Raw genomic sequence first — 55,517 nt, 5'->3', positions numbered from 1 at the left:
ATTGCACCCCGACTTGATGCGAAAGGCTCAATAACTATCTCGCTTAATGGACAGGTTACGAAAACCGAGGATGTTCATATCCTGGATCAACCCGGTCACTCCATTGTGGGGCTCATAGGGGAGGGTATTGTCATCGTGCAGTTCAGCTCACTGACAGCACCTGGTACCTATGAGATCAAGGAACATGGTATCTGGATATATATGTCGTTCTACGGTTTCCAGGGGGAGGCGGCAACCGGAGCCTTGACCCTTGACACCATCGAGACGAAAAGCAAGTACAGAGGTCATTTTGATGTGAAGACCTCGGATCACCAAAAAGTCGATGGGATATTTGACGTCCAGAGGGTATAGGTTTGGATGTTGAGGGTAGGGGGGCGCCTCCATGTGTAAGGTCCCCCCATCAGACTTCGTTCACTGTTCATGTTCGCGACGTTAGCGATGAGTTTCAGCCGATGTGCAGCCTCCTCGCCCCTGCCACTCAGAAAATAGCTTGAGGCCGCTACGCCGGCAGGCGGAAGCAAGCTCACTCGTCACATCTTGGCTCGCTTATTCCCATAAGCCATAACCCCCTTACTTTGCGTGATATGGCCGCGCCAGGTTTGCCGGTATGATAGGCGCCCCCGCAGTCCGGATTGCGAATACGCCATGACTCTGCAGTACCCAACCATCGCCGATTGCGTCGGCAACACTCCGCTGGTCCGTTTGCAACGCTTGCCCGGCGTGACCACTAATACGCTTTTGCTCAAGCTCGAAGGGAATAACCCGGCGGGTTCGGTCAAGGACCGGCCGGCGCTGTCGATGATCACCCGTGGCGAATTGCGCGGGCAGATCCGACCTGGCGATACGCTGATCGAGGCGACTTCCGGCAACACCGGTATTGCCCTGGCGATGGCGGCGGCGATCAAGGGCTACAAGATGATCCTGATCATGCCCGACAATTCCAGCGCCGAGCGCAAGGCAGCGATGACAGCCTACGGTGCCGAGTTGATCCTGGTGACTCAGGAGCAGGGCATGGAAGGCGCCCGGGACCTGGCCGAGCGCATGCAGGCCGAGGGGCGTGGCAAAGTGCTGGACCAGTTCGCCAACGGCGACAATCCAGAGGCCCACTACACCTCCACCGGCCCTGAGATCTGGCGCCAGACCGACGGCACCATCACCCATTTCGTCAGCTCGATGGGCACCACCGGCACCATCATGGGCACCTCGCGCTATCTGAAAGAACAGAACCCGAACGTGCAGATCATTGGCCTGCAACCGATGGAGGGCTCGGCTATTCCCGGCATTCGTCGCTGGCCCGAGGAATATCTGCCGAAGATCTACCAGGCCGACCGCGTTGATCGCATCATCGACATGGCCCAGAGCGAAGCCGAGGACACCACCCGTCGCCTGGCGCGCGAGGAGGGCATCTTCTGCGGCGTGTCTTCGGGCGGTGCCGTGGCGGGGATGCTGCGCCTGTCCAAGGAAGTTGAAAATGCGGTGATCGTCGCGATCATCTGCGACCGTGGCGACCGTTACCTGTCGACCGGCATTTTCGACGCGCCCAACTGATGGCCAAGCAAGAGAGAGGCCTGCGCTTCCAGCCCAGCGGCGGAAGCCGGGCCCCGCAAGTGCCCACCGGCAAGAAGCAGCGCCTGACCATCGAGCGCCTGGCCAACGACGGTCGGGGCATCGCCTTTATTGAAGGGCGCACCTGGTTTGTCATAGGCGCCCTGGCCGGCGAAGAAGTCGAGGCGCGGGTGCTCGGTGCCCATGGCAAAGTGGTCGAGGCCCGTACCGAGCGCGTGTTCCTGCCCAGTGAACTGCGACGTGCGGCGCCGTGCGTCCATGCTGGTCGCTGCGGCGGTTGCAGCGTCCAACATTTGCCCCATGACGAACAACTCGCCCTGAAACAGCGCATGCTCGCCGAGCAGTTGTCGCGGGTGGCCGGGGTGGTGCCAGAGGAATGGGCCGCGCCCTTGAGCGGGCCGGAATTCGGTTACCGGCGTCGCGCCCGCGTGGCGGTGCGTTGGGACCAGAAGGCGAAAAAACTCGAAGTCGGTTTCCGCGCCGTCGGCAGCCAGGACATCGTCGCCATCGGTGATTGCCCGGTGCTGGTACAGCCCTTGCAGCCGATCATGAGCCGCCTGCCGGAGATGCTGCGTCGCTTGAGCAAACCCCAGGCGTTGGGGCATGTGGAATTGTTCGCCGGTTCGTGCCTCGCGGTATTGCTGCGCCACATGGCGCCGCTGTCGGAGGCCGACCTGACGATCCTCAAGGACTTCTGCGCGTTCCATGAAGCCCAGTTGTGGCTGCACGGTGAAGGTGAGCCGCAACCGGTCGAGCCCGGGCAAGCTCTCGGGTTTCGCCTGGATGCCTGGGACCTTGAGCTGGCTTACCGACCGGGGGATTTCATCCAGGTGAACGCCGGGGTCAACGAGGCGATGATCGCCCAGGCCCTGCAATGGCTGGCACCGCGAGCCGAGGAACGGGTGCTGGATCTGTTCTGCGGCCTGGGCAACTTTGCCTTGCCGCTGGCCAAAAGCGTGCGCCAGGTGGTGGCTGTCGAAGGCGTGCAGACCATGGTGGATCGTGCGGCGGCCAATGCCGTCAGTAACAATTTGAATAACACGGCCTTTTTTCAGGCCGATTTATCCCAGCCTCTGGCTGATGCCCAATGGATCGGCGAAGGCTTTTCTGCGGTACTCTTGGACCCACCCCGTGACGGTGCTTTCGAGGTGGTGCGCAAACTGTCGTCCCTGGGTGCCAAACGGTTGGTCTATGTATCGTGCAACCCGGCAACTTTGGCCCGGGATACGGTCGAACTGATCAAGCAGGGCTACCGGTTAAAACGTGCCGGGATTCTCGATATGTTTCCTCAAACGGCGCATGTCGAGGCCATGGCGTTATTTGAAGCGAGCCAGGATGGCTTGTCCGACTGACCCGTTCGTGCCAACTCGCCACAGCCCTGGGCGTAAACACGGGCATGAAGGTCAGCGAAGTTGACGCATTGAATCTGCGTCGTAGGGAAGGTAAGTAAAGATGGTACAGGTGAGAGCACACCAGCCGATCAACACCGACGGCAGTATCAATCTCGAGGCTTGGCTCGATCATGCGGTCAGCGTCGACATGGCTCTGGATCGCGAAGCCTTGAAGGCCGCCTGCGAGTTCGCTCGTGAGGCGGAGCAGCAACATAACGCAGCGAAGAACCTGTGGTCCGAAGGCACCTCGAGTTTCCAGACGGGCCTGGAGATCGCCGAAATTCTTGCTGACCTCAAGCTCGACCAGGACTCCCTGGTGGCGGCGGTGTTGTACCGCGGCGTGCGCGAAGGCCAGATCCAGCTACCGGTGGTCAGCCAGCGCTTCGGCACGGTGGTCGCCAAGCTGATCGATGGCGTGCTGCGCATGGCCGCCATCAGCGCCAGCCTCAGCCCGCGCCAGTCCATGGTGCTGGGCACCCAGGGCCAGGTGGAAAACCTGCGCAAGATGCTGGTGGCGATGGTTGACGACGTGCGCGTCGCGCTGATCAAGCTGGCCGAACGTACCTGCGCCATCCGCGCCGTGAAGTCTGCCGATGACGAAAAACGCAATCGCGTCGCCCGGGAGGTGTTCGACATCTATGCCCCCCTGGCCCACCGTCTCGGCATCGGTCACATCAAGTGGGAGCTGGAGGACCTGTCCTTCCGCTACCTGGAGCCGGATCAATACAAACAGATCGCCAAGCTGTTGCATGAGCGGCGCCTGGATCGCGAGCGTTTCATCACCGATGTGATGACCCAGTTGCGCGAAGAGTTGCAGGCCACCGGCGTGGTAGCCGACATCAGTGGCCGGGCCAAGCACATCTACTCGATCTGGCGAAAAATGCAGCGCAAGGGCCTGGAATTCAGCCAGATCTACGACGTTCGCGCCGTTCGCGTCCTGGTCCCGGAAATGCGCGACTGCTACACCGCGCTGGGGATCGTCCATACCTTGTGGCGGCACATTCCGAAGGAGTTCGACGACTACATCGCCAACCCCAAGGAAAACGGTTATCGCTCGCTGCACACTGCAGTGATCGGCCCCGAGGGCAAGGTACTGGAAGTGCAGATTCGCACCCATGCGATGCACGAGGAGGCTGAGCTGGGCGTCTGCGCCCACTGGAAATACAAGGGCACCGACGTCAAGTCCGGCTCCAATCACTACGAAGAGAAGATCTCCTGGCTGCGTCAGGTGCTGGAGTGGCACGAGGAACTGGGTGACATCGGCGGCCTGGCCGAACAGCTGCGGGTCGATATCGAGCCGGACCGGGTCTATATCTTCACCCCCGACGGCCATGCCATCGACCTGCCCAAGGGCGCGACGCCGCTGGACTTCGCCTACCGGGTCCACACCGAGATCGGCCACAACTGCCGTGGCGCCAAGATCAACGGGCGGATCGTACCGCTCAACTACAGCCTGCAGACCGGTGAACAGGTCGAGATCATCACCAGCAAGCACGGTACGCCGAGCCGCGACTGGCTGAACCCGAACCTGGGCTACATCACCACCTCGCGGGCCCGGGCGAAAATCGTCCACTGGTTCAAGTTGCAGGCTCGCGACCAGAACGTCGCCGCTGGCAAGACCCTGCTCGAGCGCGAACTCGGTCGCCTGGGCCTGCCGCAGGTGGATTTCGACAAGCTGGCCGAAAAAGCCAACATGAAAACCGCCGAAGACATGTTCGCCGCCCTCGGTGCCGGCGATCTGCGCCTGGCGCAGTTGGTCAACCTGGCCCAGCAACTGGTGGAGCCGGAGCGGGGCAACGAGCAACTGGAGCTGATCCCGCGCAAGGCTACCGGCTACAAACCGGGCAAGCGTGGCGATATCCAGATCCAGGGCGTGGGCAACCTGATGACCCAGATGGCCGGCTGCTGCCAGCCGTTGCCGGGGGATGCGATCGTCGGCTACATCACCCAGGGCCGTGGCGTGAGCATTCACCGCCAGGACTGTGCCTCGGTGCTGCAACTGGCCGGTCGCGAGCCGGAGCGGATCATCCAGGTCAGTTGGGGCCCGGTACCGGTGCTCACCTACCCGGTGGACATCGTCATCCGTGCCTACGACCGCTCCGGCCTGCTGCGTGACGTGTCCCAGGTGTTGCTGAACGAGCGGATCAACGTGCTGGCGGTCAACACCCGTTCGAACAAGGAAGACAACACCGCGTTGATGTCGCTGACCATCGAGATCCCGGGGCTGGATGCGCTGGGGCGGTTGCTGGGGCGGATTTCCCAGTTGCCGAACATCATCGAGACCCGGCGTAACCGGACGCCAGGTTAAGCGCAGTCCAAACATGTGGGAGCGAGCTTGCTCGCGATAGCGGCCCATCACTGACCGGCCGCCATCGCGAGCAAGCCCGCTCCCACAGGGTTATTTTGTGATGAGATGGATTGATGTATAGCCTCGAAGACCTGCTCCACCTGATGAATCGCCTGCGGGACCCGCAGTACGGCTGCCCGTGGGACATCCAGCAAACCTACGCGACCATCGTTCCTCATACGCTTGAAGAAGCCTACGAAGTGGCCGATGCCATCGAGCGCGGCGACTTCGATCATTTGCAGGGCGAGTTGGGCGACTTGTTGTTCCAAGTGGTGTATTACAGCCAACTGGCCCGGGAAGAAAACCGTTTCGAATTCGCCGGGGTGGTCGACAGCATCACCCGCAAGCTGATCCGCCGCCATCCCCATGTGTTTCCTACCGGGGACCTTTACGCGCCAGTGGACATCCCGCGCCTGAGTGAAGAGCAGGTCAAGCAGCGCTGGGAAGAGATCAAGGCAGAGGAGCGGGCCGAGAAAGCCGCCGCGCCCGAGCAGTTGTCGTTGCTCGACGATGTGCCAACGGCCTTGCCAGCGTTGTCCCGTTCGGCGAAGTTGCAAAAGCGCGCAGCGCAGGTCGGTTTCGACTGGCCGGGCCCGTTGCCGGTGCTCGACAAGGTCCGGGAGGAATTGGACGAAGTCCTCGAAGCCATGGCCGACAATGATCCGGTTGCCATCAGTGACGAGATCGGCGACCTGCTGTTCAGCGTGGTGAACCTGGCTCGCCACCTGAAGGTCGACCCGGAAACCGCCCTGCGTGGCGCCAACGGGAAGTTCGAACGACGGTTCCGATTTATCGAACAGGCATTGCGCGACACCCACCGTCCCATGGAAGATTGCACCCTCGAAGAGTTGGACGCCTTGTGGGGCGAAGCCAAACGTCAGGAAAAGAATTTGCCCAGCTGTGGCTGAGGCCGTTGCCTAAGTGAGTAAGCACCATGAGCCTTTCCCTTCGCGACCAGTTGCTCAAAGCAGGGCTGGTCAACCAAAAGCAGGCCAAGCAGGTCGGCAAAGAGAAACAGAAGCAGCAGCGTCTGGCCCACAAAGGCCAGATCGAACTGGATGACTCCCAGCAGCGTGCGGCCCAAGAGGCCATGGCCGAGAAGGTCAAGCGCGACCAGGAACTCAACCGGCAGCAGCAGGAAAAGGTCGAGCAGAAGGCCCGGGCCGCGCAGATCAAGCAATTGATCGAAGTCTCGCGCCTGCCGAAGCTGACCACCGAGGATTACTACAACTTCGTCGACGACAAGAAGGTCAAGCGCATCTCGGTCAACACCCTGATGCGCAACAAGCTGAGCAGCGGCTCGTTGGCGATCGTCCACCATGCCGGCGGTTACGAAGTGATCCCGCGCGAGGCGGCCCTGAAGATCCAGGAACGCGATCCCAAGCGCATCGTCCAGCTCAACACCCAGACCGAAGAAGTGGATGCCGATGATCCGTACGCGGCGTATCAGATTCCGGATGATTTGATGTGGTAACGCCGGCAACCTGAAAAAACGACCCGTGGCGAGGGAGCTTGCTCCCGCTTGAGTGCGAAGCGCTCACAAGAAAGGGCTGCTATGCAGCCCAGCGGGAGCAAGCTCCCTCGCCACAGGGTCCCCGTGTCGTTCAGGATTCCGTCATTTCTCGCGAGCGCAGCCGTTCCTCGCGCTCCAGCTCAGCCTTGTAGCTATGGGCATCCGTCTCCGAGTGGAACATCCCCACCAGCAAATCCTGTTGATGCACATCCCAGATCCGGATACCGGCGGCAATGCCTTCGTGGGACATATGGGCGTCATCGCGTTCAGTTACTTTCACAGTCATCTTGCAAGCTCCAATCTCTGTTATCTGCAGCAAGGCGTGTGCAGGACTTGGTTATAGATTTGGATAGCGTGCTAAGTAAATGCCCCGGTTCGTTAAGAAGTTTTCATGGAAAGCGCAATAATCCTGCAGGCCAGGTGGTGCGCGGCATTCGGTCGCAGGTGTTTTTCATGAAGAAGATTTCATGTCGCAATCCTCCATGAATACAAATCCTGTGGGAGCTTGAAATCCAAGCAATAAAAAGCCCCGCATGGCGGGGCTTCCTGGTGTTTGCGTCGATCAGCTGCCTTTCACAGCCTTGCCGTTGACCGTGCCGTCCAGGAGCATGATGTTGTACTCCTTGCCGTCGGTCTCGACCTGTTGCAGGCGCACCAGCAGGTAGTCCCAGTCCTTGGCGAACCAGAGCACGGTGATGCGCTTGCTTTGTGTCGGGTCGCGCACGCGCTCGACCTTGATCGCGTCGATCTGGCCGGCCTTGGTGTCGACTTTTTCCGAGCCCAGCACGCGGAAGTCATAAGTATCGATCTCGCCATCATCGACGACCTGATAGCTCATGCTTTTCTTGCCGGCCGCCACGTCGTGCTGCAGGGCCAGTTGATAGGTGGATTTATCGACCATGCCACGGTTGAGCGGCAGCTTGACCGCGTCGCCGCGATCGGTGCCGGTGACCATCTTGGTGTTCCAATCGAAGTCCAGGTCGGCCTTCTTGGCTTTGCCCAGGCCACCGCGTTCGAAGTGGTAGGACTGTGGCAGCAGCGTGTCCTTGTCCAGGGTCAGGGTGCTTTCTTCGGTCAGGCTGGCGATCATCATCGAAGCCTTGAAGCTCAGCTTCCAGGTGCCGTTGGCTTCCTTGGTCAGGCTGCGCTCGGCGGTGCCGCTCATGGGCAATTGTTTCCAGTCGGCGGTATAGCTGGCGGAGAACGGTTGTAGTTCCGCAGCCTGTGCCAGGGGCAGGGCAAGCAGAGCGCAAGCGAAGAGCAGGGCGCGACGCATAAAATCTCCTAGTATCGAATCAAATGGCCGCTGGCGGCGAGCAACTGGCCGTCCAGTGAGGCTCCGCGATCGTCGAGGGTCAGCCTTCCTTCGGCAAACCAACGCACGGCCATCGGGTAGATCTGGTGCTCGCGGGCGTGAACCCGTTGCGCCAGGCTGTGCGGCGTGTCGTGCAACTCTACCGGTATTACTGCCTGTACGACCAGTGGTCCGCCATCGAGTTCCTCGGTGACAAAGTGCACCGAGCAGCCATGCTCCGTGTCTCCGGCCTCCAGCGCCCGCTGATGAGTGTGTAACCCTTTGTATTTGGGTAGCAGCGAAGGATGGATATTGAACAGGCGGCCCTGGTAGTGACGCACGAAACCGGCGCTGAGGATGCGCATGAAGCCAGCGAGGACCACCAGTTGCGGATTGAAGGTGTCGATCTGTTCGATCAACGCGGCGTCGAAGGCTTCGCGGCCCTCGAACGCCTTGTGATCCAGGACGCGGGTGTCGATCCCCGCGTCCTTGGCGCGTTGCAGGCCATAGGCATCGGCGCGGTTGGAGATTACCGCGCGGATACGGACCGGGCTGTCGCCGGTCCGGGTGCTGTCGATCAGGGCCTGCAAATTACTGCCGGTGCCGGACAGCAGCACCACCACGTCACAGGTTGCGGACATCAATGCGCCTTAAGGTTTTTCAGCTCGACCTGTGCAGCGCCTTCGGCCGCGGTAGCGATCTGGCCGATGACCCAAGGCTGCTCGCCAGCTTCACGCAATACGTTCAGGGCTGTCTCGACGTGCTCCTGGGCCACGCAGATGACCATGCCCACGCCGCAGTTCAGCACGCGGTGCATTTCGGTTTCATCGACATTGCCTTTCTCTTGCAGCCAGTCGAACACCGCCGGGCGGGTCCAGCTCGCCACGTCGACCACGGCCTGGGCGCCTTTTGGCAGCACGCGCGGGATGTTGTCCAGCAGGCCACCACCGGTGATGTGGGCCATGGCCTTGACGGCGCCGGTGTCCTTGATCAGCTTGAGCAGCGGCTTGACGTAGATGCGGGTCGGGGCCATCAGCAGGTCGGCCAGTGGCTTGCCGGCGAGCTGGGTGTTTTCGATGTCGGCACCCGAGACTTCGATGATCTTGCGGATCAGCGAGTAGCCGTTGGAGTGCGGGCCGGAGGACGGCAGGGCGAGCAGGGCATCGCCAGCGGCGACTTTCGAGCCGTCGATGATCTCGGCTTTCTCTACCACGCCGACGCAGAAGCCGGCCAGGTCGTAGTCTTCGCCCTCGTACATGCCAGGCATTTCAGCGGTTTCGCCACCGACCAGGGAGCAGCCGGACAGTTCACAGCCGGCACCGATGCCGGTCACCACCTGAGCGGCGGTATCGACGTTCAGTTTGCCGGTGGCGTAGTAGTCGAGGAAGAACAGCGGCTCGGCGCCGCAGACCACCAGGTCGTTCACGCACATGGCCACCAGGTCGATGCCGATGCTGTCGTGCTTGTTCAGGTTCAGGGCCAGGCGCAGCTTGGTGCCGACACCGTCGGTGCCCGAGACCAGGACCGGTTGCTTATAGCCGGCCGGGATCTCGCAGAGGGCGCCGAAACCGCCCAGGCCGCCCATGACTTCCGGACGCGCAGTGCGCTTGGCGACGCTCTTGATGCGTTCGACCAATGCTTCACCGGCGTCGATGTCTACACCGGCGTCCTTGTAGCTCAGGGAGGGTTGCTTGCTCATGATCCAGGCCTTTAGGGGGGATTTCTGGGTAACGACCGACGCCGGGGCCATTGAATAACCGTTGTACGAATTATTCCGGGAGCCCAGCCATTGCCGGTCTGCGAAGGCGCGCGATTTTATCAGGCTTGAGGGGCAGCGGCCATCCTCGCGCCGACGGGCAGGGACATATCCACGGAAAAAAACCGATATTTCTTATATTGGTACTGCGTAGCGCGTCTGTATAAGGTGTAGCGGTAACCGGCTATGGTGATGACCATGCGAAACTTCCATCGGGCGTGTGAATGTTTTGCCGGGTGTTGTGGTCACAGCCATGCTCAATCTTCTTCACACGGCCTGTTCCAGCCGTTATGTCCGGGAATCTTCCATGCGTTTGTTCAAATTCTTGTCTATGGGCTGCCTGGCGCTGATCAGCCTGGCGAGCCATGCCGAAACCGTCAATGGCCTGTATCAAGTGCTCGAGCCGGTCAGCAGCCAGACCCCGGAAGAGCGTAACCAGGCGACTCTGCGTGCGCTGGACACGTTGGTGCTGCGCCTGACCGGCGACGCCAAGGCTGCCCAGAATCCTGGTCTGGCGGCGATCCGCAAGGACCCGCAACAGATCATTCTTCAATATGGCTACGACGCCGGCCCGCCGGAAAGCCTCAAGGTGGACTTCGACCCGGCGAGTACCGACCGGGCGTTGCGCTCGGCAGGCTTGTCACTGTGGAGTGCGAACCGGCCATCGATCCTGGGTTGGTGGCTGAACGACTCAGCCGAGGGCTCCAGCCTGGTGGGCGATGGCCAGGCCAGCGCCACGCCATTGCGGCGTGCCGCCCAGCATCGGGGGCTGGCGTTGCACCTGCCGCTGGCGGACTTGAGCGAGCAGATCGTTGCCACCGCACCAAACCTGGAAGGCAGCGATCCGGCGCCTTTGCGCGATGCCTCGGAGCGCTACGCGACAGACGCCTTGCTGGCGGTCCACGCCAAGGAGGAGGGCGGGCAGTGGAATGGGGCCTGGCGCCTGTGGCTGGGCGATCAGCGTGAGCAGGGTACGGCCCAGGGCGCCGATCCGGCCGCATTGGCTGACGCGGTGATGTTGGCGGTGAACCAGCGCCTGGCGCCGCGCTTCGTCGCCAAGCCGGGCGTGGCGACTGAACAGTTGCTGGAGGTGCAGGGCATGAACCTTGAGCGGTATGCGGCGCTTGGGCGTTTGCTCGAACCATTTGGTGGGCAGTTGCAGCAGGTCGAGGGTGATCGGATCGTCTATCGAGTCAACGGCAGCGCCGAGCAGTTGAAGGCGCAACTGGCCCTGGCGAAACTTCAGGAAGTTCCGCCCGGCGAGGCCGTCGCGCCAGTGCCAGTGGCGCCTCCCGCCGCCGATGGCTCGGCCCCGGTTGCACCACCTGTGCCGGCGCCGGCAGCCAATCTGCGGTTCCGCTGGTAGGTTTTCTTTCTTTATATAGCTAGGAGTGGTTCATGGGCGATACGCGGCGTTGGTTCTGGTTGGGTGGGGTTGCCCTGCTGTTCGCCCTTATCTATTTGCTGCATCCGATCCTCACACCGTTCCTGGTCGCGCTGCTGTTGGCCTATCTGTTCGATCCGGTGGTGGATCGCCTGGAAAAACTCGGCCTGTCGCGCACATGGGGCGTGGTGGCGGTATTTGCGCTGTTCACACTGATTGTGAGCGCCCTGTTGCTGGTGCTGATACCGATGCTCGCCAAGCAACTGTTGCGCCTGTACGAATTGGCGCCGCAGATGCTCGATTGGTTGCAGCACAGCGCGGTGCCGTGGGTGCAATCGAAGCTGGGGCTGGCGGACGGTTTCTGGAAGTTCGACAAGGTCAAGGCGGCTATCAGCGAGCACATGGGCCAGACCACCGACATCGTTGGCGTGGTGTTGAGCCAGGCCACGGCCTCGGGCTTGGCGTTGATCGGCTGGCTGGCGAACCTGGTGCTGATTCCGGTGGTGGCCTTCTATCTGCTGCGGGATTGGGATCTGATGATGGCGAAGATTCGTAGCCTGCTGCCGCGTCACCGTGAAGAACGCATCATGACCTTGACCTTCGAATGCCACGAAGTGCTGGGGGCGTTCGTGCGCGGGCAACTGCTGGTGATGGTGGCGCTGGGTTTCATCTATGCCGCAGGGCTGATGCTAGTAGGACTGGAGCTGGGCCTGTTGATCGGCCTCATCGCCGGCCTGGCCGCCATCGTGCCGTACATGGGGTTTGTGATTGGTATTGGCGCGGCATTGATCGCCGGACTGTTCCAGTTCGGCGGCGACCTGTACCCGATGCTGGGCATCGTCGCGGTGTTCATGGTCGGTCAGGCGCTGGAGGGCATGGTGCTGACGCCGCTGCTGGTGGGCGATCGTATTGGCCTGCATCCGGTAGCGGTGATCTTCGCGATCCTGGCTGGGGGAGAGTTGTTCGGCTTCACCGGGATTCTGTTGGCGCTGCCGGTGGCGGCGGTGATCATGGTGCTGGTGCGCCATATGCATGATTTGTACAAGGATTCGGACATTTATAGCGGCGCTGAAGACCCCGACCTGTAGGGCAAATCGTTGGCGGAGCGTCAGGGAAACCGACGCTCTGTCCTCTTGCCGCTGCAAACCTTTGATTTTGCTCGTGGTCCGGCGCATTGTGCGGTCCGTGTCACGGGTATAAACTTTGCGAACTTTACACAGAGGCCACTAACGGTTCCTTTGGAACTGTTCAGTCAGCATGAAACCGATTCAGCTGCCCCTAGGTGTGCGTCTGCGTGATGACGCCACCTTTATCAATTACTACCCAGGCGCCAATGCCGCTGCACTCGGCTATGTCGAGCGGCTTTGCGAAGCCGACGCCGGCTGGACCGAAAGCCTGATCTACCTGTGGGGCAAGGACGGGGTAGGGCGCACGCATCTGTTGCAGGCCGCGTGCCTGCGGTTCGAACAATTGGGCGAACCTGCGGTGTACCTGCCGTTGGCCGAATTGCTTGACCGCGGTGTTGAGATCCTCGACAACCTTGAGCAGTACGAACTGGTCTGCCTGGACGATCTCCAGGCCGTGGCCGGCAAGGCTGATTGGGAGGAGGCGCTGTTTCATCTGTTCAATCGGTTGCGCGACAGCGGTCGGCGCTTGCTGATCGCCGCGTCGACATCGCCACGGGAGCTGCCGGTGAAGCTGGCGGACCTCAAGTCCCGTCTCACCCTTGCGCTGATTTTCCAGATGCGTCCGCTTTCCGACGAAGACAAACTTCGTGCCTTGCAGCTGCGCGCGTCCCGGCGTGGCCTGCACCTGACCGACGAAGTCGGGCATTTCATCCTCACCCGTGGCACCCGCAGCATGAGCGCGTTGTTCGAACTGCTCGAACGCCTCGACCAGGCCTCCCTTCAGGCCCAGCGCAAGCTGACCATTCCTTTTTTGAAAGAAACTTTGGGCTGGTAAAGCTGTCGCCCGATGATGGCTTAAAGCCTCTTCTGGACCCGGTGAAGCCCGCGGTTTTACTGGGCTGTAGGGCTGTAACCCGCTCAGGTCGGGCTTAAGCGCTTAGATGTAAACGAGAAATCAAGAAGTCACATTTGCATCGATTGAATTTGCAAATGAGGTTGATAGAAGGCATAGTCTCGCCATCTTTACTACTTCAGCCACGGTCGTGCCCATGCTAAATCGCTTCGCACCCCTCGTGCCTCTCGCACTCGTTACCCTGTTGTTTGGTTGCGCTGCCCACTCCCCAGTGTCCCAGCAAGAGCAACAACCACAGGTCAAGAACTCTGTTACCGCCCAGTCTTCCTCCGTTGCGTTCCAGGAAGAAATGGCCTCCGACAAAGAGCTCGCAGCCTTCGCCGGCAGCAAGCCTTACCAGCTTCCAGTATTGGCTGACAGCATCCTGGAACGCGGGATGTCGTTGATCGGTACCCGCTACCGTTTTGGCGGCACCTCTGAAGCTGGCTTCGATTGCAGCGGTTTCATCGGTTATCTGTTCCGCGAAGAGGCCGGCATGAACCTGCCGCGCTCCACCCGCGAAATGATCAACGTGAACGCCCCACTGGTGGCTCGCAACCAACTGGAGCCCGGTGACCTGCTGTTCTTCAGCACCAACGGTCGTCGCGGTCGCGTCAGCCATGCCGGTATCTACCTGGGCGACAACCAGTTCATCCATTCCAGCAGCCGCCGCAGCGGTGGCGTGCGGATCGACAGCCTGGGCGACAGCTACTGGAGCAAGACCTTCATCGAAGCCAAGCGCGCCCTCGCCATGGCGCCGACTGTGGTCACTGCCCGCAAGTAAGCACACAGTTTGTAAGGCAAACTTAAAGTCTTACTTGAAGTTTGTCGTATAGCCGCTAGAATCCTGATCATTGTTTGATGGCAATCCGCCTGCGTACTCCGCAGGCGGATTTGTTTTCATGCCCACGGCAGAAAAGCCGCATCCAGATCAGGATTGTTCTGCATATGTCGACGTCGGCCCGCCTCGCTCTCATGTTCCTCGCCGCGCTGCTCAGCGCCTGCGCCAGCCGCACTCCACCGCCAGCTCCCGTGCGGGCTCCGGTGGTCTTTGCCCCCTCACAAACCTTTTCCCCTGCCGCCGAAGATGTGCTGTTCCGGGCATTGGGTTTGGTGGGGACGCCGTATCGCTGGGGCGGTAATACGCCGGATTCGGGTTTCGATTGCAGCGGCTTGATTGGTTACGTCTACCGCGATGCGGCGGGTATTTCCCTGCCACGTTCCACGCGGGAAATGATCGGCATGCGCGCCCCGGATGTGGGCAAGGAGGCGTTGCAGACAGGTGATTTGATTTTCTTCGCCACCAACGGCGGCTCCCAGGTCAGCCATGCCGGGATCTATGTGGGGGAGGGCCGTTTCGTCCATGCACCGGCCACCGGTGGCACGGTCAAGCTCGACAGCTTGTCCAAGGCCTATTGGCAGAAGGCTTACCTGGGCGCCAAGCGGGTGCTGCAGCCGGAGCATTTGGCGCGCAATCCCTGACCCTTCAACGTTTGCAGTGCTAGAAAGCTTTTGTGGCGAGGGAGCTTGCTCCCGCTCGGTTGCGCAGCAACCGCCAGAAGCAGGGGCTGCTTCAGCCCAGCGGGAGCAAGCTCCCTCGCCACGGGTGTTCACCATGTCCTCGGACCAAACAGGGTTCTTTCACAAGTCTTGGGTGGTGGGTTATTTACCCGACACCCGCCAAACCTTGTTCCCCACATCATCAGCCACCAGCAACCCACCCTGTTGATCGATCACCACGCCCACCGGCCGGCCCTGGGCTTTTTCGTCGGCGTTCAGGAAACCGGTGAGCACATCCACGGGTTGTCCCACGGGCTTGCCGCCAGTGAACGGTACAAAAATCACTTTATAACCACTGTGGGGCTTACGGTTCCAGGACCCGTGCTGCCCGATGAACGCCCCTTCGGTGAAGGGTGCAGGCAAGCGGCTGCCTTCGGCGAAGGTCAGGCCTAGCGATGCGGTGTGAGGGCCGACGGCGTAATCCGGGGCGATGGCCTTGGCCACCAGGGCCGGATTCTGCGGTTCGACCCGCACATCGACGTGCTGCCCATAGTAGCTGTAGGGCCAGCCATAGAACGCGCCGTCCTTGACCGAAGTGATGTAGTCCGGCACCAGGTCGCTGCCGATTTCATCCCGCTCGTTCACGGCCGTCCACAGGGCACCGCTGCGGGGTTCCCAGGCCAGGCCGTTGGGGTTGCGCAGGCCCGAGGCAAATATGCGGTGATTGCCGCTGGCTCGGTCCACTTCCCAGATGGCGGCGCGACCTTCTTCGGCCTCCATGCCGTTTTCCGCGACGTTGCTGTTCGAACCGGTGGTGACGTACAGCTTGCTGCCGTCCCGGCTGGCGATGACGTTTTTGGTCCAGTGATGATTGAGCGTGCCGCCCGGCAAATCGACGACCTTGGTCGGTTGCGCCTTGATCTGCGTGTCACCGTCCTTATAGGGGAAGCGGATCAGCCGGTCGGTGTCGGCCACGTACAGGTCATTGCCCACCAGGGTCATGCCGAACGGCGAGTTGAGATTTTCCAGGAACACCGTGCGGGTTTCGGCGACGCCGTCATGATTGGCGTCGCGCAGCAGCGTGATGCGATTGGGGCTGGGCACGCCGGCACCGGCGCGGCCCATGACCTTTTTCATCACCCAGCCGCGGATGCCCTTGGAATCGTCCGGTTTGGGTGGGGCGTTGGTTTCGGCCACCAGCACATCGCCATTGGGCAACACATAGAGCCAGCGCGGATGGTCCAGCCCTTCGGCGAAGGCGACCACTTGCAGGCCTGGGGCCGGGGTGGGTTTGGCGCCGCTGGCCCAGCCGACGGCTTCGGCGATGTTGACGGTAGGCACCAGGGTCTTGTTCGGTTCAGGCAGCTTCGGCGCGGGACCGGTGCCGTCGGACACTTGCAGGGTGGACGACTCGCCACAAGCGACAAGCCCGGCGGCAAGGGCGACGATCAGGAGATGGGGTGGCTTGAGCATGCTGGCTTCCCTATGAATGCATGGAGTTATTCATAGAGAAGCGTAGACGCACGGATGGTTCAAACTGCACGCGAAACCCTGTGGGAGCGAGCTTGCTCGCGATGACGGCGTGACAGTCAAGATAGATGTTGCCAGGCGTACCGCTATCGCGAGCAAGCTCCCACAGTTCTTGAATGAGTCAGCCGTGGGCCTGTTTGAACAGCACGGCGATGCCGGGGTGATAGAAGCCGGCTTCATTGCGCAACTTGCGGTAGGCGTAAGGGAAATACCAGGCCACGGCGCAGGTGTTTTCCTTTTGCAGGTCGTCGATCATGTCCTGCAGTTCTTCGGGCGTGGCGCTCTGCTGGGCTTTTTGCGGCGAGACGAACAGGCAACCCAGCTTCAGGTCGCTGGCATAGCTGATGCGCTTGGCATCGCTGGCGGCTTCCTGCAGCGGCTGGGTCAGGTTCAGGTTGCTGACCTTGGGCCAGCGTTGGGTGGCCTGGATGAAGGTGCGCTCCTCGGTACTGGCGATAAACAGATCGGCGCTGACATTGCGTTCGCCTTCTTCATTCTGTTTGCGGGTCGGGGCATCCTGCAGCGTGACCATCTCGGCCATCCAGGCCGCGGCCGACAGCAGGCCCAGGTTGGCCCGTTCATCGAACCAGTAAGGCGTGTCGTTATCGCCGCGCACGGCGTTGTAGCGGTCGATACAGTCAAACCAACGTTCCAGCACCGGACGCAGGAATTCCAGTTTTGGATTGCTGATGATCATGCCTTGCATACATTGCCCTCTTGTTCTTGTGATATCGGGTCGTGATGCCGCTTTGATATCACTTCCCTCAGCGTGACACAAGATTGACGTCATTCCATTGATCCCGGCCAATAAACAGCGCTGGACCCGTGGCGGCTTTAATTGACGCTCCACCCCCAACCCTCTAACCTTCGCCGCTTGTTTCAGGTGCTCTGTGGCCGTGGCCGACAGAGTGAAACAGGGAAGCCGGTGAGTGCACACGAACCCGGCGCTGCCCCCGCAACGGTAAATGAGTCAAGGTTGCCTACAGGCCACTGTGTCCATGGACATGGGAAGGCGCGCAGCCCGGCATCACGCCGCTCATGAGCCCGGAGACCGGCCTGATTCATCCAACGGCATCACGGTGGGCGATGCCAGGCTTGTTGCCGTCTTTTTTTGTGCCCGCCCGCCGTTATCCAAGCCCAACGGAGAGCTCCCCCATGACCGACACCCCGGATCGCGACGAACGCCACCTGGCGCGCATGCTGCGCAAGAAAGCCGTGATCGACGAGCGCATCGCCAACTCGCCGAACGAGTGTGGCCTGCTGCTGGTGCTGACCGGCAACGGCAAGGGCAAGAGCAGTTCGGCGTTCGGCATGCTCGCCCGGGCCATGGGCCACGGCATGCAGTGTGGTGTGGTGCAGTTCATCAAGGGGCGCAACAGCACGGGCGAAGAACTGTTTTTCCGCCGCTTCCCGGAGCAGGTGCGTTTTCATGTCATGGGCGAAGGCTTCACCTGGGAAACCCAGGACCGCCAGCGCGACATCGCCGCCGCCGAAGCGGCCTGGGCGGTATCGCGCCAGTTGCTCGACGATCCTTCCGTTGGCCTGGTGGTGCTCGATGAACTCAATATCGCCCTCAAGCACGGTTACCTCGACCTCGATCAGGTCCTCAGCGATCTCCAGGCCCGCCCGCCAATGCAACACGTGGTGGTGACCGGTCGTGGCGCCAAGCCGGAAATGATCGAACTGGCCGACACCGTCACCGAGATGGGCATGGTCAAGCACGCGTTCCAGGCCGGCATCAAGGCGCAGAAAGGCGTCGAGCTGTGAGTGACACGTCCATGACGAGTCGCCATTGCCCGGCGGTGCTGATCGCCGCTCCGGCTTCGGGGCAAGGCAAGACCACCGTCACCGCCGCCCTGGCCCGTTTGCATCGCAACCAGGGGCGCAAGGTGCGCGTCTTCAAGTGTGGCCCGGACTTTCTCGATCCGATGATTCTCGAGCGGGCCAGCGGCGCGCCGGTCTATCAGTTGGACATGTGGATGGTCGGCGAGCAGGAAAGTCGTCGGTTGTTGTGGGAAGCCGCCGCCGAAGCAGACCTGATCCTGATCGAAGGGGTGATGGGGTTGTTCGACGGCACCCCGTCCAGCGCCGACCTGGCGCGGCATTTTGGTGTACCGGTGCTGGCGGTGATCGATGGCACGGCCATGGCCCAGACCTTCGGCGCCCTGGCCCTGGGCCTGGCCCGGTATCAGCCGGACTTGCCGTTCGCCGGGGTCTTGGCCAACCGCGTTGGCACCTTGCGCCACGCGCAGTTGCTCGAAGGCAGCCTGACCGAAGGCCTGCGCTGGTACGGCGCGCTGTCCCGGGAAACCGGCATCGAGTTGCCCAGCCGCCACCTCGGGCTGGTCCAGGCCAGCGAGTTGAATGACCTCGACCTGCGCCTCGACGCGGCAGCAGAGGCCTTGGCCGGCAGTTGCGAAGTGGCGCTGCCGCCAGCGGTGGAGTTTGCCGCGCCTGAGGTGATCACCGTTGAGCCGTGGCTCGCCGGGGTGCGCATCGCCGTGGCCCGGGACGAAGCGTTTGCCTTCACCTATGGCGCCAGCCTCGATCTGCTGCGGGCCATGGGCGCGCAGTTGAGCTTCTTTTCGCCGATCCATGACAGCGAACTGCCCGAGGCTGACAGCCTTTACCTGCCCGGCGGTTATCCAGAGCTGCACCACGTTGCGTTGGCCCGGAACACGCCGATGCTGGCGGCGATCCGTGCCCACCATGCAGCCGGCAAACCGTTGCTCGCCGAATGTGGCGGCATGTTGTATCTGCTCGATTCATTGACCGATGTCGAAGGCGTGCGTGCCGAGCTGCTGGGCTTGCTCGCGGGTGATGCGCAGATGCAAAAGCGTCTGGCGGCCTTGGCGCTGCAATCGGTGGACTTGCCGGAAGGCATCTTGCGTGGGCATACCTATCATCATTCGCTGACCAGCACCGAACTTGAACCGATTGCCCGTGGCCATAGCCCCAACGGCGGACGTGGGGCAGAAGCGGTGTTCCGGCAGGGGCGGATGACGGCTTCCTATGTTCATTTTTATTTTCCGTCGAATCCGAGGGCGATTGCCGCGCTGTTTGCGCCTGACCTTGAGGCCGCGAAAAGGCCATGACCGACAACGCTTTCTCCCAGGTCGAACGCGACGCAATCTACCGCGCCATCGCCGAGCGCCGTGACATGCGCCACTTCAGCGGCGGCACGGTCGAACCGGCCTTGCTGCGCCGGCTGCTGGAAGCCGCGCACCAGGCCCCCAGCGTCGGCCTGATGCAACCTTGGCGGTTTATCCGCATCAGTGACCGCGCCTTGCGCGGGAACATCCAGCAGTTGGTGGAAGAAGAACGCATCCGCACCGCCGAGGCCCTCGGCGAGCGCAGCGATGAATTCATGAAGCTCAAGGTCGAAGGCATCAACGACTGCGCCGAGGTGCTGGTGGCGGCGTTGATGGAGGATCGCGAGCGGCACATCTTCGGTCGCCGGACCTTGCCGGAAATGGACCTGGCCTCGCTGTCCTGCGCGATCCAGAACCTGTGGCTGGCGGCCCGCGCCGAAGGCCTGGGGATGGGCTGGGTGTCGTTGTTCGATCCCCAGGCCCTGGCCGATCTGCTGGGCCTGCCAGCGGGCGCCAAGCCGTTGGCGATACTCTGCCTGGGTCCGGTCGAGGCTTTTTACCCGGCGCCGATGCTCGCCCTGGAAGGCTGGGCGCAACCGCGTTCGCTGAATGAACTGCTCTATGAAAACCAGTGGGGCGTGCGCCCATGAGTGTGGCCTTGCTCACGGTCGCCGCGGTGGCGCTGGACGCGCTGCTGGGCGAGCCCCGGCGCGGGCATCCGCTGGTGGCGTTCGGCGGTTTTGCCTCGCGGATCGAACAACGTTTCAACTCCGGTGGGCGCGGCTGGCGCAGCCATGGGGTGACGGCGTGGATCATCGCCGTGGTGCCGTTGACCTTGCTCGCCACGGCCCTGTCTTGGGCGCCCATGGTTGGCTGGCTGGTGGAGATCCTCGCGCTGTACTGCGCCCTCGGCCTGCGCAGCCTCGGCGAACATGTCGAACCGGTGGCCCAGGCGCTGCGCAGTGGCGATCTGGACGAAGCGCGCCTGCGTGTCGGCTACCTGGTCAGCCGCGAAACCCGCGAGCTGGACGAAACCGCCGTGGCCCGCGCCGCCACCGAGTCGGTGCTGGAGAACGGCAGCGACGCGGTGTTCGCCGCGCTGTTCTGGTTCGCCGTGGCCGGCGCGCCCGGTGTGGTGTTGTACCGCCTGAGCAATACCCTCGATGCCATGTGGGGTTATCGCAACGAGCGTTTCGAGCGCTTCGGCTGGGCGGCGGCAAAGATTGACGATGTGCTCAACTACATTCCGGCGCGCCTGGTGGCGTTGACCTACGCGCTGCTCGGCAAGACCCGCCTGGCGCTCAAGTGCTGGCGCAGCCAGGGCCCGACCTGGGACAGCCCCAACGCCGGGCCGGTCATGGCCGCCGGTGCCGGTGCGCTGGGTGTGGAGTTGGGCGGGGCGGCGATTTATCACGGTGAACTGCACCGACGTCCGCCGCTGGGCGAAGGCGTGCCGGCGAGCGCGGACTCCATTGATCGCGGCTGGCAATTGGTCCAGCGCGGCGTATGGTTATGGCTGCTGATTCTCTGCCTGGGAGCTGAGTTTTATGCTTGAGCACGGTGGACGCCTGCGTAACGCAGCCCGGCAATACGGCATCGCCGAGGCTGACTGGCTGGATTTGTCCAGCGGCCTGGCGCCTTGGCCGTTCGAGGTTCCGGCGATTCCCCTGCGGGCCTGGGCGCGCCTGCCGGAAACCGATGACGGGCTGGAACAGGCCGCCTGCGACTACTACGGTGCGTTGGATGTGTTGCCGGTGGCCGGTTCGCAAATGGCCATCCAGCTGTTGCCGCGCCTGCGCCGGGCCGGCAAGGTCGGTGTCTTGTCGCCGTGTTACGCCGAGCACGCCGAAGCCTGGCGCCGCAGCGGCTACATCGTGCGCGAAGTGCTGGAGTCGGAGGTGGATTTCTTTCTCGACAGCCTCGACGTGCTGGTGGTGGTCAATCCGAACAATCCCACGGGCCTGAGCCTTGCCCCCGAACGCTTGCTGGACTGGCATGGGCGCCTGGCCCAGCGCGGTGGCTGGCTGGTGGTGGATGAAGCCTTCATGGACGTCACGCCGGCGCTGAGTCTGGCGGCGCACACCCATCTGGTCGGGTTGATCGTGCTGCGCTCGTTTGGCAAGTTCTTTGGCCTGGCCGGGGTTCGCCTGGGGTTTGTACTGGCCGAGCGCCGCTTGCTCAAGTTGCTCGCCGAACAGGTCGGGCCGTGGGTGGTCAGCGGGCCGACCCGGGTGCTGGGGCAGGCGTGCTTGCTGGACACTGATGCCCACGCCTACCAGCGCCAACGTTGCGAAGCCACCAGCCAACGCCTGGCGCTGATGCTCGAACGCCACGGCTTCAAGCCGCAGGGCGGCTGCGGGTTGTTCCAATGGCTGGTCACCGAACACGCCCTGGGGCTTCATGATTTCATGGCCCATCGCGGCATTCTCCTGCGCTTGTTTACCAACACCAGCAGCCTGCGCTTCGGACTGCCAGCCGACGACAGCGAATTCCTGCGCCTCGAACAGGCCTTCGAGGCCTACGCCAAGGACACCCGATGACCACAGTGATGGTGCAGGGCACCACGTCCGATGCCGGCAAAAGTACCTTGGTCACGGCTTTATGCCGCTGGGTCCGCCGCCAGGGTGTCAGCGTGGTGCCGTTCAAGCCGCAGAACATGGCGCTCAACAGCGCCGTGACGGCTGACGGCGGTGAAATCGGCCGCGCCCAGGCGGTGCAGGCCCAGGCCGCCGGCCTCGAACCGCATACCGACATGAACCCGGTGCTGCTCAAGCCCAACAGCGACACGGGCGCCCAGGTGATCATCCACGGTCGCGCCGTGACCACCATGAATGCCGTGGCCTATCACGATTACAAAGCCATCGCGATGCAAGCGGTGCTGGCCTCCCACGCGCGCTTGAGCGCGGCCTATCCGGTAGTGATGGTGGAGGGCGCCGGTTCGCCAGCGGAGATCAACCTGCGAGCCGGTGACATTGCCAACATGGGCTTTGCCGAAGCGGTGGACTGCCCGGTGCTGCTGATCGCCGACATCAATCGCGGCGGGGTGTTCGCCCATCTCGTCGGCACCCTGGAATTGCTGTCGCCCAGTGAGCAGGCGCGGGTCAAGGGTTTCGTCATCAACCGTTTTCGCGGCGACATCGCCTTGTTGCAACCGGGTCTGGATTGGCTGGAGGCGCGCACTGGTAAACCGGTGGTGGGCGTGCTGCCCTACGTGATGGACCTGCACCTGGAAGCCGAGGACGGCCTCGACCAGCGCCAGGCCGACAAGGCCGAACAGCTGCTCAAGGTGGTGGTGCCGGTGCTGCCGCGCATCAGCAACCACACCGATTTCGATCCGTTGCGGTTGCACCCACAGGTCGACCTGCAATTCATCGGCCCGGGCCAGCCCATCCCGCCGGCCGACCTGATCATCCTGCCCGGTTCGAAAAGCGTGCGCAGCGACCTGGCCTACCTGCGTGCCAACGGCTGGGAAAGCGCGCTCCAACGGCACCTGCGCTATGGCGGCAAGCTGCTGGGCATTTGCGGCGGCTTGCAGATGCTCGGCCAGCAGGTCCACGACCCGCTGGGGCTGGAAGGCGCGGCGGGCTCCAGTGCCGGGTTGGGTTTGCTGGATCTCGAAACGTCGCTGGAACATGAGAAACAATTGCGCAATGTCCGCGGGCGATTGGCCTTGGAAGAGGCTGAAGTCAGCGGCTATGAGATTCACGCCGGGGTAACCACCGGCCCGGCACTGGAACACGCAGCGGTGTACTTGGAAGACGGTCGTTGCGACGGCGCGCAAAGTCTCGATGGGCAGATTTTCGGCACCTACCTGCATGGGCTGTTCGAGTCTCCCCAGGCCTGCAGCGCGTTGTTGCGTTGGGCCGGGTTGCAGGATGTGCAGACGGTGGATTACCACGGCTTGCGCGAGCGGGACATCGAGCGGCTGGCGGATCTGGTGGAGCGGCATTTGGACACTGGATTGTTGCGTGAACTCTGTGGATTTGAGGCCGGCAGCAACACCGCCATCTGAAAGGTAAAAAACATCATGCTCCAACTCATCCTCGGCGGCGCCCGCTCCGGCAAAAGCCGCCTGGCGGAAAAACTCGCGGTCGAAACGGGCTTGCCAGTGACCTACATCGCCACCAGCCAACCCCTGGACGGCGAGATGAACGCACGGGTCGCCCAACACCGAGCCCGTCGCCCGGCCGAATGGGCGCTGGTGGAAGAACCCTTGGCCCTGGCCCGGGTGCTGCAAGAAAACGCCGCCCCCGGACAATGCCTGCTGGTGGATTGCCTGACCCTGTGGCTGACCAACCTGCTGATGCTCGACGACCCCGAGCGGCTGAGCGCAGAACGCGATGCACTGCTGGACTGCCTCTCCGCGCTGCCCGGCGACATCATTTTTGTCAGCAACGAGACCGGCATGGGTGTCGTGCCCCTGGGCGAGTTGACTCGCCGTTATGTCGATGAAGCCGGTTGGCTGCATCAAGCCTTGGCCGAACGGTGTCAGCGCGTCGTGCTGACCGTCGCCGGCCTGCCCCTGACTCTCAAAGGTACTGCGTTATGAATCACCGCTGGTGGCTGGACCCGTGCAAGCCCCTCGATACCCAGGCCCTGGAACAGGCCACGGCCCGTCAGCAACAACTGACCAAACCGGCCGGCTCCCTCGGGCGGCTGGAGTCGGTGGCGGTGCAACTGGCGGGGCTGCAAGGGCAGGTCAAGCCGAGCCTGGATCACGTCTGGATCGCGATTTTTGCCGGCGATCATGGCGTGGTGGCGGAGGGCGTCTCAGCCTTTCCCCAGGAAGTGACGGGGCAGATGCTGCTCAACTTCGTCAGCGGCGGCGCGGCCATCAGCGTCCTGGCGCGGCAACTGGGCGCTTCGCTGGAAGTGGTGGACCTGGGCACCGTGACGCCTGCGCTGGACCTGCCCGGCGTGCGGCATCTGCGCGTCGGCCCTGGCACGGCGAATTTCCTCCACGGCCCGGCGATAACCGTGGCCCAAGGCGAGCAAGCCCTGCAAGCCGGCCGCGACAGTGTGCTCCGTGCCGTTGCAACCGGAACGCACTTGTTCATCGGCGGCGAGATGGGCATCGGCAACACCACGGCAGCCAGCGCCCTGGCCTGTGCCTTGCTCGATTGCCCGGTGGCGCATCTGGTCGGCCCGGGCACCGGCCTGGACGCGGCGGGTGTCAGCCACAAGGCCCAAGTGATCGAACGGGCCCTGGCGCTGCACGCAGCCCAACGCGACGACCCGTTGCAGACCCTGTTCAACCTCGGCGGTTTTGAAATCGCCGCGTTGGCCGGCGCGTACCTCGCCTGTGCCCAGCAAGGCGTCGCCGTGCTGGTGGACGGGTTCATCTGCAGCGTCGCCGCCCTGGTGGCGGTGCGCGTCAATCCCGGATGCCGGCCATGGTTGCTGTTCGGCCATCGCGGCGCCGAGCCGGGCCATCGCCACGTGCTGGAAACCCTCGGCGCCGAACCGCTGCTGGATCTTGGCCTGCGCCTGGGCGAGGGCAGTGGCGCGGCGTTGGCGGTGCCACTGTTGCGCCTGGCCTGTGACCTTCACGGGCAGATGGCGACATTTGCCGAGGCCGCCGTGGCGGATCGCCCGGCATGACCTTGCGCCTGGACCTGCTGCGTCACGGCGAAACCGAGCTGGGCGGCGGACTGCGCGGCAGTCTCGACGACGCCTTGACCGCCAAGGGCTGGGAACAGATGCACGCGGCTGTCATAGAGGGCGGGCCCTGGGATCGGCTGGTCAGTTCGCCGTTGCAGCGTTGCGCCCGTTTCGCCGAACAACTCGGCGCCCGACTCGGCGTGCCGGTGCACTTGGACAAGGACCTGCAAGAGCTGCATTTCGGCGCTTGGGAAGGTCGTAGCGCAGCGGCGTTGATGGACGCCGACGCCGACGCACTGGGCCAGTTCTGGGCCGATCCCTATGCCTTTACGCCCCCCGAAGGCGAGCCGGTGCTGGCGTTTTCCAGCCGCGTCCTGGCAGCGGTCAAACGCTTGCACGCGGCTTATGCCGGTCAGCGGGTCTTGCTGGTCAGCCACGGCGGCGTGATGCGCCTGCTGCTGGCCCAGGCCCGCGGCTTGCCAAGGGAGCAATTGCTCAACGTCGAAGTCGCCCATGGCGCACTGTTCTCCCTGACCGTGTCGGCAGGTCCAGTGCTCGAAGAGGCGGATTGACCATGTTGCCTTTCTGGATCGCCCTGCAATTTCTCAGCAGCCTGCCGGTGCGCCTGCCTGGCATGCCCGAGCCCGAACAACTGGGGCGTTCGCTGCTGTTCTATCCATTGGTGGGGCTGGTGTTCGGTGCTTTGCTGTGGCTGCTCAATGCACTGCTGCTGGGTGCACCGTCGCTACTCCACGCCGCGCTGTTGCTGACGGCCTGGGTGTTGCTCAGCGCAGGCCTGCACCTCGACGGCCTGGCCGACAGCGCCGACGCCTGGCTGGGCGGTTTTGGTGACCGCGAACGCACGCTGCTGATCATGAAGGATCCGCGCAGCGGACCCATTGCGGTGATCACCTTGGTGTTGGTGCTGCTGCTCAAGTTCGCCGCGCTGCTGGCGTTGATCGAGCAGGGGCAAGCGTTGGCCTTGATCATCGTGCCGGTGCTGGGGCGTGCGGCGTTGCTTGGCCTGTTTCTCAGCACACCTTACGTGCGCGCCGGCGGGTTGGGCCAAGCGCTTGCCGATCATCTGCCCCGGCGCGCGGGTGGATGGGTGTTGTTGGTGTGTGCGTTGGGCTGTGTGCTGGTGGCGGGGTGGCCCGGCGTTTGGGCATTGGCCGTTGCTTTCGCGGTGTTCGTTGGCTTGCGGCGGATGATGCTGCGCAGGCTCGGGGGCTGCACCGGGGATACAGCCGGGGCGTTGCTGGAGTTGCTTGAAATAGCGGTGTTGGTGGGGTTGGGGTGGGTCTGAGTTGACGGGAAACGCGATGGTGGGCCGTTTCGGGATTTGAGGGGTCAACCCTTTAACCCACTCACCCGAGCAAACTCCATCAATCCACCGTCATGCCCAAGCCCCAACTTGTCCATGGCGGTGCGTTTTTGTCGGCTGATAGTTTTTTCACTGCGATTGAGCTGGGCTGCAATCTGTCTGCCCGACATCCCGTGCACGAACAGCCTCACCACCTCCAGCTCCCGTTCGGAAAGGCTCACCCGGTTGGCGTCCGAGCGCGTGGCGGCCAAGGTTTGCCCTCGCAGAAGCTCAAGAAAAGCCGGGCATGCATACTGCCGCCCCTGAGTGACACCGAGGATGGCCTGTTTCAGTTCCATCAAAGGACTGCGTTTATCGAACAAGCCGTTCACGCCGGTATTGAGCAAGGCCTGCAACACGGACGGATTGCGTAGCATGGTGATCACGATCAGGGGGCAGGCGCGGTAGTGGCGTTTCAAATAGCCCATCAGGGCCAGGCCGTCCGGGAACTGCCCATCGGGCATCGAATAGTCGCAGATGACCAGGTCGCAGGGGGTGCGCTCCAAGTGCTGGAGCAGTTCATCGGCGTTGCGAGCCTTGGCAACCACTGAAAACCCAGCCCCCGCCAGGACCATTTCGATACCCGTCAGCACGACGGGGTGATCATCGGCAAGGATGATGCGTATAGGGTTGTCCGAAGAAGGCCTGTGCGACACTCGCGTATCGTCACAGGTGCTGAGGCCGAAAATGTCGCGGCATTCGGGCGTGTGGTTCAGATTCATTGCTGCCTCTACAGGGGTCAAGTACATCCCGACCGCTGCTGACAAGCCGTCGGAGCGCTCAGATCAAGCCTCGTTCGCGCGCGATTTTTCCCGCGAGATGACGCGAACTGACGCCGAATTTTCGGCGAATGTTGTTGAAGTGATAATTGACGTTGGCCTCGCTGCAATCAACGATGACGGCAATCTCCCAAGAAGATTTGCCAGCCTCGCTCCACTGCAGGAATTCCTTCTCCCGATTGGTGAGTCGGATCGCTTGAGCAGGTTTTTTTTCCGTGGAGTGGTAATGGTCCTGGTATGGCGCCGAACGTCCAGAAATCGCGGTGCTGTGATACATGACTGAAACTCCCATTCATCATCATTATTTGATGGCGTGGGGGTGGCGGAATCTTCCCACTTCTTGATGGCATGGTTCGCACAACCCGTCTTCAAGCCTGCAGGCAGGGCTGAAAGCACGGTTTCGTTTATAGCTTGATTCAAAGCACCTGAAACCTGTCAGACATTACAGGTGGGGGACTCTAATGAGTAATGGTTGAAAAGGCTGTCAGCCAAAGCGCCTGATTTTGTGGGATTTATTTCCGTCTGGTTGACGATTCCGTTTGTTCTGACCAAGCAAAAACCAGGAGAAAGCGAGGCTAGGGAACATGGCATAAGTGAAAATCGCCATTTAAATTTGCATTCAATCAACCCCGGGTATATACACGCACCATGCTTCCTTCCCAATGCTTGTGCATCAACCTGCGTCGCGCCGCGCGTGGCGTCAGCAGGTATTACGACGGCGCCCTCGACGGCTTCGGGATCAACGTTGCCCAGTATTCTTTGTTGAGTAACCTGGCGCGCCTGGACCAGCCGAGTATTTCTTCCCTGGCCGAAGCCATGGGCCTGGACCGCAGCACTCTGGGTCGTAATCTGCGTGTGCTGGAAGGCGAAGGGCTGGTGGCGCTGGCCGAGGGGGAAGACCTGCGTAACCGCATCGTCGTGCTCACTGAGACGGGGCAGGCCCGGTTGGCGGCGGCGTTGCCGGCCTGGGAAGCGGCGCAGCAGAAACTGATTGATAAGCTGGGCGCCGAAAAGCGTGCGACCTTGCTGGCCTTGCTGGATGAACTGGCGTGAAGCCGGTTCGTTCGATGATAAGTGGGTATATACCCGCGACCGGAGAACAAGAATGACATCGATGTGGCGTACCTGTGGTTGGGTCCTGGTGGGCAGCGCGCTGATCTTGGCGTTGTCCCTGGGCGTACGGCATGGCTTCGGCCTGTTCCTGGCGCCCATGAGTGCCGAGTTCGGCTGGGGCCGTGAGGTATTCGCCTTCGCCATTGCCTTGCAGAACCTGATCTGGGGCCTGGCGCAGCCGTTCACCGGCGCGCTGGCGGACCGCTTCGGTGCGGCGAAAGTGGTGCTGATCGGCGGTGTGCTGTATGCACTGGGCCTGGTGTTCATGGGCATGGCCGATTCGCCATGGTCCTTGTCGTTGAGCGCGGGTCTGTTGATTGGCATTGGCCTGTCGGGCACGTCGTTCTCGGTGATTCTGGGTGTGGTCGGGCGGGCCGTGCCGCCGGAAAAACGCAGCATGGGCATGGGTATCGCCAGTGCCGCCGGTTCCTTCGGCCAGTTCGCCATGCTGCCCGGTACGCTGGGGCTGATCGGCTGGCTCGGTTGGTCGGCGGCGTTGTTGGCGCTGGGGTTGCTGGTGGCGTTGATCGTGCCGCTGGTGAGCATGCTCAAGGACGCGCCGTTGCCGGTCGCCGGCCATGAGCAAACCCTGGGCGAAGCCTTGCGTGAGGCGTGCAGCCATTCGGGGTTCTGGCTGCTGGCGATTGGTTTTTTCGTTTGCGGTTTCCAGGTGGTGTTCATCGGCGTGCATTTGCCGGCGTATCTGGTGGACCAACATCTGCCAGCCAGCGTCGGCACCACCGTGCTGGCCCTGGTCGGGTTGTTCAATATCTTCGGCACCTACACGGCCGGCTGGCTGGGCGGGCGCATGTCCAAGCCACGCCTGCTGACCGGGTTGTACCTGGTGCGGGCGGTGGTGATCGGCTTGTTCCTGTGGCTGCCCGTGACCACCACCACGGCGTACCTGTTCGGCATGGCGATGGGCTTGCTGTGGCTGTCGACGGTACCGTTGACCAACGGCACGGTAGCGACCTTGTTTGGTGTACGAAATCTCTCGATGTTGGGTGGGATCGTGTTCCTGTTCCACCAGTTGGGTTCGTTCCTCGGTGGTTGGTTGGGCGGGGTGGTGTACGACCGCACCGGCAGCTACGACTTGATCTGGCAGGTGTCGATCCTGCTCAGCCTGTTGGCGGCGGCGTTGAACTGGCCGGTGCGTGAACGTCCGGTGGCGCGCCTGCAAGTCCAGGCCGGCGCAGCATGAGTCGCATCGGTCCGTGGTTGATCGCCGCCGGTGCCGGCCTGCTGCTGGCGTTCGCCTGGTGGGGCTGGCATCAGGGCGGATTGGCCTTGATGCAGTTGGGCATGGGCAACTGCTGACAATGGACGGCGTCGGACGCTGCGAGTAACGTCTTGGTCTGACGTGCTTTTAAGGAAAATCGACATGTTGATGCGCTGGTTTGCTGTTCCCACCCTGTTGCTGGCTGTGACCGGGCAAGTCTGGGCCGCTGGTTGCCCACCGTTGCTGGAGGGTTCGTTGCCCAAGCTACGGGCCAAGGAAACCATCGATCTGTGCCAGCGCTTCGCCGGCAAGCCGCTGGTGGTGGTCAACACTGCCAGCTTCTGTGGGTTCGCCCCGCAATTCAAAGGTCTTGAGGCGCTCAACCAGCGCTACAAGGACCAAGGGCTGCAAGTGCTGGGTGTGCCGTCCAATGACTTCAAGCAGGAGTCCAAGGACGGCGCTGAAACCGCCAAGGTCTGCTACGTCAATTACGGCGTGACCTTCACCATGACCGAACCACAACCGGTGCGCGGCGCGGATGCCATCCCGTTGTTCAGGCACTTGGCCGAACAGTCCGGTGCGCCGAAGTGGAATTTCTACAAATACGTCGTGGACCGACAGGGCAAGGTCGTCGCCAGTTTTTCCAGCCGGACCAAGCCCGATGATCCTGAGTTGATCAAGGCTGTAGAAGCTGCCATCGCTTCGAAACCCTGACCGCCAGCCGCGAAAAAGCCCCGGCTCTTTGCAGAGTGCGGGGCTTTTTTCGTTTCAGCGGCGAGGCGTTCAGCTTCGCCGTGCACCATCAGAAGCGGTAGGTTGCACCGACACCAAAACCGTTGGCGCTGTTTTCGTATTCAGCGTTGTAGGATTGGTTGAGAGCATTGCTGCCACTGACTTTGACTTTTTCTTCCTTGAGGTAGGAATACGCCACGTCAATGGTCAGATCGTCGGTTGGGCTCCAGCCGGCACCGAGGCTGAAGATGGTCCGGTCGCCAGTAGGGATGCGTGGCGAGCGGTCGGCGTTGTTGGTGGGCGCCTGGTCGAAAGACAGGCCGGTACGCAGTACCCACTGTTTGTTCAACTGGTAGGAAGTCCCGATGGCGTAGGCCCAGGTGTCGTGCCAGTTTTGTTCTTCGGTGATGGTGCCGAGAGACGGGTTCAGTAAACCACCGCCGCTGCTGGTGCCTTCGTTTTCCACCGTGATTTCTTTCAGGCGGCTCCAACGAGTCCAAGTGCTACCGGCATAGACGGTCCAGGCATCATTGATTTGTTGAGTGACCGAAAAGTCCACCGACTCAGGCGTGGTGATGTCCAGCGAAGCGTCGTAGCGACCGTCGGTAAGCAGGAAGGCAGGCATCCCGGCGCCCGGGTTCACTTCAGTGTGGCCTTCAAGCTTGTACTTGACCTTGGAATGGTAGGTCAAGCCGACACGAGTGGTGTCGGTTGCCTGGACCAGCACGCCGACATTATAGCCGTAGCCAATGTCGTCACCCTTGATCTCTACGCCGGCCTCGGGCAGGCCCGGTACGCCCAACTGCGATTCCAGGGAGCCGGAAATACGGTTGATGGTCGGGCCGAAACCGATCGATACCTTGTCGTTGAAGGCATAGCTGACGGTTGGCTGGAAAGTGACGACTTTCACTTCGCTCTTGCTGCCGAAACTCCGACCCTGGAAGCCGTTTTCATAATCGGTGATCAAGCCAAACGGTGCGTAGACACCCAGGCCGAAAGCCCACTGATCATCGATAGGCTTGACGTAATAGCCCATCGGAACGCCGGTCAGCGGGACCATGTCACCCTTGTTGGTGCCGGACTGGGTGCCGCTGGCATCGTTGATATCGGTGGAGGCATCAATGGCGGCGAAGCCACCGGTGACTTGCTGGCGCTTGAGGCGCGACATGCCGGCAGGGTTGCCAAAAACGGTGCTGGCGTCATCGGCAATGGAAGAACGACCTGCGAAACCAGTGCCCATGCCACTGATGCTTTGTTCGTTCAAGGCAAAGCCACTGGCGAAAAGTTGGGTGGATGCCAAGGTGACGGCAAGGCCGAGGGTGGTTTTGAGCATGATTTTTTTCATTGTTAGAACTCCTGATGATCACCGGGGCGAAAATTACCAACATTTTCGTGCAAGCGCTATAGCCCGTATCGCTTGATTTAGAGGGGTTTTGTAGGACAATCCGACCAGATTCGCGACCGTTGCAGGAAGTTTCCAAATTTCCCATCAGCAAGCGACCTGATTCAGTGATGAAACACAGCTTCGCCAGGCGCAGGTGAAATCTCGCAGGCGCCCTTGGGGGTGGAAGGTTTGTCGCCAGATGCGGGCCATGCCAAGCAGGTCATCGGCTTCGGGAAGCGGAGTGTTCTGTTCCTCCACCAGCAGCCAGGCAATGGCAGTGGCATAGCGCAGGTTGACGGTCAATTCCAGGTGCGGACCGCTGAGAAAGGCGTGCTGGCTGGCCAGGCCGCGTACCAGGCTGGCACGTTCTGGGTCCAGCGCCAGGTAATGGTCCCAGAGTGCCTGGTGTCGGGGCTCGGTAATGCGATACAGGCCATGCCCGCGGCGATCATGCAGGGCTGAACCCAGGGCGGACTGGCTGGCGGCAATACCCAGCAACAAGGATTCCGCCGTTGCACTGTGACGCTCAAGGTAGAGGAGCGTCGGGCGGATCACATATCGACACAGTTCGCTGGCAGCGATACCCATAAAACCCTCGAAGTGTGAAATGGGCGGAGCCTGAAGAGTGTGGGCTTGGCAGCGGTGGATCGGTCCAGGCCCCGCCGGAAGCGGATCATGCCGCTTGACTTGAAGTTTAGTGTCATATTTGCGTTGTAAAGGACTGTTTTTAAAACATCTTCAACGAACGGTTATAACTGTTATATCCCTTGGTACTTACGCCGTTTCGCTTAATCGAGGAATTCCGGGCAATAAAAAACCCCGCTTTTGGGGCGGGGCCTTTGGGGTTTCAGCCTTTCTGGCGTCTCAGGCAACCAGTGCCTGACGAGTACGCTCGATCACGGCCTGCAGCGGCTCGGCGCTGGAGTACTGATCGGGGTACAGGCGTTCGCTGTGACGGGCGATGCCGTGTTCGTTGACCAGGGTGAAGCTGAAGCAGCCTTTGCGAGCGGCCATGATCAGGCAGTTCATCGGGGCAAAAGCGTTGGTTAGGGTGCGGATAGCATCCTGTGCGTGGATTTGAGTGGACATGTTATGGGTGTTCCTGCAAATGACACGGTTAAGAACCGTGCAACGTTAAAACGTTCCAGTAACGTCGACCACCATTGGTCGAACGAAGAACCCGACTGGAACAAAGCAGCCAGTTTGAGCGCTATATGAAGTGCGCGCTTGGGCTGGCAGGTAGGTACTTAGGAGGGCAGGCAACACATCGAGGGCAAAGGTTCTGGGCCCGGGGTGAAGATCCTGATCAATTTTGCAGGTTGGTTCGGTCAGAGTAAGGAGCCTGGCAACACCCTTTGCATTCGATCAAAGGCTGTGTTGACGCAAGGTTTACCTGGAAACCATCGAGGGGGCCGGTCTCCTTTTTTCGGTGAGGCGTCCTTTGAAGGATGGCTGACCTTGGAGATGTGTTCGACCCGGAATTGACTTTCAGCTTGGTACTAACGCCGCGGATACTAACGGATCGAACTCGTGAAGGGAAGGGCGTTGGCTAAAAAATATTCAAATGGGCCATAAGAGAAAGGCCAAACCATGCTGTCTGTACCGGGGACAGGATGGACACGGCCCCCGTGGCGAGGGAGCTTGCTCCCGCTGGGTTGCGCAGCAGCCCCAAAAGCAGGGCCGCTTCGCGCCCCAGCGGGAGCAAGCTCCCTCGCCACCGACATAGCACAGGATCCCGAGGACTGCGGTGCATCCAAGCCACTGTTGCGCTGGGCAGGGCATCAAGGTTATCCCCAGGTTCTGCTGCCAAACATACAAAAAAAGCGCAGCGTTATAACCCATTCGGCTGTTACTTGTGCACACTCGCTGCACCACTTGTCACTGTACTGTCATGTCGAAACAATCCGGGGTGGGTGCCTGCATCCAAAATTTAAGTCAATGAAAAACATCGCTTTTTTTTACTGGTGAAAAAATCGTCAGTTTGAGCGCAGGCCCCGTTCCACAGGGCTTTGCGCGAGTTCAGGGGGGGTTGTCCACTGAGTTATCCACAGCTTCTGTGGATTGTCCCAAGCGCTTGCTCTAGCACGGGCGTGCCGGTTTTTTTCGGCTTTACCCGTACGAAAAAAGGAGTAGAGTGGCGCGCCTTCCGATCTATCCCACAGTGTTTTATGAAGTTTCGCTCCGTATCAAATCCTGTTACCTCCACACCCCCTGGTGTTACCCCACCCAAGCGTATTTCGATGCGGGTGGCTGAGTGGCTGCTCGATAGCCCACGACTGGGAGATAGCCCCAGCGTCAAGCACTTGGCCGGCCGGTTACTCAAGCAACCGGCCCGTGAAGGCGTGGTGGCCGCGCAAAGTCGCCTCGGACAATTGATGTGCCGTGAATGCGGCAACGCCCGGGATCGCCGTATCGGCCAGGACCTGCTGCGCCAAGCTGCGCGTGCCGGCGATGATCGAGCCCGCCGGGCCCTCGGTGAAATCGAAGGCTGAAAACGAAGACCGAGCTGGGCAACCCCCGGCCGCTTGGTTAACCTTCGGGCTTTATTTGATCGGCAGGAATTGTCATGGCTATGGATTTGACCAGCCTGTTGTTTGGCCTGGCGGGCGCTGCGGTGCCGTTGCTGGCACTGGCCTGGCACCTGCAACGCCAGGCCGCCGCGGCGCAGACCGAACTGGCCCTGCTGGAAGAGCGCCTGGCCACGGCCCACATGGCCCACGATGGCCTCAATGCCCAGCTTGATGCCTGCCGCGATGAGATCAGCGACCTGAGCCAGGCGAACGCCGCCAAGCAAGCCGAGCTTGCCGCAGCCTGTCGTGAAGTGGAGTTGTTGCAGATCGAGCGCGACAACGCCCGGGATGCGGCCCACGCCTGGAACCTCGAGCGCGCCAGCAAGGAAGCGGAACTGCGGCGGCTCGATGCCCAGGCGGCGTCGTTGCATGCCGAACTGCGCGAGCAGCAGGAAAGCCATCAGCAACGTCTGGATGATCTGCAAGGTTCGCGCGACGAGTTGCGGGCACAGTTCGCCGAGCTCGCCGGAAAAATCTTCGATGAGCGTGAGCAGCGTTTCGCCGAAACCAGCCAACAGCGCCTGGGCCAGTTGCTCGATCCGCTGAAGGAGCGCATCCAGTCCTTCGAAAAACGTGTCGAAGAAAGTTATCAGGCCGAGGCCCGGGAACGTTTCTCCCTGGGCAAGGAGCTGGAGCGGCTGCAGCAGTTGAACCTGCGCCTGAGCGATGAAGCCACCAACCTCACCCGTGCCCTCAAAGGCCAGAAAACCCAGGGTAACTGGGGCGAGTTGATCCTGGAGCGGGTACTCGAACATGCCGGCCTGGAGAAGGGCCGTGAATATCAGACCCAAGTCAGCCTCAAGGGCCCGGACGGCGAGCGTTTCCAACCAGATGTGTTGATTTACCTGCCCGGCGACAAGCAAGTGGTGGTCGATTCCAAGGTCAGCCTCACGGCCTATCAGCAGTACGTGGCCGCCGAGGACGACGCCATTGGCCAACATGCCCTCAAGCAACATGTGGCGTCGTTGCGCGCCCACGTCAAAGGCTTGGCCGGCAAGGATTACAAACGCCTGGACGGTCTGCACAGCCTGGATTTCGTGTTGCTGTTCGTGCCGATCGAAGCGGCGTTTTCCGCCGCCCTGCAAGCCGAGCCGAACCTGTTCCAGGAAGCCTTCGATCGCAATATCGTGATTGTCAGCCCTACCACGCTGCTGGCGACATTGCGGGTGATCGACAGCTTGTGGAAGCAGGAACGCCAGAGCCAGAACGCTCGGGAAATCGCCGAGCGAGCGGGGTGGCTGTATGACAAGTTCGTGCTGTTCATCCAGGACCTGGACGAGATCGGCAGTCGCCTGCAGCAACTGGACAAGGCCTACAGCGCAGCGCGCAACAAGCTGACCGAAGGGCGCGGCAACCTGATCAGTCGCAGTGAACAGCTCAAGCTCCTCGGTGCCCGGGCGAGCAAGAGTTTGCCCGCCGATTTGCTCGAACGGGCGATGACCGATGCGGATGGGCTGCCTGAGTTGCCTGAAGAAACGGCAAAAACCCAGGATTAATGAAACCCTTAAGCTTGATGCAAACCCCTGTGGCGAGGGAGCTTGCTCCCGCTTGAGTGCGCAGCACTCACAAAAAGGGGCTGCTGCGCAGCCCAGCGGGAGCAAGCTCCCTCGCCACAGGGGCCACTTATATCCCCCGAGTTCCCTACAACGGCAAATGCCGACTCAACAACGCCCGCAGTGCCGCCGGCTTCACCGGTTTGGCCAGGTAATCCAGGCCCGCCGCATGCACCTGGGCAATCATTTCGGGCCGGCCGTCGGCGCTGATCACCACGCCCGGGATCGGTTCGCCCATGCGTGTGCGCAGCCAGGCCATCAGTTCGGTGCCGGTCTCGCCATCGTCCAGGTGAAAGTCCACCAAGGCCAGTTGCGGTCGTCCGCCCTGGGCAAGCCAGCGCTCGCATTCTTCCCGGTTGCGCGCGGTCCAGACCTGGCAACCCCAACGGGTCAGCAGGCTGTCCATGCCGATCAGGATGCTGTCTTCGTTATCGACACACAGCACCTGCGCGCCGCTGGGTAAGTGACCGTTGAGTTCGGCCACCGGGCTGGGGGCGACGGCCTGGGGGCTGGCCAGCGGTACGCTGACGCTGAACACACTGCCGCGCCCCGGCCAGGAACGCACGCGCAAGGTATGGCCGAGCACGCGGCACAACCCGTCGGCGATCGCCAGGCCCAGGCCGAGGCCTTTTTCGGCGCGGGTCTGGTGGCTGTCCAGGCGTTTGAATTCTTCGAAGATGACCTGCTGTTTGTCTTCGGCGATGCCTGGTCCACGGTCCCAGACTTCCAGGCACAACTCCCCATTGCGCCGTCGCACGCCCAGCAGCACCGGCCCCTTGGCGTAGCGGAAGGCATTGGTCAGGAAGTTCTGCAAAACCCGGCGCAGCAACTTGATGTCACTGTCGACCCGTAACCGCGAACCGCGCACCCTGAATTTCAGGCCTTGTTCCTGGGCCAGCGCGGTGAACTCGGCGCCAAGGGTATCGAACAGTTCGTTGAGGACGAATGGCTTGCGCTCGGGGTTGATCTTGCCGTTTTCCAGGCGGGAGATGTCCAGCAGGTCGGTGATCAGGTCTTCGGCCGAGCGCAGTGAGCTGTCCAGGTGATGCACCAGTTGTCGGGCTTCCTCCGGCAAGCCTTCGTGCTGGTGGGACAGCGCGGCGGAGAACAGCCGCGCGGCGTTGAGCGGTTGCATCAGGTCGTGGCTGACCGCCGCCAGGAACCGGGTCTTGGATTGATAGGCCGCTTCGGCGGTGCTCTTGGCTTCGGTCAGGGCCAGGTTCAGCTGTGACAATTCTCGGGTGCGTTCGGCCACCCGTTGCTCCAACCCCTCGTTGGCTTCGGTCAGCGCTTGTGCGGCCTCACGGAAGGCGGTGATGTCGGTGAAACTCATGACGAAACCGCCACCGGGCATCGGGTTGCCGATCAGCTCGATCACCCGACCGTTGGGAAACAGTCGTTCAGAGGTATGGGCGCGGCCCTGGCGCATCCAGTGCAGGCGTCGGGCAACGTGCACTTCGGCTTCGCCTGGGCCACAGAGGCCACGTTCGGCGTTGTAGCGGATGATATCGGCAATGGGCCGGCCAACGCTGATCAAGCCGTCCGGGTACTTGAACAGTTCCAGGTAGCGACGATTCCAGGCCACCAGCCTGAGGGACTGGTCGACCACGCTGATGCCCTGGCTGATGTTCTCGATGGCACCTTGCAACAGCGCGCGGTTGAACTGCAGCACTTCCGAGGCTTCGTCTGCGATCCGGACGACGTCTTCGAGCTGCATCTCCCGACCTTCAATGGCGGCCTTTACCACAGCCCTTGTCGAAGAGGCCCCGAGTACACCGGCCAGCAGGCGTTCGGTGTGGGCGATCCATTCGCTGTCGGCATTCTGGGTCGGGTTGAAGCCTTTGCCCTGGCGGTAGGCAAAGCGAATGAAACTCTGCCGCGCCCGTTCCTCGCCGACGAAGCGCGCGGCCAGCTGCAACAGGTCTTCGATGTGCACCGCCAGCATTGAGCGGGGGTTGGGGCGGGCGCTGATTTCCTGGCCGATGAAACGTCCGGCCTGCCAGTGTTCCGACACGCGTGTGCGCGACAGCACGGACACCCAGGCAAACAGCGTGAAGTTACCGGCCAGGGACAGGACCACCCCTTGAGTCAGAGGGGTAATCGGCAGGTTCAATGGATTGCCGTGCAACCAGGCCAGGCCGGGGAAGCTAGTGAGCGACCAACCAAGGCTGTGAGCGGCGATCGGCAACACCAGGGTGTAGAACCACAGGAAAATCCCCATGGCGAGGCCGGCGAACACACCGCGGCGGTTCGCCTGTTTCCAGTACAGCGCGCCGAGCATGGCCGGGGCCAGTTGGGTCACGGCGGCGAAGGCGATCTGGCCGATAGTCGCCAGGCTCGCCGTCGAACCCAGCAGCCGGTAGCTGACGTAGGCCAGCAGCAGGATCACGACGATGCTCACCCTCCGCACCGAGAGCATCCACTGGCGGAACACTTCGAAGGGCCGCTCGGCGTTGTTGCGGCGCAGCAGCCACGGTAACAACATGTCGTTGGAAACCATGGTGGACAACGCCACGCTGGCCACGATCACCATGCCGGTAGCCGCCGAGGCGCCGCCAATGAAGGCCAGCACCGCCAGGGCCGGGTGGGCCTGGGCCAGTGGCAGGCTGATGACGAACGAATCCGGCAGTACCGAACTGGGCAGCATCATTTGCCCGGCGAGGGCGATGGGCACCACGAACAGCGCGGCCAGGGCCAGGTAGGCGGGGAATACCCACTTGGCCAGGCGCAAATCCTGGGGCTCGATGTTCTCCACCACGGTCACGTGAAACTGCCGCGGCAAACAGATGATCGCCATCATCGCCACCCCGGTCTGCACCACCATGGACGGCCAGTTGATGGTTTCTTTCCAGTATTGCTCCAGCCGTGGGGCGAGCATGGCCTGGTTGAACAGGTCGTCGAAGCCGTCGTACAGGCCGTATGTCACGAACGCGCCTACCGCCAGGAAGGCGAACAGCTTGACCAGGGATTCGAAGGCAATCGCCAGCACCATGCCACGGTGGTGTTCGGTAGCGTCCAGGTTGCGCGTACCGAATACGATGGTAAACAGCGCCAGGATCAGCGAGACGATCAGCGCGGTGTCCTGGGCGCGGGTGCCCATGGCATCGGCACCGGCACCGATCAACAGGTTCACCCCGAGCACGATGCCCTTGAGCTGCAAGGCGATGTACGGCAACACGCCCACCAGGCAGATCAGTGCGACCACCACTGCCAGGGATTGGGACTTGCCGTAGCGAGCGGCGATGAAGTCGGCGATGGAGGTGATGTTCTCCTGTTTGCTGATCATCACCATTTTCTGCAGAACCCACGGCGCCAGCACCAGCAGCAGGATCGGCCCGAGGTAGATCGGCAGGAACGACCAAAGCTGCTCAGCAGCCTGGCCCACGGCGCCGAAGAACGTCCAACTGGTGCAGTACACCGCCAGCGACAGGCTGTAGACCCAGGCGCGCACCCGTGGCGGCAGCGGCGTGCTGCGCCGGTCGCCGTAGAAGGCGATGGCGAACATGATGGCCATATAGGCCAGGGCGACAACGGCGATCAGCCCGCTGGACAACGACATGGAAACTCCCCAACAAAGACACCGGGACTTGAGCCCGGCAGGACAGTCTCGCACGCCCGCTCGGGTTCGTCAGTGTCGACCAAGGTCGAGGCGTGGCGGGGTGTCGCGGGTTGCGGTAAACACGGGGGCGATGAGGTGTTTGGACGGGCCTCATCGCGGGCAGGCTCGCTCCCACAAGGGACCTGGGGTGAATACAAATCCATGGTTCACCCAGATCAAATGAGCGAGCCTGCTCGCGACGGCGGTCTTACTGACTCAACGCAATATCCACCAGCCGATGCAACTCCTCGACCCCCAGCGGCGCGCTAGCAAAGAGGATGCGAAACACCGTCGGCGCCACGATCACATTGATCAGCCGTTCGACGCCTGGATTGGGCTCATCGGGATAGCGATCCAGAATGATCTGCAACTGACGGCTGATGATCCCCACGCAATACCCCGCAGTGGCGCAGGCCTGGATGTCGCGCATCATGTTGCGACCGGGCTCGGAACTCATTTCGTCCAGGTACTGTTCGGCCCAGGCGAGCAGGTCGCCGCGCAGGCTGCCGGTGTTGGCGGGGTCGCTGTCGGGGCGCAAACGAGCGATGGCGACGTCGGCCAGCAGCGCCGGCAGATCACCCCAGCGCCGGTAGATGGTGGACGGCGTCACGCCAGCGCGCGCAGCGATTTGCGGCACGGTCAGGGTCGCGCGGTCCTGCTCTTGCAGCAGGTCGCGGACCGCCGAATGAATCGACTCTTGGACCCGGGCGCTTCTACCGCCTGGGCGTAAACCTTCTTTAATCGCCATGCGTCAGACCTTAACACAAAGAATTTGCTTTAAGCGCATGCGGGTAGCACACTCCGCAAAAGCAAAAAATTAGCTTTTGCGAATACTCCTGTGGAGCGTGCCCATGTCCCGTCCAGCTTCGACCCGCGCCAGCCTGATATTCCTGGCGCTTACCTTGCTCGGTTTTCTCGCCGCGTCCAGTGCGCCGACGCCGTTGTACCACCTCTACCAGGAACAATTGCAATTTTCCCCGGCCGTCCTGACGCTGATTTTCGGTGTGTACGCCTTCAGTCTGCTGGCGGCTTTGCTGACGGTGGGTTCGTTGTCGGATTACTTGGGCCGCAAACCGGTGATTTTCGTGGCGCTGTTGCTCAATATGCTGGCGATGCTGCTGTTCATCAGCGCCGACAACGTTGCCTGGTTGATCAGTGCCCGATTGATCCAGGGATTTGCCACCGGCATGGCCACCAGCGTGCTGGGGGCTGCCTTGCTGGATTTCGACCGTCGCCAAGGCCCATTGATCACCAGTGTCGCACCGCTGTTGGGCATGGCGTGCGGGGCGCTCGGTTGCGGCCTTCTGGCGGAATTCGCGCCGCGGCCTTTGCAACTGACGTACTGGATCCTGCTCGGGTTGTTCCTGCTCCAGGCTGTTTATATCTGGCGCCTGGCGGAGAGCGTCAGTCCGCAGCCTGGCGCCTGGCAGTCACTGCGTCCGACCTTGCATGTGCCAATCCAGGCGCGGCGCGCCTTGTGGTTGATCCTGCCGCTGAACCTGGCGGCCTGGGCGGTGGGCGGCTTTTATCTGTCCCTGGCACCTTCGCTGGTGCGGGCCGCGACGGGATCGACGTCCAACCTGATTGGCGGCGCGCTGGTGGCGGTGTTGACGCTTACCGGCGCGCTGTCCATTTATACGCTGCGCAACCAGGGGGCAGACAAGATGCTGCGTCTGGCCGCCAGCCTGCTGGTGATTGGCCTGGCGCTGGTGTTGCTCGCGGTGCACGGCGCCAGCTTGCCGTTGTTCTTTGTCGGCACATGGGTCACTGGCAGTGGTTTCGGCGCCGGGTTCCTGGGGGCACTGCGCAGCATCATGCCGCTGGCCTTGCCCCACGAGCGGGCCGGCTTGATGTCGGCGTTCTATGTCCTCAGTTACCTGGCCTTCAGTCTTCCATCGCTGTTGGCCGGGAACCTGACACGGGTATTCGGGTTGATTCCGACCACCGATGGCTATGGCGCGGTGCTGATCGTGTTGTCGGCGGGCGCCTTGCTGGGGCTGCTGCGTCAATCTGTAAAACCATTGGGCGACGGGGTTCGACCTTGAAAGTGTTGAATGCAAGCGCCGCCTTGGCGGTTTTGCGCTAGCCTGGACGCCTCTGCATTTATTTTGGTCGATTGCTTTTGAAAATTATCCGCAGCAAATCCTTCACCGGGGACCGCGCCTGGGCGGCGCTGGATATCGCCAACATGAATGGCATCACCACGCGCCTGCACTGGACCGATCAACCGTATAAATGGCACGTCAATGACGGCGAGGAAGTCTTTGTGGTGCTCGATGGGCAAGTGCGGATGTGCTATCGGGAAGAGGGTGTCGAAAAGGAGACCTTGCTGGAGGCCGGGGACATTTTCTACGCCTCGGTGGGCACTGAACATGTGGCCAGGCCGTTGGGCGAAGCGAGAATCCTGGTGATCGAGACCGAGGGCAGTGTCTGATAGTTATCTGTGAAACCGATAACAGATAGAGAAATTACCCGTTATATAGATATTCGATCCGGCTCTAGCATGGCTCCACCCTCATCCGAGGACAGGAGTTCGCCATGACATGCTGCGTTGCAAAAAACCGCTTGCGTCCATTGAGCCATTTGCCCAGGCCGCTGGAGGCTGTTCGCCAATTCACGCCTAACTGGTTTGCCGTGGTGATGGGCACCGGTGTGCTGGCGTTGGCTTTGGCGCAATGGCCCGGAAACGTACCGGGCCTGCGCTTACTCGGTGAAGGGTTGTGGTTGTTCAACATCCTCTTGTTCGTGGTGTTCGCCGGCTTGTACACGGCCCGTTGGCTGTTGTTCTTCGACGAGGCGCGGCGGATCTTCGGCCACTCCACGGTTTCGATGTTCTTCGGCACCATTCCCATGGGGCTGGCGACCATCATCAACGGCTTTTTGGTATTCGGGCTGCCGCGCTGGGGCAACGGTGTGGTGCCGTTGGCCGAAGCGTTATGGTGGATCGACGTGGCCATGTCTCTGGCCTGTGGTGTGCTGATCCCATTCTTGATGTTCACCCGCCAGGAACACCGCATCGACCAGATGACCGCCGTGTGGCTCTTGCCGGTGGTGGCCGCCGAAGTCGCGGCGGCCAGTGGCGGGCTGATGGCGCCGCATCTGGCCGACGCTCATGGGCAACTGGTCATGCTGGTGACCAGCTACGTGCTCTGGGCCTTTTCCCTGCCGGTGGCGTTCAGCATCCTGACGATTTTGCTGTTGCGCATGGCGCTGCACAAACTGCCTCACGAAAACATGGCCGCCTCGAGCTGGCTGGCCCTCGGCCCGATCGGCACTGGCGCCCTGGGCATGTTGCTGTTGGGCAACGATGCCCCACTGATTTTTGCCGCCAATGGCCTGTCCGGCGTGGGCGAAATCGCCGCCGGGTTGGGCCTGATAGCCGGTATCACGCTGTGGGGGCTGGGGTTGTGGTGGATGTTGATGGCGCTGCTGATCACCGCGCGCTACTTGCGCGCAGGCATTCCCTTCAACCTCGGCTGGTGGGGCTTTACCTTTCCCCTGGGCGTGTACGCGTTGACCACGTTGAAGCTTTCGGAGCTGCTGAGCCTGGGTTTTTTCAGCGTGTTCGGGGCTGTGCTGGTGGCGATGCTGGTGGTGATGTGGCTGATCGTCGGACGGCGTACGGTGCAGGGCGCCTGGCACGGTGAGTTGTTTGTGTCGCCCTGCATTGCAGGGCTGGCGAAATAATCGCTAAAGACAGGTAATGTGTGGCCTGGATCGAAAAACGTTCATTCCAATAAGCGTCCACGCCACTGTAGGAACATGGAAGATGAGTCACCCTTCGCAGTTCACCTTGCTTCGCACGCGGCGTTTCCTGCCGTTCTTCATCACGCAGTCCTTGGGCGCGTTCAACGACAACATTTTCAAGCAGTCGCTGATCCTCGCCATCCTCTACAAATTGACCATCGAGGGGGACCGCTCGATTTGGGTCAACCTCTGCGCGCTGCTGTTTATCCTGCCGTTCTTTCTGTTCTCGGCGCTGGCGGGGCAGTTCGGGGAAAAATTCGCCAAGGACGCGTTGATTCGTCTGATCAAGCTCGGCGAAATCGTCATCATGGCGGTGGGTGCAGTAGGGTTTCTGTTCGATCACTTATCGCTGATGCTGGTGGCGTTATTCGCCATGGGCACGCATTCGGCGTTGTTCGGCCCGGTGAAGTACTCGATCCTGCCCCAGGCCTTGCGTGAGGAAGAGTTGGTCGGCGGCAATGGCCTGGTGGAAATGGGCACCTTCCTGGCGATCCTGGCCGGCACCATAGGCGCCGGGATCATGATGTCCTCGGCGCATTACGCACCCGTGGTGTCCACCGCGATCATCGGCGTTGCCGTGCTCGGTTACTTGGCCAGCCGCGGCATTCCGCGCGCGGCCGCGGCCTCGCCACAGATGCGCCTGAACTGGAACATCTTCAGCCAATCCTGGGCCACCCTGAAACTGGGGTTGGGGCAAACCCCGGCAGTGTCCCGTTCGATTGTCGGCAACTCCTGGTTCTGGTTCGTCGGTGCGATCTACCTGACGCAGATCCCCGCCTATGCCAAGGAGTGGATGCACGGTGACGAAACCGTGGTGACCTTGATCCTGACGGTGTTCTCGGTGGGGATCGCCTTGGGTTCGATGCTCTGCGAAAAGCTTTCCGGGCGCAAAGTCGAGATCGGCCTGGTGCCGTTCGGCTCGTTCGGGCTGACGGTGTTCGGCCTGCTGTTGTGGTGGCATTCCGGTGGAATCCCCGACAGCGTCGATGGCCATGGTTGGCTTGAAGTACTCGGTTTCGGTCACGCCTGGCTGGTATTGATCGACATCCTTGGCCTAGGGGTCTTCGGTGGTTTCTACATCGTGCCGCTGTACGCCTTGATCCAGTCGCGCACCGTCGAAAACGAACGGGCGCGAGTGATCGCTGCCAACAACATTCTCAACGCCTTGTTCATGGTGGTTTCGGCGATTGTCTCCATCGTCTTGCTGAGCCTGGCCAAGTTGTCGATCCCGCAGTTGTTCCTGGTGGTGTCGTTGCTGAACATCGGCGTCAACGCCTACATCTTCAAGATCGTCCCCGAGTTCAGCATGCGTTTCATGATCTGGCTGCTGAGCCATTCCATGTACCGCGTGGAGCACCGCAACCTGGAGGCGATACCGGATGAAGGGGCTGCGCTGTTGGTGTGCAACCACGTCTCCTTCGTCGATGCCTTGCTGATTGGCGGCGCGGTACGTCGGCCGATTCGCTTCGTGATGTACTACAAGATCTACAACCTGCCAGTGCTGAATTTCATCTTCCGCACCGCCGGGACGATCCCGATTGCCGGGCGCCAGGAAGACATTCACATCTACGAAAAAGCCTTCAAGCGAATCGCCCAATACCTGAAGGACGGCGAGCTGGTCTGCATCTTCCCTGAAGGAAAACTGACGGGCGACGGTGAGATCAATGAGTTCAAGAGTGGACTGACACGCATCCTCCAAGAGACCCCGGTGCCGGTGATTCCCTTGGCGCTGCAGGGGTTGTGGGGCAGCTTCTTCAGTCGCGACCCGGCCAAAGGACTGTTTCGTCGGTTCTGGTCGCGGGTGACGCTGGTGGCGGGTTCGGCGGTTGCGGTGGAAGTGGCTGAGCCGGCGAAGTTGCAGGCGTTGGTGGGGGAGTTGCGTGGGACTGTCCGATAGGTTGAAACCTGTGGGAACGAGCTTGCTCGCGATAGCGGTCTGCCAGTGACAGCAATATCAGAAGGCAAATTGCAATCGCGAGCAAGCTCGCTCCCGCAGGTCAATTCAGGCGCTGATCTTGAGCCCTACCAGCCCGACGATGATCAAGGCGACACTGGCCAACCGAACCAGCGCCATCGACTCACCGAACAGAATGATCCCGGCGATCACCGTGCCCACGGCACCGACCCCGGTCCAGATCGCATAGGCCGTGCCCAGCGGCAGTTCCTTCATTGCAAGGCCGAGCAGGCCGAGGCTGATCGCCATGGCGGCGATTGTCAGTGCAGTGGGGAGAGGGCGGCTGAAACCGTCGGTGTATTTCAGGCCGACAGCCCAGCCGACTTCGAACAGGCCGGCAAAAAACAGAATGATCCAGGACATCACACACCTCATCGATGGATGGGGTCGTCCCCGGATAACGAACGCTCTAGCGTTGCGGGGTCGTCCCCGCATTGGGCGCAAGAGTGCCCAATGCTGACGAGTCGGTCAAGATTCTCCTTCAGTCCGCCGCTTGACGGGCCTGTAGTTCACGGTCCTGTTTTTCGCTCATGCGCCGGAAGTACGTCGAGAGCAGGGCCCCGGAAATGTTGTGCCAGACGCTGAACAGCGCGCTGGGTACCGCCGCCAGTGGCGAAAAGTGCGCGCTGGCCAACGCCGCGCCCAGGCCGGAGTTCTGCATGCCGACTTCCAACGACAAGGTCTTGCGCTGAGCCAACGGCAGGCTGAACAAACGCCCGGTGAAATACCCCAGCAGATAACCGAAGCTGTTGTGCAGTATCACAATGGCCATGATCAGCAGGCCGGATTCGGCGATCTTCGCCTGACTGGCCGCTACCACCGCCGCCACAATGATCACGATGCTTACCACCGATATCAGCGGCAGCACGTCTATGGCATGACGAACCCGGGCACCCAGCAGGCGTTGGGCAATGATGCCCAGCGCGATCGGTACCAGTACGATTTGCAGGATCGACCAGAACAGCGCCGAGAACGACACCGGCAGCCAGGCCGAGGCCAGCAGCCAGATCAGCGCTGGGGTCAGCAGAGGGGCAAGCAGGGTGGTGATGGCGGAAATCGCCACGGCCAGGGCCAGGTCACCGCGCGCCAGCCAGGTCATGACATTGGACGACGTGCCGCTCGGGCAGCAACCCACCAGGATCACACCGACGGCGATCTCCGGCGGCAGGTTGAAAACTTGGCAGAGCAGCCATGCCGTGCCGGGCATGATCACGAATTGGGCAACCACCCCCAAGGCTACGCGGCCAGGATGGCGGGCCACTTCGGCGAAGTCTTCCAGCTTGAGCGCCAACCCCATGCCGAACATCACCAGGCCCAGCAGCGGCACGATGGCGATTTTCAGGCCGACAAACCACTGCGGTTGCAGGAATGCCAGTACCGCGAAAAACAGCACCCAGTAAGCGAAGGTATTGCCGACAAAGCGACTCAATGCAGCCAATGCGCGCATGACCTGATCCTTATTATTAAAAACACCACAAAACCCGATGTGGGAGCGGGCTTGCTCGCGAAAGCGGAGTGTCAGTCAACATCATCGTTGAATGTCAGTCAGTCTTCGCGAGCAAGCCCGCTCCCACACTAGAGATCAACAGCCTTTAGATCCCCTGCGGAATCTCTTCCCCACCCAAGGCTTCAACCAGCGCCGGCAGGAACTCGCCGAACGTCAACATCATCAGCGTGAAACTGGCGTCCAGTTGGCCAAGGGCTTCGTCGCCTCCGTCCTGTTCCGCCTGGTCCTGCAGCAGGTCTTCGAACTTCAGGCGCTTGACCACCATCTTGTCGTCGAGCACGAAGGACAGCTTGTCCTGCCACGCCAGGGACAGTTGCGTGACGACCTTGCCGGTGTTCAGGTGCAGCTGGATTTCGTCGCTGGTCAGGTCCTGGCGCTTGCAGCGCACGATGCCGCCGTCTTCGTGGGTGTCGCGCAGTTCGCATTCATCGAGCACGAAGAAATCGTCCGCGGCTTTCTGGGTCTTGACCCAGTCGGTCATGGTGGCGGTCGGGGCCATTTTTACCGTCAGTGGACGTACCGGCAGCGAGCCGATCACTTCGCGCAGGGTAGACAGCAGGTCTTCGGCGCGTTTCGGGCTGGCGGAGTTCACCAGGATCAGGCCCTGTTTCGGCGCGATGGCGGCGAAGGTGGACGAGCGACGGATGAACGCGCGCGGCAGGAACGCCTGGATGATTTCATCCTTGAGCTGGTCCCGTTCCTTTTTATAGACCTTGCGCATTTGCTCGGCTTCGATCTCTTCGACCTTTTCCTTCAAGGCATCGCGTACGACGCTGCCCGGCAGGATGCGTTCTTCCTTGCGCGCGGCGATCAGCAGGAAATCCTGGCTGACATGCACCAATGGCGCGTCTTCGCCTTTGCCAAACGGCGCGACGAAACCGTAAGTGGTCAACTCCTGGCTTGCACATGGACGCGCCAGTTTGGTGGCCAGTGCAGTTTCCAACGCCTCGGCATCAAAAGGCAGATCTTGGGTCAGGCGATAGATAAGCAGGTTTTTGAACCACATGGGGTGAGTCTCTCCTTTATACAAAGGGGGGCATTATTCTCTTCGCGGCGCCATAGGCCAACCCTTCGCTAAGCCTTTGGAAGGCCTGAAAAAATTAATTTAAAAAGTGCTTGCCAGCTTAAAGAGTGCTCCGTAGAATGCGCGCCACACCGAAAGCGAAGGGTGATTAGCTCAGCTGGGAGAGCGTCTGCCTTACAAGCAGAATGTCGGCGGTTCGATCCCGTCATCACCCACCATTCGTTCAACGTGTTACGCGCAGCGGTAGTTCAGTCGGTTAGAATACCGGCCTGTCACGCCGGGGGTCGCGGGTTCGAGTCCCGTCCGCTGCGCCATATTCGGTTATCTGGAATGCTGAACGCCAGGTACCAACAAAAAGCCCGCTCATTGAGCGGGCTTTTTGCTGTCTGGCATTTGCCTGCCTCTATTGCTCGGCGTTACGGCTGTGACGGTAATCGCTGACCGCCTCATACACCGCTTTACGCAAGCGATTGATCCCACCAATAGGCCGATGCGCCTCAATGCCGAACCAAGGATTGAACGACTGATTATCACAAGCCAGGTTCAGCTTGGGCGTATCAAAATCCTGAGCCGGAACCTTGATCCGTGCCACGGTCTCGAACGGCGCATCACTTTCCTGCCATTCAATACTGGTGTCTTCGATCGGCATGTACTTGCTCGGATCCTGGCGCTGGATCTGCAAGACAAAACACGCCGGCACCCGGTCTGTGGATAACTGCTGGTTCAATGCGCTACGCAAGAAGTTCGGCAGGTCCTGGTTCTGGGCCGGCAAGGTGTAGCTTGGGCAACTGTCCGGATCCGGTGCGACGCGAAACTTGGCGTTGGCCTCACCGAACTTATAGGGCGATACCGAGAAATAAGTGGTCTGGGTCGGACTGGCCGGTGGCGGTGAGAGGGTCGCCAGGGCGATGAATAAATGCCGAATCTGCCAACTGCGCGGGTCGAGGCTCGGAAAAAAGGCCATCGCCTTTTTCCCGTCAGCCTGAGCCGCCACATTCTGACGATATTCGGCGACATCACTGACAAAGAAGTTCGGATGGTTGAACATCACGAAATCCTGCTCACCTTGTGATTGCCGATCAGCGAGCAGTTGCTTGCCCGGTACGTTCGTCAGCTTGATCGCCATCCCCCGTGCATCGCGCAGGCTGTCGAACTGCGGATAGGCATTGCCGTTGGACAGGCGAATCGTCGCCTGCCAGACCTTCCCCGGCTCGGCGAATACCCCTTGGCGCAACGGTGCCGGCAGGTCGCTCGGCACCTGGACTTCGGCCATGACACAGCCGTGGGCCTTGGCGTGGGCATCGCGCAGATAACGCGTGCTTTCGCGGTGCTGATCGACGATGCGAATAGCGGTCTGGATGATGTCCTGGGTCATGGCCGCTTCGCCGGGCGCCACCTGTTCCTTGTCCGGGACCGGCCCCTTGTGTTGCCAGGCAAACCAGGCTGTGGACAGTGCCCAGCCGAGCAGCCCGATGCCCAGCAGCCACAGGAGCGTCTTGCCCAAAAAGGCACCGAGGCGCAGCCAGAGCGTGATCAACATTGAAACTTCCTTTTACCTGTGGGGTTCATCATTACAGTTGCGACTCCAATGGCCCGCCCAGCACCTTTAAATACTCCAGCAAGGCCCAGCGTTCCTGTGGTTGCAGCAAGCGGCCAATGACGCCATTGCCTCGCTCGCCCGCGCGGAATTCATGGCCGCTGTTGTGGTTGCCGGTAATGCGGGTATCGAAGAGAAAACCGTTGGTAAAGGCTTCGGTGCGATAGCCCAGGTGGCGCGGGTCGTATTCGAAGTTGCCTTTATAGAACGTGGTCGCGCGCTCATCCTGGGGGGACAGCAGTTGATAGATCGTCGGCACCGAGCCGTTGTGCAGGAACGGTGGCGTGGCCCAGACACCCGCCAGTGGCCGGGCTTTGTAGGCGCGCATTTCACGTACGCCGATGGGCAAGCCGAAACCGTCCAGCGCCGGGCGCTCGGCGGGGGTGACGCCGGCGTCGCGGTAAGCGCGGTTTTCGACGAATGCCGTAACGTAGGCCAGGCCTTTGGCGACCGAGAGTTGACTCAGGTCCAGCGGTTCTGTTGGGCTCGGGTGCAGTTGCACTTCCAGCTTCGCCAGCTCGGCCGGATCCCACTGCAGGCTGGTCAGGTCGAAGCGGTGATCGGCGATGTTATTGGCAGTGCCCGGGTCGGTGCCGATCACCTGCACGGGCAGCATGTGCAATTGCTGGACCGGCCTGTCGGGCCCTTGGACCACCTTGGGTACATGGCAGCCGGCGCAGTTTTCGGTAAACAGTGCCCGGCCCTTGGCGGCCAGCGGTTTGTCGATTGGGCCCAGTAGCGCTTGCGGCCATACAGGCGGTTTGAGCAGTTGCAGGGTCTCTTCGATCTTGTTCAAGTCGCGCACACGCACGCTGGAGGGGTATCGCGCATCGCCCTGCAGCGGTTTGCCTTGGGCGTCGAAGAAATTCAGCGTGGCGCCGACCCCCAACGCCTCACCGACGTTGCGGGCCATCGGTTGCTGGGCCGATCCGTTCCACTGCACCCAGTCGAATGTCCATATGTCCCACAACTGCGGGTAATCCACGGGGGCGTTGGCCACCCGGTAGTTTTGCGGCGAAATGGCGTCGCCGAAGCTGGCATTGGCGATACGACCGAAGGCGTCGGTACGGCCAGGCCCTTCTTCGGTGGGGTAGAGGCCACGATGGGTGTCGTTCCAGGCCACCCGCAGGAACGTGTCCAGGGAGGCCTTGAAGGCCTTGCGCAATTCCTCGTGGCGGGCTTCGTAGTCCTTGCCCAGCACTTTGCGGGCGAAGCGCTCGAATTTCCAAGGGTTGTAGTAGGTAGACGCCAGACTGGCGACCAATGCTTGTCCGAAACTGCCACCGCGTAATGTAGGAACACTGGAGGGCAGCACGTGCTGAGCCGTGCCGCCGTCGATCCGTATTGCCTGGCCCTTGAAGCGCAATTCGCCGGTATGGCACGCCGCGCAAGTGATATCCAGGAACTGCTCGGTGCTGCCCGGGTTCTGGTGCCGCGCAAACCCTACCGGCAAGTTGCCAGGATTGGCCGACGAGGCTTTCTGCGCCGGATCGACCAGGAACCCAAAGCGCGCCAGGTACTCGGGCGATGCGAAGCGTTGTTGCGAAAACGGTAATTCGAGGGCGGTGAACCAGTCGTAGCGCAGGCCTTTGACCTGGGTGCCCTGGGGCGTGAAGTAATACGTCTGGCGCTCGGCGGCACTCCATTGGTCCAGGTAATTCACCTGTTCGACGGGCGTGTAGAACGGCAAGCGAGGATTGGCGACGTAATAAAGCACCACGGCCACGACAATGATCAGCAGCGCGAGGAGCAGCAAGAGGATGCGAGAGAGAAGGCGCACGGTAACGTCCTTGTTTTTTTGATAAGCCCTTATGCCTCAGTGCTGCGCGGCGGGCAAGTGGCCATTACCTCTGGCCTGTAGGGGAGCGGCAATTTGTCCCTGTACGTAACAGATGACAGATGCTTCATTCGTCCAGGCTTAAAAAGCGTTTGCGGACCTGAACTTATCATGACTTTGTGGCTCACATGCCGGTAGCCATTGGTCGTGGCCGCCTGATAAGCTCGCGGCTTTATTCGATTGCCCTTTAGGCGCATGAACAAGGAAATAGCATGAAACAGCATCGGTTGGCGGCGGCGGTGGCCCTGGTTGGCCTGGTACTCGCGGGTTGCGACTCGCAGACCAGCGTAGAGCTGAAGACCCCGGCGCAGAAAGCTTCCTACGGTATTGGCCTGAACATGGGCAAGAGCCTGGCTCAGGAAGGCATGGATGACCTGGACTCCAAAGCGGTCGCCCAGGGCATCGAAGATGCCGTCGGCAAGAAAGAACAGAAGCTGAAAGACGAAGAACTGGTCGAAGCCTTTGCCGCGCTGCAAAAACGTGCCGAAGAGCGCATGGCCAAGATGAGCGAAGAGTCGGCAGCCGCCGGCAAGAAATTCCTCGAAGAAAACGGCAAGAAAGCCGGTGTTACCACCACCGCTTCCGGCCTGCAGTACGAAGTGGTCAAGAAAGCCGACGGTCCACAGCCCAAGCCGACCGACGTAGTGACTGTTCACTACACCGGCAAGCTGACCAACGGCACTGTGTTCGACAGCTCCGTTGAACGTGGCAGCCCGATCGACCTGCCAGTCAGCGGCGTGATCCCGGGTTGGGTCGAAGGCCTGCAACTGATGCACGTCGGCGAGAAGTACAAGCTGTACATCCCGAGCGACCTGGCCTATGGCGCCCAGAGCCCGAGCCCGGCAATCCCGGCCAACTCGGTCCTGGTGTTCGACCTGGAACTGCTGGCGATCAAGGATCCGGCAAAAGAAGACGCAGCCAAGTAATCGCGTCTGCTATAACGCCAACGCCTCGCTCATGCGGGGCGTTGTCGCATCTGGGCTGCGGCAAAATGGCAAAAAAACCGAACGCACGATGCAGGGTATAGTCATAGGCATTACAGGCGCTGTGCTAGACGCAGTCAGCCGGTCAAGTCAATGAAATATTGGGTTTTTTTATGTGAGTAAAAAACGCCCGATCTAAGCCGGGCCCTTATGAAACGGGGGCTTCAGCGGTGAAATGCAGCTCTGTTCACAAGGTTATCCACAATTTGTGTGGATAACATTTCAGTCGGAGAAAAAATGAAGGCCCCGTGGAATTTTGCGCGATTTCTGCCCTTGGCAGGCCGCCTGCTGGCCCGCGGTCGATTGCCTACGTTGCTGTTCGCCGTCGCCAGCAAAGGTGCCCGGGAGGGCGGACGACTGGGCAAACTCAAGGAGGACCTGCATCTGTTGCAGGCCTTGTGCCTGGCCTACTGGCGGGGCGAATACCGCGCTGTCAGCGCCAAGTCGATGCTGTCGGTGGTGGCAGGGCTCATGTATTTCCTCAGCCCCTTGGATGCGATTCCAGATATCTTGCCGATGTTTGGCATGTTCGACGATATCGCCGTGCTGGCCTGGGTCATGAAAACCCTCGACGCTGAACTCGAGGCTTTCCGCGCCTGGCGTTATCGGCAGTCGCCCGAAAAGCTTGCCCAGGTCGAAAGGCTTCCCGATACCCCGGAACAACTTCAACTCCAAGGTCAGAAAAAAACCTGATTCGGTAGCACTTGCCCCAGAGAATTCATCGCCCCGCGACCTTAGCCGGTATTAGGATTACACTTCTAAGAAAAAAGGCTGTCTCGCTAAGTGTTGTTGTCCTACGGGGTAGACATGGATATTCAAATAATCACACGTGACGGAGAGCCCGAATACGCGGTTTTGCCGTGGGATCAGTACCAGTCGTTGTTGAAGGCAGCAGGCATCGATCAAGCTCCGCCGCGCGAAGCGACAGTCCGTCACGCGGCGGCACCGGGCCAGGTTCTCCCTGGCCTGGATCAATTACGCAGTTTACGCGAAGGGAAGGGCATCGCCATCGAGGCGCTGGCCCGCACGGTAGGTATCAGCCCGTCTTATCTGGCCTTGATCGAGAGCGGCGAGCGTCAGCCCGATGCCGCGATTCGGCGCAGTCTGGCCTGGGAGTTGACGGTGCCGGGTTGGAGGGAAGAATCGTGAGCGTACGCATCAGTCGGCAGCATTGGGATGGGTTGTTGGGTGAGTTGGACCAGGCGCGCCGCCAGCGGCATTTATTGACCTACCGCGCGTTGCTGGAGCGTCTGCAGCTGCCCAGCCCGGCCATGCAGACCTTGACTGCGGCCCTTGAACACCTGGCGGCGCTGGACGCCCGGGCGGAACAGCCGCTGCGCAGTTCATTGGTGATCAGCCAGGGTGCCAGTCGGTTGCCGCGCACGGGGTTTTTCGAATGTGTAGAACGCCTGGGGCGCTTTTCCGGGCCTTCCGATGGCGTGGCCGCTGCTTCCTGGCACGCTTCGGAAGTGGTCCGGGTATTTGAATACGAGTACCCCGAGTCGGCGGAGGCCTGAGTGCTCTGGCGATTCAAGGCGCGGGCCGGTTACTGGCTGGCGCGTCGGTTGTTTCACTGGTCCTGGTTCGTCCGTCAGCCGAGTGGCTGGGCCTGGCTCGAGGGGCAGTTCTCTCGCATGGCGAACTTGGGCGACGTCGGTGCGCAAAGCTTCTATGGGCATATCCTCACGTTTCGCGGCCAAGGGCTGGGCGCCCGGGAAGAAGGGATTCGCCTGTTGCGGCTGGCGGCATTGGCCGGTGATGGCAAGGCCGCCTACCAGGTTGGCGTGATCAGCCTGGCCGGCACAGCCAGCAAGGCGCCGGACCCGGTTGAAGCGGCGCGTTGGTGGACCTTGGCGGCGAAAGCCGGGCATCCGCTGGCCGAAATCAAGCTCAAATCACTTGAAGCTCGCGATCTCTAGGGTTATCCACTGGCGATTCGTTGTGCAGGTCAGACGAATTTAGCGAATCGCCCTACGGGCTCTGTCTCCTCCCCCTGACTTAATTCCCCAGTCATCCCCGGCAAAGTCTCGCGCTCCCTGAGTGCTGCGAGACGTCTGCCCATGTTCGATCGTTTTTTCCTGCCGGCCTTTGAGCGAGCCCTGTCCTGATGGATCAGGTGAGCCGAATCGAGCAGGAACTCGACAGCTTCAAAGACACCCTTTCGGTCTATCGCGAGCAACTCGAGCGCTGGTACAGCCGAGCGGCGGATCGAGCCAGTCACATGGCTGACTTGCCCTCGCTTATGGGCATGGAGCGGTTGATCCGCTTTGGCGACAGCACCACCGCTGTCAGCACCGGCGATGATGACTTCCTCTCCACGGTCGTCCAGTGTCCCAAGGGCGGGCCGATGACGATCGAAAGCAAGTTCGAATCGGTATACGACATCCCACTGGGCGACATTGTGGTGGACGTGGTGGATGTGGCCAGCGGCGAGGTCACGCCGGTCACCCTGGATGCCCACGGCCTGGGAACCTTCATGGGGGAGGCGGGCAAATCCTATCGTGTTCACGTTCAGGGAGAGGTGTCCGCCAAGCAAATCGCGAATCTGTTTTCTTCCTACGATGGCTTGACCACCAATCTGACGGACTGGTTGCGCGGTGAGTGGCAGGGCTTCAAGCCGCGATGGGCACAACAATCGTTGTCGACTTCGGCGGCGGCGGTGGGCAACGGGTTGCTCGCCGGCAGTTGGGCGGCGATTGAAAGTGTGTGGGACAGCATCAGTTTGCTCTCGGACATCCTCAAGGATCCCGGTCAGTTTGTTGAGCGGTTGGGCGAAAGCGCCAGGCAGTTGGAGGACCTGGCGAAAAAAACACCGCGGGTGATGGCCAAGCTGCAACTGTTGGCCAGCGACGAAGCGGCGCTGTGCCTGTTGGTGCGCACCGCCAGCCTCTGGTTGGATATGTTGCCGCCCAGTGAGGTTGCCGGCGAAACGGCCGAAGCCTTGTCGAGGGCGACGGTCCAGTTGTTGATCGACCTGTTGATTGGTGTTGTCCTGACCTTCACCGGGGCGGGTGCCGGTATCGCTTATCTGTCTATGCGCCTGGGGAATGTGGGCGCGCGCCTGCTGGGCGCCTTGCAGCGTTTCATCGGTGCGATCTTTGCAGTGGTCAACGGCTTCATGACCTACGTGGACCGCTACAAAACCGTGGCGGCACGCGGTATCGCGGCCGGCGTGAAAAAGGGCCGGATGCAACTGCGCTGGGATGCACAGCGCAACACCATGCTGAAAAAACACGAACATCACGACGACGCCCCCGCCCAGTCGAAAAACCCCAATGGCGACAGCGCCGACACCGCCGCCCAGACCCAGACCAGCGGCTGCCCAGTGTCGATGGTCACCGGCGAAGAACTGCTGACCCTCGACGATGGCACCCTCGATGGCCGCTTGCCATTCGTTTTCACCCGTTTGTACCGCACCAGCGCGGTTGACCTGGATGTCGGCCTCGGGCGCGGCTGGAGCCATGCCCTGGCCCATCGCTTGGAGCTTGAGGGCGAGCAGGTCACCTGGGTCGACCAGGAAAACCGCCGCACGACGTTTCCCCTGCCCAACGCCCAGCGTCCGGC

The 55,517-nt window shown here is 61.5% G+C and carries 54 protein-coding genes, 2 tRNA genes and 1 riboswitch (1 of these 57 running past the window's edge); of the genes, 38 read left to right on the top strand and 18 right to left on the bottom strand.

The features are described 5' to 3' along the window. From BM300_RS05770 to BM300_RS05745, 6 genes are all read left to right on the top strand, one after another. Window positions 1-351: the 3' portion of a hypothetical protein gene (locus tag BM300_RS05770; RefSeq protein WP_072346484.1), read on the top strand. The gene continues 42 nt to the left of window position 1, outside the view; the window shows 351 of its 393 coding nt (coding positions 43-393); its start codon lies beyond the left edge, outside the window; the stop codon is at window positions 349-351. A gap of 294 nt (window positions 352-645) precedes the next feature. Then, window positions 646-1,548: a cysteine synthase CysM gene (cysM, locus tag BM300_RS05765; protein ID WP_063324750.1), complete on the top strand. Its 903-nt coding sequence runs from the start codon at window positions 646-648 to the stop codon at window positions 1,546-1,548. Further along, a complete protein-coding gene (gene rlmD, locus BM300_RS05760) occupies window positions 1,548-2,918 on the top strand; it encodes a 23S rRNA (uracil(1939)-C(5))-methyltransferase RlmD (protein WP_092462298.1) in 1,371 nt (456 codons plus the stop codon). The genes cysM and rlmD overlap by 1 nt, the downstream gene beginning before the upstream one ends. A 100-nt stretch (window positions 2,919-3,018) precedes the next feature. Beyond that, window positions 3,019-5,265 (top strand): GTP diphosphokinase, encoded by a 2,247-nt coding sequence (gene relA / locus BM300_RS05755; protein WP_003204671.1) that lies wholly within the window; start codon window positions 3,019-3,021, stop codon window positions 5,263-5,265. Window positions 5,266-5,378: 113 nt separating this feature from the next. Beyond that, on the top strand, window positions 5,379-6,212 hold the full coding sequence (gene mazG, locus BM300_RS05750) for a nucleoside triphosphate pyrophosphohydrolase (RefSeq protein WP_092462296.1): 834 nt from the start codon (window positions 5,379-5,381) through the stop codon (window positions 6,210-6,212). A gap of 26 nt (window positions 6,213-6,238) precedes the next feature. Next, window positions 6,239-6,778 (top strand): DUF2058 domain-containing protein, encoded by a 540-nt coding sequence (locus BM300_RS05745; protein WP_053124301.1) that lies wholly within the window; start codon window positions 6,239-6,241, stop codon window positions 6,776-6,778. 130 nt (window positions 6,779-6,908) lie between these two features. Here the strand turns inward: BM300_RS05745 and BM300_RS05740 are convergent, their stop codons facing one another. From BM300_RS05740 to purM, 4 genes are all read right to left on the bottom strand, one after another. Then, complete coding sequence (locus BM300_RS05740) at window positions 6,909-7,103, bottom strand: hypothetical protein (RefSeq protein WP_092145286.1); 195 nt, start codon at window positions 7,101-7,103, stop codon at window positions 6,909-6,911. A gap of 276 nt (window positions 7,104-7,379) precedes the next feature. Continuing rightward, complete coding sequence (locus BM300_RS05735) at window positions 7,380-8,093, bottom strand: DUF3108 domain-containing protein (RefSeq protein WP_063324753.1); 714 nt, start codon at window positions 8,091-8,093, stop codon at window positions 7,380-7,382. Window positions 8,094-8,101: 8 nt separating this feature from the next. Then, window positions 8,102-8,752: a phosphoribosylglycinamide formyltransferase gene (purN, locus tag BM300_RS05730; RefSeq protein WP_092462294.1), complete on the bottom strand. Its 651-nt coding sequence runs from the start codon at window positions 8,750-8,752 to the stop codon at window positions 8,102-8,104. Further along, the gene (gene purM / locus BM300_RS05725; protein WP_092462292.1) at window positions 8,752-9,810 is read right to left on the bottom strand and encodes a phosphoribosylformylglycinamidine cyclo-ligase; all 1,059 of its coding nucleotides are present in this window, start codon (window positions 9,808-9,810) and stop codon (window positions 8,752-8,754) included. Before purM ends, purN begins: the two co-directional genes overlap by 1 nt. Window positions 9,811-10,174: 364 nt before the next feature. Between purM and BM300_RS05720 the strand changes: the two genes are divergently transcribed. The 5 genes from BM300_RS05720 (at window position 10,175) to BM300_RS05700 (ending at window position 14,752) form a co-directional block, all read left to right on the top strand. Beyond that, a complete protein-coding gene (locus BM300_RS05720; RefSeq protein ID WP_092462290.1) occupies window positions 10,175-11,233 on the top strand; it encodes a DUF2066 domain-containing protein in 1,059 nt (352 codons plus the stop codon). A 32-nt stretch (window positions 11,234-11,265) separates the two neighbouring features. Continuing rightward, complete coding sequence (locus BM300_RS05715; protein WP_092345564.1) at window positions 11,266-12,339, top strand: AI-2E family transporter; 1,074 nt, start codon at window positions 11,266-11,268, stop codon at window positions 12,337-12,339. A gap of 169 nt (window positions 12,340-12,508) precedes the next feature. Further along, window positions 12,509-13,213 (top strand): DnaA regulatory inactivator Hda, encoded by a 705-nt coding sequence (gene hda / locus BM300_RS05710; protein WP_003178999.1) that lies wholly within the window; start codon window positions 12,509-12,511, stop codon window positions 13,211-13,213. 214 nt (window positions 13,214-13,427) lie between these two features. Then, window positions 13,428-14,054, top strand: coding sequence for a C40 family peptidase (locus tag BM300_RS05705; protein WP_003204649.1), 627 nt, complete (start codon window positions 13,428-13,430; stop codon window positions 14,052-14,054). 164 nt (window positions 14,055-14,218) lie between these two features. Then, on the top strand, window positions 14,219-14,752 hold the full coding sequence (locus tag BM300_RS05700; RefSeq protein WP_092145292.1) for a C40 family peptidase: 534 nt from the start codon (window positions 14,219-14,221) through the stop codon (window positions 14,750-14,752). A gap of 180 nt (window positions 14,753-14,932) precedes the next feature. Here BM300_RS05700 and BM300_RS05695 read toward each other — a convergent pair whose 3' ends face one another. Then, window positions 14,933-16,243 carry a PQQ-dependent sugar dehydrogenase gene (locus tag BM300_RS05695; protein WP_063324757.1) on the bottom strand — a complete coding sequence of 437 codons (1,311 nt, stop codon included), beginning with the start codon at window positions 16,241-16,243 and terminating at the stop codon, window positions 14,933-14,935. A 178-nt stretch (window positions 16,244-16,421) separates the two neighbouring features. Further along, entirely contained in the window at window positions 16,422-17,006 is a 585-nt protein-coding gene (locus BM300_RS05690; RefSeq protein WP_092145294.1) for a hypothetical protein, read from the bottom strand. 158 nt (window positions 17,007-17,164) lie between these two features. Continuing rightward, window positions 17,165-17,375, top strand: a riboswitch (cobalamin riboswitch). An 80-nt stretch (window positions 17,376-17,455) separates the two neighbouring features. On the opposite strand from BM300_RS05690, the gene cobO reads away from it, so the two are divergent. The 10 genes from cobO to BM300_RS05640 are packed head-to-tail and all read left to right on the top strand — an operon-like array spanning window position 17,456 to window position 26,299. Next, window positions 17,456-18,067: a cob(I)yrinic acid a,c-diamide adenosyltransferase gene (gene cobO, locus BM300_RS05685; protein ID WP_092223588.1), complete on the top strand. Its 612-nt coding sequence runs from the start codon at window positions 17,456-17,458 to the stop codon at window positions 18,065-18,067. A gap of 11 nt (window positions 18,068-18,078) precedes the next feature. Beyond that, the gene (locus BM300_RS05680) at window positions 18,079-19,395 is read left to right on the top strand and encodes a cobyrinic acid a,c-diamide synthase CobB (RefSeq protein ID WP_092462288.1); all 1,317 of its coding nucleotides are present in this window, start codon (window positions 18,079-18,081) and stop codon (window positions 19,393-19,395) included. Next, window positions 19,392-20,042: a 5,6-dimethylbenzimidazole synthase gene (bluB, locus tag BM300_RS05675; protein WP_063324760.1), complete on the top strand. Its 651-nt coding sequence runs from the start codon at window positions 19,392-19,394 to the stop codon at window positions 20,040-20,042. The genes BM300_RS05680 and bluB overlap by 4 nt, the downstream gene beginning before the upstream one ends. Then, window positions 20,039-20,947 carry an adenosylcobinamide-phosphate synthase CbiB gene (gene cbiB, locus BM300_RS05670; protein WP_092462286.1) on the top strand — a complete coding sequence of 303 codons (909 nt, stop codon included), beginning with the start codon at window positions 20,039-20,041 and terminating at the stop codon, window positions 20,945-20,947. The genes bluB and cbiB overlap by 4 nt, the downstream gene beginning before the upstream one ends. Then, the gene (gene cobD, locus BM300_RS05665) at window positions 20,940-21,932 is read left to right on the top strand and encodes a threonine-phosphate decarboxylase CobD (protein ID WP_092223590.1); all 993 of its coding nucleotides are present in this window, start codon (window positions 20,940-20,942) and stop codon (window positions 21,930-21,932) included. The genes cbiB and cobD overlap by 8 nt, the downstream gene beginning before the upstream one ends. Beyond that, the gene (locus BM300_RS05660) at window positions 21,929-23,404 is read left to right on the top strand and encodes a cobyric acid synthase (RefSeq protein WP_092462284.1); all 1,476 of its coding nucleotides are present in this window, start codon (window positions 21,929-21,931) and stop codon (window positions 23,402-23,404) included. Before cobD ends, BM300_RS05660 begins: the two co-directional genes overlap by 4 nt. 15 nt (window positions 23,405-23,419) lie before the next feature. Further along, entirely contained in the window at window positions 23,420-23,941 is a 522-nt protein-coding gene (gene cobU, locus BM300_RS05655; RefSeq protein ID WP_092462282.1) for a bifunctional adenosylcobinamide kinase/adenosylcobinamide-phosphate guanylyltransferase, read from the top strand. Beyond that, complete coding sequence (gene cobT, locus BM300_RS05650) at window positions 23,938-24,993, top strand: nicotinate-nucleotide--dimethylbenzimidazole phosphoribosyltransferase (RefSeq protein WP_092462280.1); 1,056 nt, start codon at window positions 23,938-23,940, stop codon at window positions 24,991-24,993. The genes cobU and cobT overlap by 4 nt, the downstream gene beginning before the upstream one ends. After that, window positions 24,990-25,565, top strand: a complete 576-nt coding sequence (cobC, locus tag BM300_RS05645; protein ID WP_092462278.1) for an alpha-ribazole phosphatase family protein — start codon at window positions 24,990-24,992, stop codon at window positions 25,563-25,565. Before cobT ends, cobC begins: the two co-directional genes overlap by 4 nt. Before the next feature lie 2 nt (window positions 25,566-25,567). Beyond that, a complete protein-coding gene (locus tag BM300_RS05640) occupies window positions 25,568-26,299 on the top strand; it encodes an adenosylcobinamide-GDP ribazoletransferase (RefSeq protein WP_092145310.1) in 732 nt (243 codons plus the stop codon). 44 nt (window positions 26,300-26,343) lie between these two features. Here the strand turns inward: BM300_RS05640 and BM300_RS05635 are convergent, their stop codons facing one another. Both BM300_RS05635 and BM300_RS05630 read right to left on the bottom strand, forming a co-directional pair. Further along, window positions 26,344-27,078, bottom strand: a complete 735-nt coding sequence (locus BM300_RS05635) for a response regulator (RefSeq protein ID WP_063324768.1) — start codon at window positions 27,076-27,078, stop codon at window positions 26,344-26,346. Between the two features lie 58 nt (window positions 27,079-27,136). After that, on the bottom strand, window positions 27,137-27,412 hold the full coding sequence (locus BM300_RS05630) for a response regulator transcription factor (protein WP_063324769.1): 276 nt from the start codon (window positions 27,410-27,412) through the stop codon (window positions 27,137-27,139). Window positions 27,413-27,783: 371 nt separating this feature from the next. On the opposite strand from BM300_RS05630, the gene BM300_RS05625 reads away from it, so the two are divergent. The 3 genes from BM300_RS05625 to BM300_RS05615 all read left to right on the top strand — a co-directional run bounded on the left by BM300_RS05625 (window position 27,784) and on the right by BM300_RS05615 (window position 30,181). After that, complete coding sequence (locus tag BM300_RS05625) at window positions 27,784-28,188, top strand: MarR family winged helix-turn-helix transcriptional regulator (RefSeq protein ID WP_063324770.1); 405 nt, start codon at window positions 27,784-27,786, stop codon at window positions 28,186-28,188. A 52-nt stretch (window positions 28,189-28,240) separates the two neighbouring features. Then, window positions 28,241-29,449 (top strand): MFS transporter, encoded by a 1,209-nt coding sequence (locus BM300_RS05620; RefSeq protein ID WP_092145314.1) that lies wholly within the window; start codon window positions 28,241-28,243, stop codon window positions 29,447-29,449. Window positions 29,450-29,629: 180 nt separating this feature from the next. Beyond that, window positions 29,630-30,181 (top strand): glutathione peroxidase, encoded by a 552-nt coding sequence (locus BM300_RS05615; RefSeq protein ID WP_092413108.1) that lies wholly within the window; start codon window positions 29,630-29,632, stop codon window positions 30,179-30,181. A gap of 88 nt (window positions 30,182-30,269) precedes the next feature. On the opposite strand, the gene BM300_RS05610 is transcribed toward BM300_RS05615, so the two are convergent. The 3 genes from BM300_RS05610 to BM300_RS05600 form a co-directional block, all read right to left on the bottom strand. Then, window positions 30,270-31,544 (bottom strand): OmpP1/FadL family transporter, encoded by a 1,275-nt coding sequence (locus BM300_RS05610; RefSeq protein ID WP_063324773.1) that lies wholly within the window; start codon window positions 31,542-31,544, stop codon window positions 30,270-30,272. A 144-nt stretch (window positions 31,545-31,688) separates the two neighbouring features. Continuing rightward, the gene (locus tag BM300_RS05605) at window positions 31,689-32,171 is read right to left on the bottom strand and encodes a hypothetical protein (protein WP_063324774.1); all 483 of its coding nucleotides are present in this window, start codon (window positions 32,169-32,171) and stop codon (window positions 31,689-31,691) included. A gap of 276 nt (window positions 32,172-32,447) precedes the next feature. Continuing rightward, window positions 32,448-32,672, bottom strand: a complete 225-nt coding sequence (locus BM300_RS05600; protein ID WP_003204606.1) for a hypothetical protein — start codon at window positions 32,670-32,672, stop codon at window positions 32,448-32,450. A gap of 1,079 nt (window positions 32,673-33,751) precedes the next feature. On the opposite strand from BM300_RS05600, the gene BM300_RS05585 reads away from it, so the two are divergent. Together BM300_RS05585 and rmuC are read left to right on the top strand one after the other, a co-directional pair. After that, window positions 33,752-34,075, top strand: coding sequence for an SEL1-like repeat protein (locus tag BM300_RS05585; protein ID WP_072348674.1), 324 nt, complete (start codon window positions 33,752-33,754; stop codon window positions 34,073-34,075). A 188-nt stretch (window positions 34,076-34,263) separates the two neighbouring features. Then, window positions 34,264-35,649, top strand: coding sequence for a DNA recombination protein RmuC (gene rmuC, locus BM300_RS05580; protein ID WP_170862023.1), 1,386 nt, complete (start codon window positions 34,264-34,266; stop codon window positions 35,647-35,649). Between the two features lie 145 nt (window positions 35,650-35,794). Here rmuC and BM300_RS05575 read toward each other — a convergent pair whose 3' ends face one another. Together BM300_RS05575 and BM300_RS05570 are read right to left on the bottom strand one after the other, a co-directional pair. Next, entirely contained in the window at window positions 35,795-39,265 is a 3,471-nt protein-coding gene (locus BM300_RS05575) for a hybrid sensor histidine kinase/response regulator (protein WP_092462276.1), read from the bottom strand. A 247-nt stretch (window positions 39,266-39,512) separates the two neighbouring features. Further along, a complete protein-coding gene (locus BM300_RS05570) occupies window positions 39,513-40,052 on the bottom strand; it encodes a TetR/AcrR family transcriptional regulator (protein ID WP_063324777.1) in 540 nt (179 codons plus the stop codon). A gap of 103 nt (window positions 40,053-40,155) precedes the next feature. On the opposite strand from BM300_RS05570, the gene BM300_RS05565 reads away from it, so the two are divergent. The 4 genes from BM300_RS05565 (at window position 40,156) to BM300_RS05550 (ending at window position 44,948) form a co-directional block, all read left to right on the top strand. Then, the gene (locus BM300_RS05565) at window positions 40,156-41,349 is read left to right on the top strand and encodes an MFS transporter (protein WP_092345542.1); all 1,194 of its coding nucleotides are present in this window, start codon (window positions 40,156-40,158) and stop codon (window positions 41,347-41,349) included. Window positions 41,350-41,426: 77 nt separating this feature from the next. Then, window positions 41,427-41,738 (top strand): cupin domain-containing protein, encoded by a 312-nt coding sequence (locus BM300_RS05560; protein WP_018604299.1) that lies wholly within the window; start codon window positions 41,427-41,429, stop codon window positions 41,736-41,738. Window positions 41,739-41,842: 104 nt separating this feature from the next. Beyond that, a complete protein-coding gene (locus BM300_RS05555) occupies window positions 41,843-42,991 on the top strand; it encodes a TDT family transporter (protein ID WP_092345540.1) in 1,149 nt (382 codons plus the stop codon). Window positions 42,992-43,073: 82 nt separating this feature from the next. Beyond that, window positions 43,074-44,948 (top strand): MFS transporter, encoded by a 1,875-nt coding sequence (locus BM300_RS05550; RefSeq protein WP_092145330.1) that lies wholly within the window; start codon window positions 43,074-43,076, stop codon window positions 44,946-44,948. A 105-nt stretch (window positions 44,949-45,053) separates the two neighbouring features. Here the strand turns inward: BM300_RS05550 and sugE are convergent, their stop codons facing one another. From sugE to rdgC, 3 genes are all read right to left on the bottom strand, one after another. Continuing rightward, complete coding sequence (gene sugE, locus BM300_RS05545; protein ID WP_092223612.1) at window positions 45,054-45,368, bottom strand: quaternary ammonium compound efflux SMR transporter SugE; 315 nt, start codon at window positions 45,366-45,368, stop codon at window positions 45,054-45,056. Between the two features lie 118 nt (window positions 45,369-45,486). Beyond that, window positions 45,487-46,452, bottom strand: a complete 966-nt coding sequence (locus BM300_RS05540) for a bile acid:sodium symporter family protein (RefSeq protein ID WP_092145332.1) — start codon at window positions 46,450-46,452, stop codon at window positions 45,487-45,489. Between the two features lie 145 nt (window positions 46,453-46,597). Further along, on the bottom strand, window positions 46,598-47,518 hold the full coding sequence (gene rdgC / locus BM300_RS05535) for a recombination-associated protein RdgC (protein ID WP_063324783.1): 921 nt from the start codon (window positions 47,516-47,518) through the stop codon (window positions 46,598-46,600). A 160-nt stretch (window positions 47,519-47,678) separates the two neighbouring features. Here rdgC and BM300_RS05530 point away from each other — a divergent pair. Beyond that, a tRNA-Val gene (locus tag BM300_RS05530) sits at window positions 47,679-47,754 on the top strand. Between the two features lie 19 nt (window positions 47,755-47,773). Next, window positions 47,774-47,850: transfer RNA gene (locus tag BM300_RS05525), tRNA-Asp, on the top strand. An 89-nt stretch (window positions 47,851-47,939) separates the two neighbouring features. Here the strand turns inward: BM300_RS05525 and BM300_RS05520 are convergent. Together BM300_RS05520 and BM300_RS05515 are read right to left on the bottom strand one after the other, a co-directional pair. Beyond that, complete coding sequence (locus BM300_RS05520) at window positions 47,940-49,076, bottom strand: catalase family protein (RefSeq protein ID WP_063324784.1); 1,137 nt, start codon at window positions 49,074-49,076, stop codon at window positions 47,940-47,942. Between the two features lie 31 nt (window positions 49,077-49,107). After that, entirely contained in the window at window positions 49,108-50,913 is a 1,806-nt protein-coding gene (locus BM300_RS05515; protein ID WP_092345538.1) for a di-heme-cytochrome C peroxidase, read from the bottom strand. A 269-nt stretch (window positions 50,914-51,182) separates the two neighbouring features. Here BM300_RS05515 and BM300_RS05510 point away from each other — a divergent pair, with 269 nt between their 5' ends. From BM300_RS05510 to BM300_RS05485, 6 genes are all read left to right on the top strand, one after another. Beyond that, window positions 51,183-51,896, top strand: a complete 714-nt coding sequence (locus tag BM300_RS05510; RefSeq protein ID WP_003204577.1) for a BamJ family beta-barrel-assembly machinery protein — start codon at window positions 51,183-51,185, stop codon at window positions 51,894-51,896. A gap of 294 nt (window positions 51,897-52,190) precedes the next feature. After that, window positions 52,191-52,646: a YkvA family protein gene (locus BM300_RS05505; RefSeq protein ID WP_092345536.1), complete on the top strand. Its 456-nt coding sequence runs from the start codon at window positions 52,191-52,193 to the stop codon at window positions 52,644-52,646. 114 nt (window positions 52,647-52,760) lie between these two features. After that, the gene (locus BM300_RS05500) at window positions 52,761-53,102 is read left to right on the top strand and encodes a helix-turn-helix domain-containing protein (protein WP_003204574.1); all 342 of its coding nucleotides are present in this window, start codon (window positions 52,761-52,763) and stop codon (window positions 53,100-53,102) included. After that, window positions 53,099-53,470: a hypothetical protein gene (locus tag BM300_RS05495; protein ID WP_003179080.1), complete on the top strand. Its 372-nt coding sequence runs from the start codon at window positions 53,099-53,101 to the stop codon at window positions 53,468-53,470. Before BM300_RS05500 ends, BM300_RS05495 begins: the two co-directional genes overlap by 4 nt. Next, on the top strand, window positions 53,471-53,872 hold the full coding sequence (locus tag BM300_RS05490; RefSeq protein WP_092462274.1) for an SEL1-like repeat protein: 402 nt from the start codon (window positions 53,471-53,473) through the stop codon (window positions 53,870-53,872). Between the two features lie 188 nt (window positions 53,873-54,060). Further along, window positions 54,061-55,517: DUF6531 domain-containing protein (locus tag BM300_RS05485; protein ID WP_256575802.1), on the top strand; the 1,457-nt coding region annotated here is incomplete at its 3' end.

The organism is Pseudomonas sp. NFACC46-3 (genome assembly GCF_900114515.1).
GTDB lineage: Bacteria > Pseudomonadota > Gammaproteobacteria > Pseudomonadales > Pseudomonadaceae > Aquipseudomonas > Aquipseudomonas fluorescens_Q.
This window is presented reverse-complemented; position numbering and strand designations above follow the sequence as displayed.

Excerpts from the sequence above, each read along its gene's own strand:
- BM300_RS05630 (WP_063324769.1), bottom strand. The coding sequence starts at position 27,412 with ATGTATCACAGCACCGCGATTTCTGGACGTTCGGCGCCATACCAGGAC.
- BM300_RS05705 (WP_003204649.1), top strand. The coding sequence starts at position 13,428 with ATGCTAAATCGCTTCGCACCCCTCGTGCCTCTCGCACTCGTTACCCTG.
- BM300_RS05745 (WP_053124301.1), top strand. The coding sequence starts at position 6,239 with ATGAGCCTTTCCCTTCGCGACCAGTTGCTCAAAGCAGGGCTGGTCAAC.
- BM300_RS05510 (WP_003204577.1), top strand. The coding sequence starts at position 51,183 with ATGAAACAGCATCGGTTGGCGGCGGCGGTGGCCCTGGTTGGCCTGGTA.
- relA (WP_003204671.1), top strand. The coding sequence starts at position 3,019 with ATGGTACAGGTGAGAGCACACCAGCCGATCAACACCGACGGCAGTATC.
- BM300_RS05570 (WP_063324777.1), bottom strand. The coding sequence starts at position 40,052 with ATGGCGATTAAAGAAGGTTTACGCCCAGGCGGTAGAAGCGCCCGGGTC.
- cobO (WP_092223588.1), top strand. The coding sequence starts at position 17,456 with ATGACCGACACCCCGGATCGCGACGAACGCCACCTGGCGCGCATGCTG.
- BM300_RS05625 (WP_063324770.1), top strand. The coding sequence starts at position 27,784 with ATGCTTCCTTCCCAATGCTTGTGCATCAACCTGCGTCGCGCCGCGCGT.
- BM300_RS05690 (WP_092145294.1), bottom strand. The coding sequence starts at position 17,006 with ATGCAAGGCATGATCATCAGCAATCCAAAACTGGAATTCCTGCGTCCG.
- rdgC (WP_063324783.1), bottom strand. The coding sequence starts at position 47,518 with ATGTGGTTCAAAAACCTGCTTATCTATCGCCTGACCCAAGATCTGCCT.
- BM300_RS05735 (WP_063324753.1), bottom strand. The coding sequence starts at position 8,093 with ATGCGTCGCGCCCTGCTCTTCGCTTGCGCTCTGCTTGCCCTGCCCCTG.
- cobT (WP_092462280.1), top strand. The coding sequence starts at position 23,938 with ATGAATCACCGCTGGTGGCTGGACCCGTGCAAGCCCCTCGATACCCAG.
- BM300_RS05620 (WP_092145314.1), top strand. The coding sequence starts at position 28,241 with ATGACATCGATGTGGCGTACCTGTGGTTGGGTCCTGGTGGGCAGCGCG.
- cysM (WP_063324750.1), top strand. The coding sequence starts at position 646 with ATGACTCTGCAGTACCCAACCATCGCCGATTGCGTCGGCAACACTCCG.
- BM300_RS05565 (WP_092345542.1), top strand. The coding sequence starts at position 40,156 with ATGTCCCGTCCAGCTTCGACCCGCGCCAGCCTGATATTCCTGGCGCTT.
- sugE (WP_092223612.1), bottom strand. The coding sequence starts at position 45,368 with ATGTCCTGGATCATTCTGTTTTTTGCCGGCCTGTTCGAAGTCGGCTGG.
- BM300_RS05575 (WP_092462276.1), bottom strand. The coding sequence starts at position 39,265 with ATGTCGTTGTCCAGCGGGCTGATCGCCGTTGTCGCCCTGGCCTATATG.
- hda (WP_003178999.1), top strand. The coding sequence starts at position 12,509 with ATGAAACCGATTCAGCTGCCCCTAGGTGTGCGTCTGCGTGATGACGCC.
- BM300_RS05600 (WP_003204606.1), bottom strand. The coding sequence starts at position 32,672 with ATGTCCACTCAAATCCACGCACAGGATGCTATCCGCACCCTAACCAAC.
- purM (WP_092462292.1), bottom strand. The coding sequence starts at position 9,810 with ATGAGCAAGCAACCCTCCCTGAGCTACAAGGACGCCGGTGTAGACATC.
- BM300_RS05615 (WP_092413108.1), top strand. The coding sequence starts at position 29,630 with ATGTTGATGCGCTGGTTTGCTGTTCCCACCCTGTTGCTGGCTGTGACC.
- BM300_RS05605 (WP_063324774.1), bottom strand. The coding sequence starts at position 32,171 with ATGGGTATCGCTGCCAGCGAACTGTGTCGATATGTGATCCGCCCGACG.
- BM300_RS05720 (WP_092462290.1), top strand. The coding sequence starts at position 10,175 with ATGCGTTTGTTCAAATTCTTGTCTATGGGCTGCCTGGCGCTGATCAGC.
- cbiB (WP_092462286.1), top strand. The coding sequence starts at position 20,039 with ATGAGTGTGGCCTTGCTCACGGTCGCCGCGGTGGCGCTGGACGCGCTG.
- BM300_RS05505 (WP_092345536.1), top strand. The coding sequence starts at position 52,191 with ATGAAGGCCCCGTGGAATTTTGCGCGATTTCTGCCCTTGGCAGGCCGC.
- BM300_RS05640 (WP_092145310.1), top strand. The coding sequence starts at position 25,568 with ATGTTGCCTTTCTGGATCGCCCTGCAATTTCTCAGCAGCCTGCCGGTG.
- BM300_RS05740 (WP_092145286.1), bottom strand. The coding sequence starts at position 7,103 with ATGACTGTGAAAGTAACTGAACGCGATGACGCCCATATGTCCCACGAA.
- cobC (WP_092462278.1), top strand. The coding sequence starts at position 24,990 with ATGACCTTGCGCCTGGACCTGCTGCGTCACGGCGAAACCGAGCTGGGC.
- BM300_RS05540 (WP_092145332.1), bottom strand. The coding sequence starts at position 46,452 with ATGCGCGCATTGGCTGCATTGAGTCGCTTTGTCGGCAATACCTTCGCT.
- purN (WP_092462294.1), bottom strand. The coding sequence starts at position 8,752 with ATGTCCGCAACCTGTGACGTGGTGGTGCTGCTGTCCGGCACCGGCAGT.
- cobU (WP_092462282.1), top strand. The coding sequence starts at position 23,420 with ATGCTCCAACTCATCCTCGGCGGCGCCCGCTCCGGCAAAAGCCGCCTG.
- BM300_RS05695 (WP_063324757.1), bottom strand. The coding sequence starts at position 16,243 with ATGCTCAAGCCACCCCATCTCCTGATCGTCGCCCTTGCCGCCGGGCTT.
- BM300_RS05550 (WP_092145330.1), top strand. The coding sequence starts at position 43,074 with ATGAGTCACCCTTCGCAGTTCACCTTGCTTCGCACGCGGCGTTTCCTG.
- BM300_RS05500 (WP_003204574.1), top strand. The coding sequence starts at position 52,761 with ATGGATATTCAAATAATCACACGTGACGGAGAGCCCGAATACGCGGTT.
- BM300_RS05700 (WP_092145292.1), top strand. The coding sequence starts at position 14,219 with ATGTCGACGTCGGCCCGCCTCGCTCTCATGTTCCTCGCCGCGCTGCTC.
- mazG (WP_092462296.1), top strand. The coding sequence starts at position 5,379 with ATGTATAGCCTCGAAGACCTGCTCCACCTGATGAATCGCCTGCGGGAC.
- BM300_RS05715 (WP_092345564.1), top strand. The coding sequence starts at position 11,266 with ATGGGCGATACGCGGCGTTGGTTCTGGTTGGGTGGGGTTGCCCTGCTG.
- BM300_RS05610 (WP_063324773.1), bottom strand. The coding sequence starts at position 31,544 with ATGAAAAAAATCATGCTCAAAACCACCCTCGGCCTTGCCGTCACCTTG.
- BM300_RS05635 (WP_063324768.1), bottom strand. The coding sequence starts at position 27,078 with ATGAATCTGAACCACACGCCCGAATGCCGCGACATTTTCGGCCTCAGC.
- BM300_RS05660 (WP_092462284.1), top strand. The coding sequence starts at position 21,929 with ATGACCACAGTGATGGTGCAGGGCACCACGTCCGATGCCGGCAAAAGT.
- cobD (WP_092223590.1), top strand. The coding sequence starts at position 20,940 with ATGCTTGAGCACGGTGGACGCCTGCGTAACGCAGCCCGGCAATACGGC.
- BM300_RS05520 (WP_063324784.1), bottom strand. The coding sequence starts at position 49,076 with ATGTTGATCACGCTCTGGCTGCGCCTCGGTGCCTTTTTGGGCAAGACG.
- BM300_RS05555 (WP_092345540.1), top strand. The coding sequence starts at position 41,843 with ATGACATGCTGCGTTGCAAAAAACCGCTTGCGTCCATTGAGCCATTTG.
- BM300_RS05585 (WP_072348674.1), top strand. The coding sequence starts at position 33,752 with ATGAAGTTTCGCTCCGTATCAAATCCTGTTACCTCCACACCCCCTGGT.
- rlmD (WP_092462298.1), top strand. The coding sequence starts at position 1,548 with ATGGCCAAGCAAGAGAGAGGCCTGCGCTTCCAGCCCAGCGGCGGAAGC.
- bluB (WP_063324760.1), top strand. The coding sequence starts at position 19,392 with ATGACCGACAACGCTTTCTCCCAGGTCGAACGCGACGCAATCTACCGC.
- BM300_RS05680 (WP_092462288.1), top strand. The coding sequence starts at position 18,079 with ATGACGAGTCGCCATTGCCCGGCGGTGCTGATCGCCGCTCCGGCTTCG.